Annotated in this window: 53 protein-coding genes, 1 tRNA gene and 1 riboswitch (2 of these 55 only partly in view); of the genes, 8 read left to right on the forward strand and 46 right to left on the reverse strand. The window is 38.4% G+C overall.

Annotation, left to right across the window (positions count from 1 at the left end):
• From atpD to IGJ11_RS09790, 13 genes are all read right to left on the reverse strand, one after another.
• Positions 1 to 1,265, reverse strand: partial view of a F0F1 ATP synthase subunit beta gene (gene atpD, locus IGJ11_RS09730; RefSeq protein ID WP_010718594.1) — the 5' portion only. 142 nt of this gene lie to the left of the window's left edge; the window shows 1,265 of its 1,407 coding nt (coding positions 1-1,265); it begins with the start codon at positions 1,263 to 1,265; its stop codon lies beyond the left edge, outside the window.
• 22 nt (positions 1,266 to 1,287) lie between these two features.
• Positions 1,288 to 2,190: a F0F1 ATP synthase subunit gamma gene (locus IGJ11_RS09735; RefSeq protein WP_010737986.1), complete on the reverse strand. Its 903-nt coding sequence runs from the start codon at positions 2,188 to 2,190 to the stop codon at positions 1,288 to 1,290.
• A 13-nt stretch (positions 2,191 to 2,203) separates the two neighbouring features.
• Complete coding sequence (atpA, locus tag IGJ11_RS09740; protein WP_010718596.1) at positions 2,204 to 3,760, reverse strand: F0F1 ATP synthase subunit alpha; 1,557 nt, start codon at positions 3,758 to 3,760, stop codon at positions 2,204 to 2,206.
• Positions 3,761 to 3,782: 22 nt separating this feature from the next.
• Positions 3,783 to 4,325 carry an ATP synthase F1 subunit delta gene (gene atpH, locus IGJ11_RS09745; RefSeq protein WP_034699144.1) on the reverse strand — a complete coding sequence of 181 codons (543 nt, stop codon included), beginning with the start codon at positions 4,323 to 4,325 and terminating at the stop codon, positions 3,783 to 3,785.
• A complete protein-coding gene (atpF, locus tag IGJ11_RS09750) occupies positions 4,312 to 4,836 on the reverse strand; it encodes a F0F1 ATP synthase subunit B (protein ID WP_010718598.1) in 525 nt (174 codons plus the stop codon). Before atpF ends, atpH begins: the two co-directional genes overlap by 14 nt.
• 209 nt (positions 4,837 to 5,045) lie before the next feature.
• The gene (gene atpE / locus IGJ11_RS09755) at positions 5,046 to 5,261 is read right to left on the reverse strand and encodes an ATP synthase F0 subunit C (protein WP_010718599.1); all 216 of its coding nucleotides are present in this window, start codon (positions 5,259 to 5,261) and stop codon (positions 5,046 to 5,048) included.
• Between the two features lie 50 nt (positions 5,262 to 5,311).
• Positions 5,312 to 6,031: a F0F1 ATP synthase subunit A gene (gene atpB, locus IGJ11_RS09760; RefSeq protein ID WP_010718600.1), complete on the reverse strand. Its 720-nt coding sequence runs from the start codon at positions 6,029 to 6,031 to the stop codon at positions 5,312 to 5,314.
• 300 nt (positions 6,032 to 6,331) lie between these two features.
• Positions 6,332 to 6,796 (reverse strand): SsrA-binding protein SmpB, encoded by a 465-nt coding sequence (gene smpB, locus IGJ11_RS09765; protein ID WP_010718601.1) that lies wholly within the window; start codon positions 6,794 to 6,796, stop codon positions 6,332 to 6,334.
• 39 nt (positions 6,797 to 6,835) lie between these two features.
• Positions 6,836 to 9,202 carry a ribonuclease R gene (rnr, locus tag IGJ11_RS09770; protein WP_242697131.1) on the reverse strand — a complete coding sequence of 789 codons (2,367 nt, stop codon included), beginning with the start codon at positions 9,200 to 9,202 and terminating at the stop codon, positions 6,836 to 6,838.
• A 2-nt stretch (positions 9,203 to 9,204) separates the two neighbouring features.
• On the reverse strand, positions 9,205 to 9,954 hold the full coding sequence (locus IGJ11_RS09775; RefSeq protein ID WP_207431673.1) for an alpha/beta hydrolase: 750 nt from the start codon (positions 9,952 to 9,954) through the stop codon (positions 9,205 to 9,207).
• A 220-nt stretch (positions 9,955 to 10,174) separates the two neighbouring features.
• Entirely contained in the window at positions 10,175 to 10,411 is a 237-nt protein-coding gene (gene secG / locus IGJ11_RS09780) for a preprotein translocase subunit SecG (protein WP_010718604.1), read from the reverse strand.
• 279 nt (positions 10,412 to 10,690) lie between these two features.
• On the reverse strand, positions 10,691 to 10,966 hold the full coding sequence (locus IGJ11_RS09785) for a GNAT family N-acetyltransferase (RefSeq protein WP_010718605.1): 276 nt from the start codon (positions 10,964 to 10,966) through the stop codon (positions 10,691 to 10,693).
• Positions 10,967 to 11,037: 71 nt separating this feature from the next.
• Complete coding sequence (locus IGJ11_RS09790) at positions 11,038 to 12,024, reverse strand: alpha/beta hydrolase (RefSeq protein WP_192924302.1); 987 nt, start codon at positions 12,022 to 12,024, stop codon at positions 11,038 to 11,040.
• Between the two features lie 222 nt (positions 12,025 to 12,246).
• Positions 12,247 to 12,291: riboswitch (PreQ1 riboswitch) on the forward strand.
• 23 nt (positions 12,292 to 12,314) lie between these two features.
• On the opposite strand from IGJ11_RS09790, the gene IGJ11_RS09795 reads away from it, so the two are divergent.
• Positions 12,315 to 13,289, forward strand: coding sequence for a nucleoside hydrolase (locus tag IGJ11_RS09795; RefSeq protein WP_010718607.1), 975 nt, complete (start codon positions 12,315 to 12,317; stop codon positions 13,287 to 13,289).
• A 5-nt stretch (positions 13,290 to 13,294) separates the two neighbouring features.
• Positions 13,295 to 13,861: an ECF transporter S component gene (locus IGJ11_RS09800; RefSeq protein ID WP_010737992.1), complete on the forward strand. Its 567-nt coding sequence runs from the start codon at positions 13,295 to 13,297 to the stop codon at positions 13,859 to 13,861.
• Positions 13,862 to 14,028: 167 nt separating this feature from the next.
• On the opposite strand, the gene IGJ11_RS09805 is transcribed toward IGJ11_RS09800, so the two are convergent.
• The 8 genes from IGJ11_RS09805 to rpoN form a co-directional block, all read right to left on the reverse strand.
• Positions 14,029 to 15,165 (reverse strand): ArgE/DapE family deacylase, encoded by a 1,137-nt coding sequence (locus tag IGJ11_RS09805; protein WP_207431674.1) that lies wholly within the window; start codon positions 15,163 to 15,165, stop codon positions 14,029 to 14,031.
• 172 nt (positions 15,166 to 15,337) lie between these two features.
• Positions 15,338 to 16,363: an alpha/beta hydrolase gene (locus IGJ11_RS09810; RefSeq protein ID WP_207431676.1), complete on the reverse strand. Its 1,026-nt coding sequence runs from the start codon at positions 16,361 to 16,363 to the stop codon at positions 15,338 to 15,340.
• 258 nt (positions 16,364 to 16,621) lie between these two features.
• On the reverse strand, positions 16,622 to 17,920 hold the full coding sequence (eno, locus tag IGJ11_RS09815) for a phosphopyruvate hydratase (protein WP_010718611.1): 1,299 nt from the start codon (positions 17,918 to 17,920) through the stop codon (positions 16,622 to 16,624).
• 115 nt (positions 17,921 to 18,035) lie between these two features.
• Complete coding sequence (gene tpiA, locus IGJ11_RS09820; protein WP_010718612.1) at positions 18,036 to 18,791, reverse strand: triose-phosphate isomerase; 756 nt, start codon at positions 18,789 to 18,791, stop codon at positions 18,036 to 18,038.
• Between the two features lie 155 nt (positions 18,792 to 18,946).
• Complete coding sequence (locus IGJ11_RS09825; protein ID WP_010718613.1) at positions 18,947 to 20,137, reverse strand: phosphoglycerate kinase; 1,191 nt, start codon at positions 20,135 to 20,137, stop codon at positions 18,947 to 18,949.
• 110 nt (positions 20,138 to 20,247) lie between these two features.
• On the reverse strand, positions 20,248 to 21,249 hold the full coding sequence (gap, locus tag IGJ11_RS09830) for a type I glyceraldehyde-3-phosphate dehydrogenase (protein ID WP_010718614.1): 1,002 nt from the start codon (positions 21,247 to 21,249) through the stop codon (positions 20,248 to 20,250).
• 40 nt (positions 21,250 to 21,289) lie between these two features.
• Positions 21,290 to 22,381 carry a sugar-binding transcriptional regulator gene (locus IGJ11_RS09835; RefSeq protein WP_172595671.1) on the reverse strand — a complete coding sequence of 364 codons (1,092 nt, stop codon included), beginning with the start codon at positions 22,379 to 22,381 and terminating at the stop codon, positions 21,290 to 21,292.
• A gap of 152 nt (positions 22,382 to 22,533) precedes the next feature.
• Positions 22,534 to 23,865: an RNA polymerase factor sigma-54 gene (gene rpoN / locus IGJ11_RS09840; RefSeq protein WP_207431678.1), complete on the reverse strand. Its 1,332-nt coding sequence runs from the start codon at positions 23,863 to 23,865 to the stop codon at positions 22,534 to 22,536.
• Positions 23,866 to 23,924: 59 nt separating this feature from the next.
• Between rpoN and IGJ11_RS09845 the strand changes: the two genes are divergently transcribed.
• Positions 23,925 to 23,996, forward strand: a tRNA-Arg gene (locus IGJ11_RS09845).
• Positions 23,997 to 24,210: 214 nt separating this feature from the next.
• Here IGJ11_RS09845 and IGJ11_RS09850 read toward each other — a convergent pair.
• From IGJ11_RS09850 to IGJ11_RS09920, 15 genes are all read right to left on the reverse strand, one after another.
• The gene (locus tag IGJ11_RS09850; protein ID WP_207431681.1) at positions 24,211 to 24,822 is read right to left on the reverse strand and encodes a hypothetical protein; all 612 of its coding nucleotides are present in this window, start codon (positions 24,820 to 24,822) and stop codon (positions 24,211 to 24,213) included.
• Between the two features lie 381 nt (positions 24,823 to 25,203).
• Positions 25,204 to 25,722 (reverse strand): GrdB-related putative oxidoreductase, encoded by a 519-nt coding sequence (locus tag IGJ11_RS09855; protein ID WP_010718618.1) that lies wholly within the window; start codon positions 25,720 to 25,722, stop codon positions 25,204 to 25,206.
• A gap of 14 nt (positions 25,723 to 25,736) precedes the next feature.
• Positions 25,737 to 27,092, reverse strand: a complete 1,356-nt coding sequence (gene celB / locus IGJ11_RS09860; protein WP_010738000.1) for a PTS cellobiose transporter subunit IIC — start codon at positions 27,090 to 27,092, stop codon at positions 25,737 to 25,739.
• A 52-nt stretch (positions 27,093 to 27,144) separates the two neighbouring features.
• Complete coding sequence (locus IGJ11_RS09865) at positions 27,145 to 27,474, reverse strand: PTS sugar transporter subunit IIB (RefSeq protein WP_088775019.1); 330 nt, start codon at positions 27,472 to 27,474, stop codon at positions 27,145 to 27,147.
• A gap of 61 nt (positions 27,475 to 27,535) precedes the next feature.
• Positions 27,536 to 28,483 carry a N(4)-(beta-N-acetylglucosaminyl)-L-asparaginase gene (locus IGJ11_RS09870; RefSeq protein WP_034699124.1) on the reverse strand — a complete coding sequence of 316 codons (948 nt, stop codon included), beginning with the start codon at positions 28,481 to 28,483 and terminating at the stop codon, positions 27,536 to 27,538.
• Between the two features lie 145 nt (positions 28,484 to 28,628).
• Positions 28,629 to 29,912: a Sapep family Mn(2+)-dependent dipeptidase gene (locus tag IGJ11_RS09875; protein WP_438772577.1), complete on the reverse strand. Its 1,284-nt coding sequence runs from the start codon at positions 29,910 to 29,912 to the stop codon at positions 28,629 to 28,631.
• Positions 29,913 to 29,931: 19 nt separating this feature from the next.
• Complete coding sequence (locus IGJ11_RS09880; protein ID WP_063627411.1) at positions 29,932 to 30,657, reverse strand: GntR family transcriptional regulator, LSA1692 subfamily; 726 nt, start codon at positions 30,655 to 30,657, stop codon at positions 29,932 to 29,934.
• Positions 30,658 to 31,232: 575 nt separating this feature from the next.
• Positions 31,233 to 32,225, reverse strand: a complete 993-nt coding sequence (locus IGJ11_RS09885; RefSeq protein WP_063627412.1) for an acyltransferase family protein — start codon at positions 32,223 to 32,225, stop codon at positions 31,233 to 31,235.
• A 306-nt stretch (positions 32,226 to 32,531) separates the two neighbouring features.
• Positions 32,532 to 36,812, reverse strand: a complete 4,281-nt coding sequence (locus tag IGJ11_RS09890) for an immunoglobulin-like domain-containing protein (protein WP_207431692.1) — start codon at positions 36,810 to 36,812, stop codon at positions 32,532 to 32,534.
• Between the two features lie 216 nt (positions 36,813 to 37,028).
• On the reverse strand, positions 37,029 to 40,085 hold the full coding sequence (locus IGJ11_RS09895) for an immunoglobulin-like domain-containing protein (protein ID WP_251849668.1): 3,057 nt from the start codon (positions 40,083 to 40,085) through the stop codon (positions 37,029 to 37,031).
• A 19-nt stretch (positions 40,086 to 40,104) separates the two neighbouring features.
• Complete coding sequence (locus IGJ11_RS09900; RefSeq protein WP_063627414.1) at positions 40,105 to 40,578, reverse strand: DUF4352 domain-containing protein; 474 nt, start codon at positions 40,576 to 40,578, stop codon at positions 40,105 to 40,107.
• 481 nt (positions 40,579 to 41,059) lie between these two features.
• Positions 41,060 to 41,953, reverse strand: coding sequence for an RsiV family protein (locus IGJ11_RS09905; RefSeq protein WP_207431697.1), 894 nt, complete (start codon positions 41,951 to 41,953; stop codon positions 41,060 to 41,062).
• Positions 41,954 to 41,980: 27 nt separating this feature from the next.
• Complete coding sequence (locus IGJ11_RS09910; RefSeq protein ID WP_034699109.1) at positions 41,981 to 42,493, reverse strand: RNA polymerase sigma factor; 513 nt, start codon at positions 42,491 to 42,493, stop codon at positions 41,981 to 41,983.
• 133 nt (positions 42,494 to 42,626) lie between these two features.
• Complete coding sequence (gene rpoE, locus IGJ11_RS09915; RefSeq protein ID WP_010718626.1) at positions 42,627 to 43,238, reverse strand: DNA-directed RNA polymerase subunit delta; 612 nt, start codon at positions 43,236 to 43,238, stop codon at positions 42,627 to 42,629.
• Between the two features lie 75 nt (positions 43,239 to 43,313).
• Entirely contained in the window at positions 43,314 to 43,751 is a 438-nt protein-coding gene (locus IGJ11_RS09920; protein WP_010718627.1) for a DUF1934 domain-containing protein, read from the reverse strand.
• Positions 43,752 to 44,121: 370 nt separating this feature from the next.
• Between IGJ11_RS09920 and IGJ11_RS09925 the strand changes: the two genes are divergently transcribed.
• Genes IGJ11_RS09925 through yidA form a run of 3 tightly spaced genes read left to right on the forward strand, consistent with a single transcriptional unit; the run spans position 44,122 to position 47,143 of the window.
• On the forward strand, positions 44,122 to 44,952 hold the full coding sequence (locus IGJ11_RS09925) for a lipoate--protein ligase family protein (RefSeq protein WP_081128102.1): 831 nt from the start codon (positions 44,122 to 44,124) through the stop codon (positions 44,950 to 44,952).
• Positions 44,936 to 46,306 carry an HD domain-containing protein gene (locus tag IGJ11_RS09930; protein WP_053765708.1) on the forward strand — a complete coding sequence of 457 codons (1,371 nt, stop codon included), beginning with the start codon at positions 44,936 to 44,938 and terminating at the stop codon, positions 46,304 to 46,306. Before IGJ11_RS09925 ends, IGJ11_RS09930 begins: the two co-directional genes overlap by 17 nt.
• A gap of 24 nt (positions 46,307 to 46,330) precedes the next feature.
• Positions 46,331 to 47,143, forward strand: coding sequence for a sugar-phosphatase (gene yidA / locus IGJ11_RS09935; RefSeq protein WP_010718630.1), 813 nt, complete (start codon positions 46,331 to 46,333; stop codon positions 47,141 to 47,143).
• A gap of 90 nt (positions 47,144 to 47,233) precedes the next feature.
• On the opposite strand, the gene IGJ11_RS09940 is transcribed toward yidA, so the two are convergent.
• On the reverse strand, positions 47,234 to 47,671 hold the full coding sequence (locus tag IGJ11_RS09940) for an NUDIX hydrolase (protein ID WP_081128104.1): 438 nt from the start codon (positions 47,669 to 47,671) through the stop codon (positions 47,234 to 47,236).
• A gap of 128 nt (positions 47,672 to 47,799) precedes the next feature.
• Here IGJ11_RS09940 and gloA point away from each other — a divergent pair, with 128 nt between their 5' ends.
• Both gloA and IGJ11_RS09950 read left to right on the forward strand, forming a co-directional pair.
• The gene (gene gloA / locus IGJ11_RS09945) at positions 47,800 to 48,171 is read left to right on the forward strand and encodes a lactoylglutathione lyase (protein ID WP_010718633.1); all 372 of its coding nucleotides are present in this window, start codon (positions 47,800 to 47,802) and stop codon (positions 48,169 to 48,171) included.
• A 262-nt stretch (positions 48,172 to 48,433) separates the two neighbouring features.
• On the forward strand, positions 48,434 to 49,159 hold the full coding sequence (locus IGJ11_RS09950; RefSeq protein WP_207431699.1) for a GNAT family N-acetyltransferase: 726 nt from the start codon (positions 48,434 to 48,436) through the stop codon (positions 49,157 to 49,159).
• Between the two features lie 239 nt (positions 49,160 to 49,398).
• On the opposite strand, the gene IGJ11_RS09955 is transcribed toward IGJ11_RS09950, so the two are convergent.
• The 9 genes from IGJ11_RS09955 to IGJ11_RS09995 form a co-directional block, all read right to left on the reverse strand.
• The gene (locus IGJ11_RS09955) at positions 49,399 to 50,745 is read right to left on the reverse strand and encodes a TrkH family potassium uptake protein (protein WP_207431701.1); all 1,347 of its coding nucleotides are present in this window, start codon (positions 50,743 to 50,745) and stop codon (positions 49,399 to 49,401) included.
• A 316-nt stretch (positions 50,746 to 51,061) separates the two neighbouring features.
• Positions 51,062 to 51,694 (reverse strand): V-type ATP synthase subunit D, encoded by a 633-nt coding sequence (locus tag IGJ11_RS09960; protein ID WP_080292479.1) that lies wholly within the window; start codon positions 51,692 to 51,694, stop codon positions 51,062 to 51,064.
• Between the two features lie 7 nt (positions 51,695 to 51,701).
• Positions 51,702 to 53,078, reverse strand: a complete 1,377-nt coding sequence (locus IGJ11_RS09965) for a V-type ATP synthase subunit B (protein ID WP_010718636.1) — start codon at positions 53,076 to 53,078, stop codon at positions 51,702 to 51,704.
• Positions 53,071 to 54,852, reverse strand: a complete 1,782-nt coding sequence (locus tag IGJ11_RS09970; protein ID WP_010718637.1) for a V-type ATP synthase subunit A — start codon at positions 54,850 to 54,852, stop codon at positions 53,071 to 53,073. Before IGJ11_RS09970 ends, IGJ11_RS09965 begins: the two co-directional genes overlap by 8 nt.
• A gap of 20 nt (positions 54,853 to 54,872) precedes the next feature.
• On the reverse strand, positions 54,873 to 55,184 hold the full coding sequence (locus IGJ11_RS09975) for a V-type ATP synthase subunit F (protein WP_010718638.1): 312 nt from the start codon (positions 55,182 to 55,184) through the stop codon (positions 54,873 to 54,875).
• Complete coding sequence (locus IGJ11_RS09980) at positions 55,174 to 56,160, reverse strand: V-type ATPase subunit (RefSeq protein WP_207431702.1); 987 nt, start codon at positions 56,158 to 56,160, stop codon at positions 55,174 to 55,176. Before IGJ11_RS09980 ends, IGJ11_RS09975 begins: the two co-directional genes overlap by 11 nt.
• Before the next feature lie 14 nt (positions 56,161 to 56,174).
• Positions 56,175 to 56,759 (reverse strand): V-type sodium ATPase subunit E, encoded by a 585-nt coding sequence (gene ntpE, locus IGJ11_RS09985; protein WP_063627423.1) that lies wholly within the window; start codon positions 56,757 to 56,759, stop codon positions 56,175 to 56,177.
• 27 nt (positions 56,760 to 56,786) lie between these two features.
• The gene (locus tag IGJ11_RS09990; protein WP_010738015.1) at positions 56,787 to 57,257 is read right to left on the reverse strand and encodes a V-type ATP synthase subunit K; all 471 of its coding nucleotides are present in this window, start codon (positions 57,255 to 57,257) and stop codon (positions 56,787 to 56,789) included.
• 23 nt (positions 57,258 to 57,280) lie between these two features.
• Positions 57,281 to 57,671, reverse strand: partial view of a V-type ATP synthase subunit I gene (locus IGJ11_RS09995; RefSeq protein ID WP_207431704.1) — the 3' end only. Its footprint extends 1,604 nt past the window's final position; 391 of the gene's 1,995 nt are visible here — the last part of the coding sequence; its start codon lies off the right edge, out of view; it ends in the stop codon at positions 57,281 to 57,283.

The following is a 57,671-nucleotide window of genomic DNA, read 5'->3' on the forward strand; positions in this document are numbered from 1 at the left end:
CCAGGAAGACCTGTAAATTGTTCCGCTACGTTAAAGTTTTGTGACAAGAAGAATTGCACTCTACGTGCACGTGAAACTAAAACTTTTTCTTGATCAGATAATTCATCCATCCCTAAGATCGCAATGATATCTTGTAATTCACGGTAACGTTGTAAGACATGTTGGACTTCAGTCGCTACTTTATAATGTTCTTCACCAACGATTTCAGGTGCCAAAGCACTTGAAGATGAAGCCAATGGGTCCACGGCTGGATAGATCCCTTGTTCTGTCAATTTACGCTCTAAGTTTGTTGTAGCATCTAAGTGGGCAAATGCTGTTGCTGGCGCTGGGTCAGTATAGTCATCGGCTGGTACATAGATTGCTTGGATCGAAGTGATCGAACCTTTTTTCGTTGATGTGATACGTTCTTGTAATTGACCCATTTCAGTTGCTAACGTTGGTTGGTAACCAACGGCAGAAGGCATACGACCTAAAAGGGCAGATACTTCTGAACCAGCTTGAGTGAAACGGAAAATATTATCAATAAACAATAGCACGTCTTGACCTTCTACATCACGGAAGTATTCAGCGATCGTCAGACCAGTCAAAGCTACCCGCATCCGAGCACCTGGTGGTTCGTTCATTTGTCCGAACACCATCGCTGTTTTTTCGATAACGCCTGAATCTTTCATTTCATAGTAAAGGTCATTTCCTTCACGAGTACGTTCCCCAACACCGGTAAATACAGAAATACCACCATGTTCTTGGGCAATATTATGGATCAATTCTTGGATCAATACCGTTTTACCTACACCGGCACCACCGAATAATCCAACTTTCCCACCTTTTAAGTAAGGTGCTAACAAATCGATAACTTTGATCCCAGTTTCAAGGATCTCCGTACTAGTACTTAATTCATCAAAGCTTGGTGCTTTTTTATGAATCTCACTACGTTCTGCATCTTCTGGGAAAGATGATCCTAAATCGATCGTATCTCCTAAAACGTTGAATACACGTCCTAGTGTATCTTTCCCTACTGGAACAGAAATGGCTTTACCAGTATCGATAACTTCCATACCACGTTGTAAACCATCTGTTGATTCCATGGCAATGGTACGGATCACTCCGTCCCCTAATTCTAATGCTGTTTCAAGAACAACTTTTGATTTTTTCTCATCATTTTTATAAACAACTAATGCGTTGTTGATATCTGGTAAGGATTGGTCTAAAGAAAATTCCACGTCGACAACGGGACCGATTACTTGAACAATCTTGCCTGAACTCATCTTTTTTCCTCCAATCTCAATACTATTCTAGCGCCGAAGCTCCGGCAACAATTTCGGTAATTTCTTGGGTAATAGCCCCTTGTCTTGCACGGTTATAAGATACCGTCAAATCATCAATGATCGTTGCAGCATTATCCGTTGCTGTCTTCATGGCAGTCATGCCGGCAGCGTGTTCTGCTGTCTTCGCATCAACGATTGCACCATAGATTAAGCTTTCCGCATATTGAGGCAATAACTGCGCCAAGATTTCTTCTTTTGAAGGTTCAAAAATGTATTCTTGGTCAAAAGTAGTTGCTTCTTCTGGATCTAAATCTGAAATTGGCAGCATTTTTTCTACACGAAATTGGCTAGTTAGTGAATTGATATGATGATTGTAGCATACGTACAATTCATCAAATACTTCATTTTGATACATCGTTGTTGCCATACCTACGATTTTACGCACTTCATCAAAACTTGGTTGGTCCGATAAATTACGTAATTCGTAAGCCAAATTAATTCCTCTAGCTTTGAAGAAATCTGCACCTGTACCTCCGATTGCGATCATCACATAATCGTCAGGAGATTTATGGTCTTCTTCTAAAATAGACATTGTTTGCTTTAAAATCGAACTGTTATAGCCACCAACTAAACCACCATCAGCGGTAATCACGATATACCCCGTTTTCTTTACCGGACGGCTGATTAACATACTATTGTAATTGATATCTCCACGAGGATTATCAGAAGCAATATCATTTAGTTGAGTAGCTGTCAAATGAGTGACGATTTCTCTGACTTTATTTGCATAAATCTGAAACTTCTGAGAAGAAGCTTCAGATTTTGTCAGTTTAGAAGCGGACACCATTTGCATTGCTCGAGTGATTTGACTCGTTTTCTTCGTTGAAGCAATCCGAGTCTTGATTTCATTTAATGAAGCGCCCATTCATCTCACCTCACTATGCATTTTGAATGGATTTCAATTTGTCTTCTGTTGAAGAAGTGTTTCCTTTTGTCGCTAAGAAAATATCTTTGTATTCTTGGATCGCTTGATTCAATCGTTCTTCTTCTGGAAGATCTTTCGTTGTACGGATCGTTTCAAAGATATCTGCATGATTCGTATCTAGATATTCAAATAATTCATGTTCAAAATCTAAGATGCTGTCAACTGGAATACTATCTAAGAATCCATGTGTCAAAGCATATAAGATAACTACTTGTTTTTCAACAGCTAGTGGTGCATGAAGTTTTTGTTTCAAGATCTCAACTGTACGACGTCCACGATTCAATTTCGCTTGAGTCGCAGCATCTAAATCAGAACCAAATTGGGTAAATGCTTCTAATTCACGGTAACTTGCTAAGTCAAGACGTAATGTTCCTGCCACTTTTTTCATTGCTTTGATTTGAGCAGAACCACCTACACGGGAAACGGATAACCCAGCATCAACGGCTGGACGAGTTCCAGCGTAGAACAAGTCACTTTCTAAGAAGATTTGTCCGTCAGTGATTGAAATAACGTTTGTTGGAATATAAGCAGAGATATCTCCAGCTTGTGTTTCAACAAATGGTAAAGCAGTCATTGAACCGCCACCTAAATCATCACTTAGTTTTGCCGCACGTTCTAGTAAACGTGAGTGCAAGTAGAAAACATCCCCTGGATAAGCTTCACGACCTGGAGGACGGCGTAATAGCAATGAAAGTTCACGATAAGCAACAGCTTGTTTTGATAAGTCATCAAAGATAATCAATACATGTTTGCCGTTGTACATGAATTCTTCACCCATTGCAGTTCCTGCATAAGGCGCAATATAAAGTAATGGCGCAGGTTGTGATGCACCCGCATTGACTACGATCGTGTAATCCATTGCTCCATATTTTTTCAAAGTTTCTACTTGTGTACGCACAGTAGAATCCTTTTGACCGATCGCCACATAGATACAGATCATATCTTGACCTTTTTGGTTAAGGATCGTATCGATTGCGATAGATGTTTTACCCGTTTTACGGTCACCAATAACTAATTCACGTTGGCCACGTCCGATTGGAACTAAAGCATCGATGGCTTTTAGACCTGTTTGCATTGGTTCATTGACAGATTTACGTTGCATAACGCCTGGTGCCATTGCTTCGACTGGACGAGCTTTATCTGTAACGATTTCTCCTAACCCATCGATTGGTTGACCTAGCGGATTAACGACACGTCCGATTAAGGCGTCCCCAACTGGAACTTCCATGATTTTACCTGTTCGTTTTACTTTGTCTCCTTCACGAATGGATTCGAAATCACCAAGGATAATGATACCTACATCATTTGATTCTAAGTTTTGCGCCATTCCGTATGAGCCGTTTGAAAATTCAAGCAACTCACCACTCATCGCATTTTCTAAACCGTGTGCACGAGCAATCCCGTCACCGACATAAGTCACGGTACCGATTTCTTCGACTGAAAGCACGTTTTGATAATTTTCAATTTGTTCTTTGATCAAGGCACTAATTTCTTCTGCTTTGATAGCCATTCGATTCACCTACCTCTTTGTACTATCTATTTAATTGATTACGCATTTTTTCTAATTGCGTGCGAATGCTTCCGTCGATCACTCGATGGTTGGCTTCAACAATTGCCCCACCAATAATAGAAGAATCAACGATTTGCTTCAATTCAACTGTTTGATAGTCCATTGTTTTTGCAACATTCATTTCTAGTTTTTGTAATTGTTCATCAGAAAGTGGTACTGCTGTTTTTACACTACCTAAAAGTAGTCCTTTGTAATCGTTGTAGCGATGTTCGTATTCATCGATCATAAACGATAATTCAGACATCCGATTATAACTATAGACCACTTCTAAAAAGTTTTTCACGATACCGTCAAACCCACTGACAAGTTTATCCATAATGATTCGTTTTTCGTGAGGTTCTAAGCGGACGTCACTAAGTACGTTGCCTAATCCAGGTACTTCACTATAGATTTGGCGTAAGCTTAGTAATTCTTGGTAAATTTCTTCTGCGCTATTTGAATCGATCGCCAGTTCAAATAGTGCTTTACCGTAGCGTCTGCCGACAGTATATTTATCTAGTTTCATTTGAAGAACCTAGACCTTCGATATATTGATTGATTAAAGATTCATGCATTTCTGGAGACAATTCTTTGTTCAAGATTTTAGCCGCGATTTGAAGAGAAAGATCTGCTACATCATCTTTTACAGAGTTTAAAGCTGTATCACGTTCTAACATGATATCAGTTTGCGCTTTGCTTTTTAGACGTGCAACTTCTTCTTGCGTTTCCTTCAAAATATTTTGACGGCTTAATTCTCCACTTTCTTTCGCATTTTTAATGATATCAGCTGCATCAGAGCGAGACGCTAACAATTGTTGTTCGCGTTCTTGTTCCATTTTTGCTGAATTGATGCGAGATTTTTCGGCAGAATCTAAATCATTGGCGATCTTATCTTCACGTTTTTTCAAAATATCGCTGATTGGTCCCCAAGCAAAATGTTTCAATAGAAACATTAGTATCAAAAATGAGCCGCTGACAACGATGATATTACCTAACATCGGATTACCAACTTCTGCAATTGCCAATTGATTCAGCATAGGCTAGCCTTCCTTTCTTTAAGGTGTATCTCATGGATGATGAAGGAATCCTGACTTCAATGATTGAAACAGCCTCCTCAACGCCTTTTGTTCTAGTATTATGATGAAACAACTCAATTATTTTGAAAATAATCAGGTTGTTTTTTTTCAGTTTTTGACAATTAAAAGAGGATTAGTGACAGTAGTCCTATCCTCAAACAGTTAATTGATTAAACAGCAAAGACTAGAATCAAGGCAATAACCACACCTAGAATAGGAACAGCTTCAACTAAGGCTACCCCGATGAACATTGTTGTACGTAATTGACCAGACATTTCAGGTTGGCGTGCCATTGATTCGATTGTTTTAGAGATTACTTGACCATTACCATAACCAGCTCCGATAGCTGCTCCCATGATTGCGATTGCTGCTGCGATATAATTCATAATTTATTTCCTCCTAAATATAGATAAATAGTAGTTTGTTAAAAACGATGTTACTCTTCTACTTCAATCTTATGGCTCATATATACCATCGATAAAGTGACAAAGACAAATGCTTGGATGCTTCCGATAAACAATGAGAATGCGATCCAGACCATCTCTAAAGGAATTGCTAACGGTAATGAGAACCAACCTAAATTATTCATCATATTGGCAATCAAGGTAAGTAAAACTTCCCCCGCGTAGATATTCCCGTAAAGACGCAAAGCAAGTGTTAATAGGTTCGTAAATTCTTCGATCAGCTTCATTGGAAACATGAAACTATATGGTTTCAAGAACGAATTTACAAAATACCCTTTAAATCCAAGCTTTTTCACCCCGAATAAATGAGTAAGTGTGATCATTATAAATGCCAAAGTTAAAGTAACAAACGGGTCTGCTGTCGGACTTTTCCAAAGTGTTGTTTCGCTAGGTAAGACGATTTTCGTTATTAAACCTATATTATTTGCCACGAAGACAAATAAGAACAATGTAAAAGCCAACAAATGAAAATTATTCAATTCTTTTCTAGGCAGATTATCTGTTACGATCCCTCGGGTAAAGTCAATGACCCATTCCAGCGCATTTTGTTTCCCCGTTGGTTTCATCTTAAGATTTCTTGTAAAGAAGTAAACTAAGAAGAAGACAATCAAACAGGTCAATAACACCATCATACAAACAGTACCATCAAACCAAACCGGTCCAATATGGAACGTTAGCGAGCGTTCATCCAATCCATTTCACCTCTTTTCCCTGAATTTCACATAAAATCAAATTCATGTGTACATCTGGTTTTTCTAAATCGTTTTCTAACCAAACGGTATCATACCACCATGAAACAGAAAATTCAAAACATTTTCATGAAAATCAGACAATTTTTTATTTCAGTCAAAAAAGTTTGCTTTTTCCTAGAAATCATCGTGGCGTTTTACAAGAAAAAACCTGTGATATCATGCTTTATCAGATTAAATGCTAACAAATTTTATCATTAAGTAAACCTAAAAGCACCGAATATGCGAAAAAGGATAATGAAATTATCTAGAGAAATTTTTTAATGTTCGATCAATTTGACGATCCACATCTTTTCGTTTTAGATCTTCTCGCTTGTCATAAGATTTCTTCCCTTTCGCAAGACCAATCAAAACTTTGGCATACCCATCACGAATATATACTTTTAAGGGTACGATCGTGACCCCGGTATTTTTTGTTTCAGTCTCTAGCCGTGAAATCTGTTTTTTGTGTAATAGTAACTTTCTTGTTCGTAACGGATCATGGTTAAAAATATTGCCTTGTTCATAGGGACTGATATGAACATTATGCAAAAATGCTTCACCGTTTCGAATACGGACAAATCCATCTTTCAAATTGATTCGGCTGTTTCGGATCGATTTGATTTCTGTTCCTTGCAGCACCATTCCTGCTTCCATCGTATCGATAATCGAATAATCATGGCGAGCCTTTTTATTTTGGGCGATTAACTTTCCGTCGCCTTTTGGCATATGACATTCCTCCAAACTGGTATTCATAGTGGTTATTGGTTATTTTTTCTTTTTCTTCTTAATTCCCTTATAAAAAGGTTTTTTCCCTTTTTTATTAGATGGTCCTTTTCCTTTTTTCCGCTCATTTGAATAGGAATTTTTCTTTCCATTCCGTTCAGTATGAGATTTTGATGAACGTTTTTGATGACGATTAGAAGGACGATTTTTGTTTGACGTTTTTGGACGTTCTAATGGAACGATTTCTTCTGCATCAATCAATTCAAAGTCGATTGCACGTTCTTCCGGATCTGCTTTGATGACTTTTACCCGCACTTTTTGACCGATTTTAAAAGTTAACCCTGTTCGTTCGCCTACTAATGCTAAATGATTCTCAATAAAGTGGAAATAGTCTTGTTTCAACTCATTGATATGGATCAACCCTTCAATCGTATTGGGTAATTCGATAAACAACCCAAATTTAACAACTGAACTGATGATCCCTTCAAATTCCTCTCCTACTTTATCCATCATGTATTCAGCTTTCTTCATTGCATCTACTTCACGCTCTGCCTCGACTGCACGACGTTCCATCTTCGAACTATGCTCAGCAATTTCGGGTAGCTCATTTTCCCAATAAGTTTGATTTGCTTCACTTGGGTCTTGTCCATACGAGCGAATTAAGCGATGGACGATCAAATCTGGATAACGTCTGATAGGCGAAGTGAAATGCGTATAATATTCCGCAGCTAATCCATAGTGTCCAAAATTATCTTCTGAATAACGTGCTTGTTGCATACTTCTCAACAGCATCGTATTGATAACAGCTGATTCGGGTTTGTCTTCGACGTTTTCAATGACTTTTTGAAGATCTTTAGGTGTGATCGTTCCTTTTGTTCCACGAACGACGATTCCTAGTGCAGAAGCAAAATCAAAGAAACGTTGCATCTTTTCTTCTTTAGGTTGCTCGTGAATCCGATAAATGAATGGAAAGTTGCGTTTATTAAAATGTTCCGCCACCGTTTCATTTGCTGCCAACATGAAAGATTCAATCAACCGTTCGCCTACGCCACGGCTTCGCAATAAGATATCAGTCGGTTGTCCATCTGGTTCTACGAGTATTTTTGCTTCACGGTCTTCAAAAGAAATCGCTCCTCGACGAATCCGCATTTCTTCTAAAATCTGATGTAGCTCTTGCATCTCTTGAAACATCGGCACTATTTGCTTATACCGTTCCATTACCTGCTCATCTTGTTCTTCTAAAATCTGATTGACCGCTGTATAGGTCATTCGTTCCGTCGTTTGGATGACACTTGGGAAAATATCATGAGATACCACCTGACCATTTGGATCAATCTCCATCTCACAACTCATTGTTAGTCTTGGTACGTGAGGGTTCAATGAACAAATCCCGTTTGATAATCTTTGTGGGATCATTGGAATGACACGGTCGGTTAAATACACACTCGTTCCTCGTTCGTAAGCTTCACGATCTAACTGGCTTCCTTCAGTCACATAATTGGAAACATCTGCAATGTGTACACCTAAGAAATAATTACCGTTGGATAATTTTTTCACAGTAACGGCATCATCCAAATCTTTGGCATCTTCTCCGTCAATCGTCACGATCAATTGTTCACGTAAGTCTCTCCGGCCAACTAGGTCTTTTTCATCGATCGTATCTGGCACTTGATCAGCTTCTGCCAAGACATCATCCGGAAATTTTGTCGGAATCCCGTTTGAGACAACAATCGATAGGATATCCATTCCAGGATCATTTTTATGGCCGATGACTTGTTTGACAATACCTTCTAAACTGGTCGCGTAGTTTTTCTCAGGATAATGGGTCAGCTCAACCATTACGATACTCCCATCAACTGGTCGAATCCCTTCAGCTGCTGCATAAACTTTAAACTGATTCAATTTTTTGTCTTTTGGGATAACCACCCCATAAAGATCCGTTTCACTTATCTCTTCCTCTGTATAAGCTACAAATTCCCCAGCTAATTGCGTAGTTGCTCGTTTGCGGATCTCAACTACTTTACCTTCTGCTCCACGATCCATCGCAGTATCGGCCGTTTTTATGATATCGATCGCTACCGTATCGCCATCCATGGCATACCCAGTTGCTTCTTTAGGAATATAGATATCATCTTCTTCTGGATCAATCGTCACAAAGCCGAAGCCTCTTTCATTGGCCCGAAACGTTCCTTCGATCAATACTGGTTTTAATGGTAGCTTCACTTTTCCTTTTTTGGTAAAGACCACACTTTGTTCTCGTTCCATTTGAGCGATTGTCTGAACGAGTAGCTTGAAATCTTCACTTTTTTGCAAGCCCAATCCTTGGGCGATTTCTTCCATTGAAAAGCTTTTTTTGCGCTCGCTCTCAATAAAAAAAATAATTTTTTCTTTCAATGTTTCTTTTGTCATTTTCATTCCTCATTCCAAGGTAAATTCTCTAGAAACTCCAACACATCTTTTTCCAGTAATTTTCTAGACTCTCCAACGGTGATCACATGTTTGCTGTTGGGATACCATTGAAGGGTCACTCTTTTATCGGCTAATTTTTTTGCTGTTTCGTAGACTCCAGCTGGATCAATCATTTCATCTTGACCGGCTTGGGCTAAAAAAACAGGTGCTTGGATGTCACTAAGTTTTCCTTCTGTAATTGCTGCTTGTTTTTGTATCTCTGCTAATTGCTGATAAACATTTGGTCGAAGCGCAGCGACAGTTTCTTCGATTTCCTGTTCAGATTCCCCTGCAAGTTTTAGCACATAACGTTCATATCGCTCAAAATTTTCTGGTACATGATTTTCAACTGGTGAAATCGGCGAGCAGAAACATCCGCCACCAATGATCTCTGACTGTTCTGCTAATGCTCGAACAGCGAAGATTCCTCCCATTGATAATCCAAAAACGGCAACTTGGGAAAAACCTTCTGCTTTTAAAAAGTGGATGGCTTGTTTCGTATCTTCCCACCATGTTTCCGTTTTTTGCGCTAAAATGTCTTGTGGAGCTAGCGTTCCATGTCCAGTAAATAATGGAGCATAGACAGTATATTCTGACTTTTCCAAATATCGAGCCAGCATGCGCACATCATTCGGACTTCCAGAATAGGCATGTAAGAGTAGCACAGCTTTCTTGCTATGTTTTGCATAAAGGGGTTTTGGTAGACTTTTCATTAGGTTCACCTCGTTCTTCTCATTTTAACATAGATTGGCGATCCCTTAGGACAAAACCGCTCTTTTGGCAAATAAAAAAGAGCCGCGACGTCAATCACTGCTCTGCATGAAAGGAATTCTTTTTTCGCTCATTCAAATCAACTACTTAAAAAATTAAGCCGAAATTTTTTGAACGAAAAAACGATTCATAATTATTTCGACTAATCGTTAAATCAACTTTTTATTTAGAAGATAAAAAGGCTAGTACAAATAATAAAATCATCCAAATGGCACCCATTACCGCTGTCGAACGTTGCATGACTGCTTCAAAACCACGTGCTTTTTGTTTACCGAATAATTGATCCGCTCCGCCAGTAAATGCACTTGCTGCACTGTTTTGTTTACTTGGTTGCATCATAATTGCAATGACCATTACAATCGATAACACGATCACGATTCCTAAAATTACATTATACATTAAGCAGCCTCCTTTCCGTAAAATATCATCTATTTTACTTTATCATATAAAAAAAACTCTGACAACCTTCTCTTGCGAATGGGACTCCAATTTTAGATAACATTTAGTATTAGCACTTATTCATGGGCAAAGACTGAAAAGATGAAAAAACCGAAAGAATAACAACGTTAATAGCCGGTTGCTACAATTTCGGTTTCTCTAATTTAAAAAAAGTTCATTTAGCGGATAGATCCACTTTTTGTCATTTCATTCATTGACGATCGTACGAAAACGAGTCGATTATTTACGAAGCACATCTTGATATTCAGGTTTTCTTTCAAATTCTTTCTTCGCATATGGACACAATGGAATAATTTTTTTACCTTCTCTTCGAGCTAGTTCTACGCCATTAAGCACTAATTTTTCTGCTAATTTTTGTCCACGATACTCTGGTTCTACAAATGTATGATCAATGATCATGATGTCTGGTCCTGCATCAGACCAAGTCATTTCCCCGATTTCTTTTGCTTCATCATTCAATAATACGAAACGATTTTTTTCTTCTTTGATTTCCATTTTCGCCACTCCCCGTATTGACCAAATAATTTGTTCTCCTTGATTCTAACAGTCTAGTTCTCAGCAAACAATTATTTATACTCGGAATAACCTGATTCTCTCCAATCGATTCGCTGTTCGATAAATGAGAAAACAACCGTCCAATATTTGGTGGGATCTTTCACGGCTGCTTCTAAATGTTGAGCTTCTGGGATCAGAAAAAGATCATTTTCACCAGCTGTCGCATTTTGGATCGTATAAGCGGCACTGACTGGAACGAACTGATCCTCTTCCCCATGAATGATCAATACTGGCAGATGGTTACTGCCCAACTGACGGGTTGCTGACGCCTGTTTCAAAGAATAACCAGCATATTTCTTTGCATAGCGATTTGCATGGCGCATGATCATTTTTTTAGGAAGAAAGGTTAGTTTGCTCAACATGTAGCGAAACTCCGCATAGACGGAAACAAACCCGCTATCTAGGATAAACCCTCGAACTGCAGGAGGTAGTTTTTCCCCACTAGCCATCATGATAGCAGAGGCACCCATTGAACTCCCATGTAAAATAATGTTAGCATCTGGCTGCATCTGTAAAATATAGTTGATCCAGATAATCAAGTCTAAACGATCCAACCACCCCATCCCGATGATTTCTCCTTCACTCTTGCCGTGAGCACGCAAATCAGGAATCAAGACGTTAAACCCTGCTTCTGCATATTTCTTTCCAATATAAGACATATCTGTTTTCCCATCACTTCGATAGTCATGGACACAAACAACCCATTTTTTGTTGGGAGAGGAACTTTGAAAGATTCGTCCTAATAGTTTTAACCCATCATGACTTTTGACTTCGATTTCTTTGCCTTTATTCCAAAAGCCCTCAGCTTCTGTTTCCGCAAGTTGCCGTTGCTTTTCCACGATCGTAAAAGCCGATGGGTCCATCAACTGATGACCTGTTTTCTCATACCAATCATATCCTCTTTGTAAACCCGATTGAATTAATTTTTGCGCATAGTAAGAAGAAAGTCCACGATAAATGACTGCGCCTAAAATGAGAACTATAAGAATAAGATACATGACAATCACTTATCTTCCCCGCTTTCCATAAATATTTTTTCTATTATCAATCCGTATAGCCTTCTATTCCATTGTACCATTTTCTAAAAAAACTGCTCAAGTTTTCACCCTAGGCTTCATTGAAATTTAAAACCAATCAAATAGGAATAAAAAATAAGATAACATTTACATTTTATTTAAAAGCCAGTATACTGATTCCGTGCATTTTAATCAAGGAGTATCCTTGGACTGGTTCGGAAACTTCCCAGAATAAAAAACTAAGTATCTCTACAGAAAGGAGATTGGAAATAATGCGAAAAGTAATTATTGACTGCGATCCTGGAATCGATGACACTTTAGCATTGATGTTAGCCATCAAGTCCCCCGAAATCGAGGTGGTTGCGATCACGACGGTCTGCGGTAATGTACCTGTGACGATCGGTAGCCAAAATGTTTTCAAATGTTTGAAACGTTGCGGACGCTTAGATATCCCCGTCTATCAAGGGCAAACACAACCGTTGAAACAGCCGTTTATTAGCGCGCAAGACACTCATGGGATGGACGGATTAGGCGAGACAAACTTTGCTCAAGTACAAGAAAAACAAATAGAAGAAAAATCAGCAGTCGATTTTTTGGCGGAATACTTTTCTAAAGAAACAAACACCTCGATCATTGCACTTGGCCCTTTGACCAATATTGCTCGTGCTTTGATGAAAAATCCACATTTAGGGAAACATTTCGAGCGATTTATTTCAATGGGTGGCACCTACAAAAGCCACGGAAACTGTTCACCAGTTGCTGAGTACAATTATTGGTGCGATCCTGATGCAGCTGCCTTTGTGTTTGAAAATTTAGGGAACACGATTGAAATGGTCGGGTTAGATGTTACGAGAGAAATCGTTTTGACACCTACCTTATTAGAATATTGTTGTCAGCTCAATCCTGAGGAAGGAGAATTTCTAAAAGCGATCACTCGTTTTTATTTTGATTTTCATTGGCAACAAGAAAGAATCCTAGGGTGCGTCATCAATGATCCTCTGGCCGTTGCCTACTTTATCGACGAAAGCATTTGTCAGGGATTTACTAGTTATACCGCTGTTGAAACGCAAGGAATCAGCCGTGGGCAAACACTAGTCGATCGCTTTGATTTTTGGCAAAAAGCACCAAACAGCACCATTATGACAGAAGTTGATACTCATCTATTTTTTCGGAAGTTTTTGACCGTTCTTTTAAATGCACAAGAAGAAACGATTAAAAAAGATCTGGAAAGATTAAAGATGGGATGAAAAACATGCGCAAAAAAAGAATCACCACACAGACGATTACGATCGTCGCTTTATGTATCGGAATCAATTATATCGGCGGAACCATTGCATTATGGCTACGATTACCGATCTATCTTGATTCGATCGGTACCATATTCGCTGGGACTTTGTTAGGTCCGGTATTTGGGTTACTCACTGGCTTGGCCAGCGGGGTATTAAGTGGTGTTACCACCGATATCTTCTCGTTGTATTATTCACCTGTTCAAATGGTAACAGGTTTACTTGCTGGAGTGATTTTCCATCAACGATTCACTCGAAGTAAGAACCGCTGGACCTTAGTTTTCTGGGCACTTGTCTTATCACTGCCTGGAACCATCCTTTCTTCCCTAATCACTGTAAAACTCTTTGGGGGAGTCACTTCTTCTGGTTCAAGCATGATCGTTCAGTTCCTCCATGGAATTGGGTTCAATCAAACAATGAGCGTGATTCTCGTTCAAGCGGGTACCGATTACCTCGACCGCCTGCTCTCAGTAGTCGTCGTCACCCTTGTCGTCTTGGCATTGCCGAAAAGGGTTGTGAACAGAGCGATTTGAGCTGCGTAGTTGTGATGAGCTGGAGTAAATACACGTGCGAATAGAAGTCGGTTACTTCAATTAGTAAATCAAAAAAAACGCAAAACATGAAAATTTGTTTTGCGTTTTTTTGATTTAATTGAAGGATCTACTTTGTACTTTTTTGTACTTTGAACCAAAATAGGCTGTTATGCTAAATAAGACAAGATGATTGCTTGATATGTGTCAATCATATCCAAGTAATTATCGATTTCTACATACTCGTCTATTTGATGAGGCAAGTTTACGACTCCGGGACCGAATACCACAAAATCGAAGGAGTGAGCGGATTTAGTAAATTCAGCTGCATCTGTCGTTGCTGCTGCACCTACTAGGGGCAATGGTTGCTTGAACTGTTTTTGAATATGGTGGATCAACGAAGAATCAGGATTTGCTTTCACAGGAATCTTATTGTAGTCGATCGTCAATTCTAAGTGATAGTTCGTTCCTTCATTCAATTCATCCACGATCTTTTGTAATAAATCAATGATTTGATCGTTTGGAAATTCAGGGATTGAGCGGATATTCCCTTGTAATTGCGCCTGACTTGGAATACTGTTGACTTGATTTCCTCCGTTGATCACTGTAACGTTATGGATCGTTTTTCCTAATGCTGAATTTTGGAAATCATTCGCTAAAGCATCCATTTGCTCATTTGCACGCGTAATAAATTCATTTAAATGGTTGATCGCATTGTAGCCTTCTTGAGGCATTGAGCTGTGGGCTTCTTTACCATGAGAAACAACGGTATAGTTTATTGAACCCATGTGAGTATACATCAAATTGTAATTGGTTGGTTCACCAATGATCAATCCGTCTAAATCGTCGACATAACCTGCTTTTGTCAGTTGTTCACTACCTAATTCTCCGACTTCTTCCCCTACTGTCGCTAATAATTTGATTGTCCCATTAAACGGTTTGCCAGACTCTTTCAATTCAATCATCGCAATCACCATAGCGGCTAGCCCGCTTTTCATATCGGTAGCACCACGTCCATACAAACGATTACCTTTTATTTCTGCTGCAAAAGGCGGGTAGGTCCAATTCGATTCGTCTCCTGCAGACACAACATCCATGTGACCAGACAAACCTAATACTCTTCCGTGACCATTTTGATACGTCGCCACCAAGTTATCACGCCCCTCAGTGTGAGAAATGATTTCTCCTTGGATTCCATGTTGATTCAATAATTGATTTAAGTAGGCGGCTACTTCCCCTTCGTTCCCATTCACTGACTTGATTCGGATCAGTTCTTGTAAAATAGCTATTTTTTCTTCATTTCCCATCCTGTCCCACACTCCTGCTGTTTCTTTCTATTTTACTGAAACAGTGTATCATTTTCAATCATTCATCCATTCTCAGTCGATTAGCTAGCAGCAGCCATTGACACTCCTATGTCTAAAGACACCGAAGCACCCCAAAATAGAAGGAGCTATTTCGGGATGCTTCGGCAATTCGTTATTGAGCTGTTGTAGATCGAAAACAGTTTTCAATGAACCGTTCCGTCTGCTCATAACAAGTTTTTGATTCTGGCAATGTATAATTAAATTGATATTCATGACTGATTTCTTTTTTCTGGTCTTTATAAAATAGTTCGTCTACAGGAACGTCTAACTCTTTTAATTTATTTGCGAAAGCAATCCCTTGATCTTGGAAAGAATACGCATTTCCATCTGTGATATACGTAGGCGGGAAGTCTTTTGACACTTGATCAACTAAACTAGCTTGATATAAGCGTTCGTCTGTTTGCCAATCTTTCGTTCCAATCAAAGACCAAGCTACCGTTTTAACGAAGAAATGCATCAATCGATCACTCGATTGCTGTTTTGCTGTTTGTTGTAAGTCAACTGGCCCACAGTAAGAAATGGCTCCTTTGATCGCTGTTGGATCAATCATTTGTTTCATCTTCATTTCTTTTGCATACTGTTGATTTGTTTGGATAGTGACATACTGTAAGGCAATCTGAGCGCCTGCACTATCGCCACCAAAAATCAGCTTTGAAAGATCCAACTTCTGATTGTTCTCTTTTTTTAATTGTTGGACTAATTCATTGACTTGGACTACTTGATTGGGATACTGAGAGCTAGGTGCCGGTTCATAGTTCATAGCAACAACTGCGATGTGCGTATCTGAAGCTAATCTTGTTGCAAATTCTTTTACACCTGCTTTATCCCCGCTCACATAGCCTCCACCGTGAACCCAGATCAACGTGGGTAAAGGTCCCTCACTGCCTTTAGGATAATAGATATCGTAGTTGTTTTTTTTGAATTGTGATTGATAAGAACGATCAGTGAGCGAACTAGTGGAAGTTTTTGCCTGTTCATACGTCTCTTTATCTGTGATCGTTACGTTGTCGCTAAATAGATATCTGATCACATAAGCACTTGGTCTCGGTGAAACTTGAAAAGCAATCACGACCAATAAAATGGTACTGAGAAGCAAAATACCGAACCATTTGAACCCTTTTAAAATTTTTGCTTTCATACACTTTCCCCATTATTCTTTTTTTCCTTTTATCATAATATCTTAGCAATAATTAAATCGTTTGTAAACGTGACAAAAAACGATTATGTAATTCAGTTTTTGTTAGGATAATCTCTAAATTTTTTCTGCAAAAAAAGACCTTTCTCCTATCTTCAAGATAAGAGAAAGGTACTTTTTAATAACTTTAGAATGAAGTAGACCAGCACAGCTATATAATCGACGCTCTGCTATCGTCGTACTTATTTGATCGTCCTAAAATTATTTGTTTTTTAAGTTGTAGAAAGATTTCAAACCTTTGTATTCAGCAACTTCGCCTAATTGGTCTTCGATACGTAGTAATTGGTTGTATTTAGCAATACGGTCAGTACGTGATAGAGAACCAGTTTTGATTTGACCAGCGTTTGTTGCAACAGCAATATCAGAGATTGTTGAATCTTCTGTTTCACCTGAACGGTGAGAAACCACTGCTGTGTAGCCAGCTTCTTTAGCCATTTCGATTGCTTCAAAAGTTTCTGTCAAAGTACCGATTTGGTTAACTTTGATTAGGATTGAGTTAGCGATTCCTTTTTCAATACCTTCAGATAATTTTTGAGTGTTTGTTACGAACAAGTCGTCACCAACTAATTGAACTTTGTCGCCTAATACGTCAGTTAATTTCTTGAATCCGTCCCAGTCGTTTTCGTCTAATCCGTCTTCGATTGAGATGATTGGATATTTAGAAACTAATTCTTCGTAGAATTTGATCATTTCGTCAGTTGTTTTTTCGCCTTCACCTGAATCAGCTAATACGTAAACACCTTTTTCTTTGTCGTAGAATTCTGAAGAAGCAGCATCCATAGCAAGAACAACGTCTTTACCAGGTACATAGCCAGCTTTTTCGATTGCTTCGATGATTACTTCAAAACCTTCTTCGTTTGAACCAAGGTTAGGAGCGAATCCACCTTCGTCACCAACAGAAGTAGCTAATCCACGAGATTTCAAGATTGCTGCTAATGCGTGGAATACTTCAGCACCCATACGTAGAGCTTCTTTGAATGTTGGAGCGCCAACAGGCATGATCATGAATTCTTGGAAGTCGATTGAGTTATCCGCATGTGATCCACCGTTGATGATGTTCATCATTGGAGTTGGTAAAACTTTTGTATTGAATCCGCCTAGGTAGTGGTATAAAGGTACTTCTAGGTAGTCAGCAGCTGCACGAGCAACAGCGATAGATACACCTAAAATTGCGTTCGCACCTAATTTACCTTTGTTAGGAGTTCCGTCTAAAGCGATCATAGCTTTATCGATTGCCATTTGGTCACGTACATCGTAGCCAATGATTGCTTCAGCAATGATGTTGTTTACGTTGTCAACAGCTTTAGTTACACCTTTACCGCCATAACGAGCTTTGTCTCCATCACGTAATTCAACGGCTTCGTATTCACCAGTTGAAGCACCTGAAGGAACCATTCCACGGCCAAAAGCTCCGCTTTCTGTGTATACTTCTACTTCGATTGTTGGGTTACCGCGTGAGTCTAAGATCTCGCGAGCGTAAACATCAGTAATAATTGACATGTTTTGTCTCTCCTTTGAGTTTGTTTTTTCCTAAGGGATTTCCCTCATATACGATTTTAGTTAATTTTAGGCGTTAGTGCAAACATTTCTTGCATTTTTCGCAAATTTTCACTAATTATTTTACAGCGTCTAATAATGCTAAGAATGAATCAGCTTGTAAGCTTGCGCCACCAACTAATGCTCCGTCAACATTTTCTTTCGCCATATATTCAGCAATGTTTTCTGGTTTTACAGAACCACCGTATTGGATACGTACTGCATCAGATACTTCTTTGCCGTATAATTTTTCAACTGTTTGACGTACAACGCCACAGATTTCGTCAGCAATTTGTGCATCAGCTGATTTACCAGTACCGATTGCCCAGATTGGTTCATAAGCAATAACCATGTTGCTTACTTGGCCATCTGTTAATCCTTCAAGACCAGCAGTGATTTGTCCTTCGATCCATTCAGCTGTTTTTCCAGCTTCGTAAGTTTCTAAAGATTCACCACAGCAAAGAATTGGGATCATGCCGTTTGCAAAGATAGCTTTCGCTTTTTTGTTGATGTCTTCATCTGTTTCATGGAAGTATTCACGACGTTCTGAATGTCCGATGATCACATAGTCCACACCTAAGTCTGCTAAAGCAGCTGGTGAAGTTTCACCTGTGAATGCACCTGAGTTTTCCCAGTAGCAGTTTTGTGCTGAGATTTTTAATTCTGTTCCTTCAGCTGAAGCCATTAGTTCTTGTAAGAACAAAGCAGGTGATCCGATAACAGAATCAACTTTTTCATTTGAAGGGATGTTGTTTTTTACTGCTTCAGCAAATTCTTTTGCTTCAGATGCAGTTTTGTTCATTTTCCAGTTACCAGCGATAATTGGTTTACGCATGACAGTATGCACTCCTTTAAAATTATGAGTCGTGGAACTCTCCTCCACGTATAAAAAGAAAAAGCTGCTTTTTGGTTAAGTTTATTTGAGTTTGAATCAATTCACCGTTGCAAAAAGCAGCTGTCTTCATCTAAATCAGATACAACGAACGATGCTTATTTATCGTTGATTGCAGCTAAACCAGGTAGTTCTTTACCTTCTAGTAATTCTAAGCTTGCGCCGCCACCTGTTGAGATATGTGTGAATTTGTCAGCAAAACCTAATTGTTCTGCAGCAGCTGCTGAGTCACCACCACCGATGATTGTTGTTGCATCTTCAAGGTTAGCGATTGCTTCACAAACACCGATTGTACCTTTAGCAAAGTTACTCATTTCGAACACACCCATTGGTCCGTTCCAAACAACTGTTTTTGCACCTTGTAATGTATCAGCAAATAATTTCACTGATGCAGGGCCGATGTCTAAAGCCATCAATCCTTCAGGGATATCGCCTTCGATTACTTGTGTTTCAACATCGTTTGAGAACTCTGGAGCACAAACGTTATCGATTGGCAAGACTAATTTGTCGCCAGCTTTTTCGATCAATTCTTTTGCTAATTCAACTTTATCAGCTTCTACTAAAGAGTTACCGATTTTGATTCCTTTAGCTTCGTAGAATGTGTAAGTCATTCCGCCACCGATCAAGATTTTGTCTGCTTTAGGAATCAAGTTTTCGATTACACCGATTTTATCAGAAACTTTTGCGCCACCTAAGATTGCGATCATAGGGCGTTTTGGTTCTTCAACGGCTTCACCGATAAATTTGATTTCTTTTTCCATCAAGAATCCAGCAACTGTTGGGATACCAGTTGAAGCAATTCCGACGTTTGAAGCATGCGCACGGTGAGCTGTACCGAAAGCATCATTGACAAATACATCACCTAATGAAGCCCAGTATTTACCTAGGTCTGCATCATTTTTGCTTTCTTTTTTGCCATCAATGTCTTCAAAACGAGTGTTTTCAAAAACAACCACGTCGCCATCTTTCATGCCATTGATTGCTGCTTCTAATTCTGCACCACGAGTTTCAGGAACGAAAGTTACTTCTTTTCCTAATAGTTCGCCTAAACGTTTTGCAACTGGAGCTAAAGATTTACCTTCTTTATCTTCTTCCGTTTTTACACGTCCTAAGTGAGAGAAAAGAATTGCTTTTCCGCCTTGTTCTAATACGTAGTTGATTGTTGGTAATGCTGCTTTGATACGTGTGTCATCTGTGATCACGCCATCTTTCAAAGGAACATTAAAGTCAACACGGACAAGAACTTTTTTATCTTTTAAATCAATATCTTTCACTGTTTTCTTAGCCATTTTATTTCCTCCTAAATAAACTTACTATCAAAAAAAGCGGAAGAAGCGCGATTGCTTCCCCGCTTTTAAGTGTACATGCTTATAAATTACACTTGTACGTTTGGTCTATCTTATAAGTTAGCGAAGTATTCTAAAGTACGTACTAATTGTGCAGTGTAAGACATTTCGTTGTCATACCAAGCAACAGTTTTAACTAATTGTTTGTCGCCAACAGTCATTACTTTAGTTTGTGTAGCGTCAAATAATGAACCGAAAGTCATACCAACGATATCAGAAGAAACGATTTCGTCTGTGTTGTATCCGTAAGATTCGTTTGAAGCTTCTTTCATTGCTGCGTTGATTTCGTCAACAGTTACTTCTTTTTCAAGAACTGTAACTAATTCAGTTAATGAACCTGTTGGTACAGGAACACGTTGAGCAGCTCCGTCTAATTTACCGTTCAATTCAGGGATTACTAAACCGATAGCTTTAGCAGCACCTGTTGAGTTAGGAACGATGTTTGCAGCAGCAGCGCGTGCACGGCGGAAGTCACCTTTAGGATGAGGTCCGTCTAGAGTCATTTGGTCACCTGTGTAAGCGTGGATAGTTGTCATTAATCCTTCAACAACACCAAATTTGTCGTTTAATGTTTTAGCCATAGGAGCTAAACAGTTAGTAGTACATGAAGCACCTGAGATAACTGTTTCTTTACCAGTTAATGTTTCGTGGTTTGTGTTATAAACGATTGTTGGAACGTCATTTCCACCAGGAGCTGAGATAACAACACGTTTAGCACCAGCTGTTAAATGTTTTTCAGCAGCTGCTTTTGAAGTGAAGAAACCAGTACATTCTAGAACGATGTCAACACCTAGTTCGCCCCAAGGTAATTCTTCAGGGTTACGGTTAGCTAAAACTTTAACTTCTTTTCCGTTAACGTTGAATGAACCTTCGTGAACTTCAACTGTTCCGTTGAAACGTCCTTGAGTTGTGTCATATTTTAACAAGTGTGCTAACATTTTAGCATCTGTTAAGTCGTTGATTGCTACTACTTCGATTCCATCTACATCTTGGATACGACGGAATGCTAGACGTCCGATACGTCCAAAACCATTAATACCTACTTTAACTGTCATTTAAGATTTCCTCCTTATGAAAATCAAAAAAATATTTATTTTAAAGGGATACCCCTTTTAAAATCTCTTTTGCTGCAGCTTCATCAGTGATGAGCCACGTTTGTTTTGGTGCATTTTTCATATAGGCGCGAATCGCTTTTGCTTTTGACTTTCCCCCAGCAATCGCAAGAATGATGGGTACATTTGCCAAATCTTTCAATTCGATTCCGATGCGAGGAACTTTATATACGACTTCGCCATTTTCATTGAAAAAATAGCCGAAAGATTCCGCCACCGCATTCGCCTGTTTCAGCATGACTAATTCCTTTTCAGTCATTTTTCGACGTGCTGCCATATGGAGTGCGCGTCCAATACTATGAATAACACAATTTGCCTGACTAATCAAGTTTAACACTTCTTGAATAGAGGGTTCATTGAGCAAGGAATTGTACGTTGCTAAACTTAATTGTTCTGGAACATACAATGCACGATGATTTCCACTTGCTTTTGTAGCCATTCTAGCACTTACGGAATTTGCTTGTACAGTCACAGCCTCTCCGATACCACCACGAGCTGGCACAAATAGATTATGTCGCTGATTGTTTTCCAAATTTGTCAGTTGTTCAGCTACTACAGCCATCGTTGTTCCGCCCATTACAGCAATGATATTATTGCCCTCCGGTAGTAACAAATCTAAAGCTTCATTTAATGCTTCACCAAAAGCATCCGCCACTTTAGGCTGTTCTTCACTGTTTCCTGATACCACGATACAACGTTGATTTCCAAAATACTCAGCCAGTTTTTTTTCTGTCTGATGCATTCCTAAAAGTTGATCCATGAAGTTCTCAAGACTTTGATAAACTTCTTCTCCTTTTTTGGTCAAAGTCATACCGCTTTTAGAGGTGTTGATCAAATCTAACTGTTTCAATAGATCTGTTTCTGTTCGTAATACGCGTTCTGTGATGCCCATACTCTCTGATAAACTACGACGACCTATTGGCTGCATCCAATAAATATTACGTAAAATTTTATATCTTTCCTGTAAAACCTCGATAATATCCGGTGCAACAGATTCAATCATTTTCAATTCATCAAGCATAGCGATCTCCTTAGTTGGACGATATTTGTCCAATGTAGACTCAAAACGACCCATGTACGATAAAAAAAGAAAAGCGACTTTCCTACTACTAAGTATTTAAAAGGAAAATCTCAACCTCACGAATGTAAGTCTAACAGTTTTACCCGTTTTTTTCAATAAAAAAAGACTAGAAAAAACTTTTCATTTTTTTCTAGTCGAGATTCACATTATCTATCATAACGTTTTCTTTTCGATGAACTTGGGATTCCCAGCAGGTCACGATATTTTGCAACCGTCCTTCTTGAAATCAATATTTCATCTTTTTTTAATAATTCTACGATCTTTTGATCAGAAAGTGGTTTGATTTTGTCTTCTTGATCTACAAGTTCTTGGATTTTCTTTTGTGCAGTATCAGCTGAGAGATCGGTCTCAGTATCTGTCCCACTTTGCTGTAGTCTAGTTGTAAAGAATTTCTTAAGCTCGAAAACCCCAAATTCAGTTTCCAGGTATTTTCCATTGACGGCACGGCTGACAGTGGATTCATGTACTTCCAACTCTTTTGCCACTTCTTTTAATGTCAGCGGTTTAATTGGTCGTTCTTTATTTGTGAAAAAGGCTTGTTGATGGGAAACAATGATTTGAGCCACCCGTAAAATCGTATCCCCACGTTGTAGAATCGTTTTTTTCAACCAGTCAAACTCTTGTTTCCGTTCTTTCAAATACGCTTGCGTTTCTTTGTCTGCTCTTTTAAGCATCTGATTAAAATAATGTTCTTGGAAACGAACATCTGGTTGATTTCCTCGTCTAGAAAGGACAGACACTTTTTGTTCCTTATCAACCATCACTTTGACATCAGGAATGATATATAATTCACTGCTTCGATCAAAAATTCGTCCAGGGCTTGGACTAAGTGTTTGGATGTAATCAAAAATTCGTTGTACTTCACTAAGTTCAATTGAAAAGCGTTGGGCGATCTCTTTCCATTTGCGATCAACCAGCAACTCAAAACACTCTTCCAAAACGATATACGCTAACTCTGGTGCAAAGTCATCTCTTTCCGTTTGTAACATCAAACACTCTTGTAAACTTCGTGCCCCCACACCTGCTGGTTCAAGTTGTTGGACCAGCGTCAGTGCATCAAGGATCTCAATCGAAGTAGCATTTGTTTGTTCTTGTGCCTCTTTTAAATCAATCGTCAAAAATCCATTTAAATCAATGTACTCGACTAAATAAAGAACTAACTGACGTAAGAAGGTCTGCCGATAGTTCAAATGGATCTGTTCGATCAATGATTCAAATAAGGAAACACTGGTATCGGGAATTTGATTTAAATAGTTGGTTTCTTCATTATCATTGGCTGATCTGATCTTCTGATAGTCAGATTGCCATTCTGGTTCCACTACTTCTATCAATGGATTTTCTAATGCTTGATTTTCAACAAATGCCAAGAGCTCTTCACTGTTATATTGCAATACCTGGATGGACTGTTGCAGATGTTGTGTCATGGCTAATTTTTGTGTTTGCTGTTGTTTTTGTGAAAAGTTTTGTTGAAATTTCATTTTTTTGTCCATTCCCCTTGTAATTTTTTTTTAGTTTCGTTACAATTGTGTCTGTACTTGCGTCCTTAGTGTAGTGGATATCACGTAAGATTCCGGTTCTTGAGACGGGGGTTCGATTCCCTCAGGACGCGTCTATTGCTATCTTAGCATATTTGGGAATGTTTTGCTTTCTAAATTTAAAAGATAAAAAGCTGATCCGCATGTATGGATCAGCTTTTTTCGTTATTTTTTGTGTAAACTAAGTTTTACGAGCCATCCATATCTCTCCCATCACTTTTCTTTAACCATTCACTATTATTCAGCAATGGTTAGCGATCGCTGTCCACTTCCTTACCCGCCTGCAAATCAAAAAGTGATTCGGTGTTCACTATAACTGTATTGGTAATGGCTCCCGGCATCCTTTGTAGTAAACCTTAGATCTAGCGCACTGTCTACACCACTCGTTGATCCGTTTTGCCATGAAGTCGTGCCTTGATTAAAGAAGTCACCATTCACGATATAATAGATACGATTGGCTTCTTCTAAGTTGACATAGACAGTTCCGGAAAAGGCTTTTGCCACTTCCTGGTCTTCTCTAACCAAATTTATTGCTATTATTCGTTTAATCGCTCTAAAATGACCACTTTCACTCGTTTCACAATAAAACCGCATCGTTGGCTTGTACGTCTTATTCACCGTCACAGTATGAGACAGTACTCGAAAGGTTGCTCTATTTCGAGTAACTGTGTGAACAATCTTGTCCGAAGATTCGAGTTTTTGCCTTGCTTTTGTTGATGAAAGCTGAAGATCGTTTGTGAGTTGCTCAATCATTTGATCATAAGTCATTACTTTGGAAAATGTTGCATGTGTTTCTACATTAGACTTGCTTGTAGTTGCCGCTATTTCTTGGGGATGAGAAATCAAAAATAGGAGTATAGAGCTAACAAACAAGGTCATGAGTATCTTTACTTTGTTCATACATCACCACTTTTCTTCAATTAAGAATAAATCGCTTACAATAAATAGTTTATTGGACGATCCATTGAGATTCAAGTCTATTTTTCACTCTACTTTTTAATAAAGAGAAGGAATAAATCAATAAAGAGAAAGAGCAAGCTGTCAAACGGTGAAATTCAGTTAGCTAATTGATCGAATCTTTCTACCCAAACATTGACATTGATCAAAGCCTTACGTGTTCCTCATCTCCCCTGATCCAGCTTGTGGCAAACCATTCTTTGCAACCTTCTTCACACAAAAAGCCAATCAAAACATACGTAATGATTGGCTTTTTTCCGTCATCTATCGAAACAGCTTTTCAACTTAAGAAAAGTCATTATGCTCCGTTTATTCACTTTTGATTCAAAAGATCATTTCTTGTTCTGAGGAAGTTCGTTCTTCCCCTTTCGCTAACTGTGTCACGATTGTTGCCATATTTTTATAGGATTGATTTAGTCCGATCCCACCTTTTTTTGGCATTTTAACGATGGGGATCACTTGCTGATATTTTGCTACAGCAGGATTTTCAACAGACATTGCAGCGGCAGCAGGAATGCCTTCTTTGTTAAAAGCTTCGACTAACCCGCCTGCCATCTCTCCAAAATTAGGATAATGCATAGCTGGTCCACATAATATCGCATCTGCTCCAAACTTTTTGGCGAATCCGATAAATTTTTGTTTGACTTCTTCTGGATGACTTGAATAATAACGATCACCGCAGTATAAAGTAGCAATAATCTCTGCCTTTTTTTCTTTAAACAATGGCGCTAATGTTTCTCCCGGTCCTAGAGCTGTTTTTTTTCCACCTGGAGGTAATTGTGCTTGTTCGTCACTTCCCATACCTGCGGTCACATGGTTGAGGATCAAAATGATTTTTTTCATGCTCCTACTCCTTTTTATAAGGTATCAAAATCAAAGTCATCAAAATTGATTTCTTCTGCTGTTGATTCTTCTGCCTCAAGCTCTTCTTTCAGATATTGATTGTCTAATACTTTGATGAATGGATAATAAACTGCCATTCCTAATAAAATAAGTAATCCCTGAAGGACAGAAGCTTGCCAACCACTGACTAAAAAGCCGGAAATGATCGGTGGCGTTGTCCATGGAAGTTGAATCCCATTGGTGTAAGCAACTAACCCTAGGTCCATACAAAAATAAGCAATAATGATATTGATCGTCGGTACTAAAGCAAATGGGATCAAAATGATTGGATTTAATACGATCGGTAAACCAAAGATGATCGGTTCATTGATCCCGAAAATTCCTGGTACAAGCGATAATTGTGAAAGTTTTTTCACTCGCTGACTTTTACATACAAGAATCATAATCAAAATCAATGATAAGGTAGAACCGCCCCCACCAAATGTTGCAAACATATCTTGAAATTGACCTGTAATGATATTAGGAATTTCATGTCCGTCTTTAAACGCATTTAGATTTTCAATCGATAAAGCACGAAGAACTGGATTGAAAACTGCACCTACGACACTTGAACCGTTGATTCCGAAAAACCAGAAAAAATGTAAAAATAAGTACGCAATGATCATAGCACCTAAGGTATTCCCTAAACTTAACAATGGTGTTTGTAAGAATTTAAACAGGATTTCTTGTAAATTCCCATATGTGGTTAAACTCGCTACCCAATTCGCCACCATAAAGAACGTTAAGATGACGAAACTTGGAATCAATGCTTCAAACGATTTAACAACAGTAGGCGGCACGCCATCTGGCATTTTGATTGTCCACCCTGTACGAATCAAGGCAACGAACATACGAGTCGCTACTAAAGCAACTACCATACCTAAAAATAAACCACTTGATCCCATCCAACGTAAAGGAAGACTTCCGACTTCAAATACTTCAGTCGAACCTTCTGGCGTAAATAATGTGGTAAAAGGCGTTACGATAAAGAATGAAACTAAAGAAATAATTGCCGCTTGCATCGCATCCACTTTAAATTGCTTTGCTAAACTATAACCGATGCCCCCAACTGCTAAAATCGTCATGATATCAAAACTGGCGGTAGCAGGCTTATTCAACATGACTGCCCAATTTTCCCCTAAAAAACCAGCCATCCATTCATTCCAATTTGGTATTGGAAAGTTGGTCAATACTAGAAACAATGACCCCACGATCAATAACGGTGTAGAAAGTAAAAAGCCATCTCGTATAGCAATCAAATATTTATTTTCTCCAACCGTTTTTGCCATTGGTGTCAAAACTTTTTCTAACCAATTCAAAAATTTTTGCATCTTTTTTCCCCCGATCTTTTTGTTGACTCCGACTGTTTCCGTTTACAAAAACTCATTTTCTACTTTCTTTGATCATTTTCAGGACATCTTTCATCGCACGTTCGCCATCCATCATGCCATATGCTTCTGTGGCAATTGTGCCTACAGGAATGCCTAACGGCTCAAACGTTTTTTTCATTTTGTCACTTAAATGACGAACTTGTGGTCCTAATAGGATGGCTACCGGTTTCTCTTGTTCAACTTTTTCCTCTGCATGGATTGCTGGGAACGCATGGATTTCTAGTGGCATCTGATGTTTTTTGACTACTTCCATCATTTTATTGACCATAATACTTGTTGACATCCCTGCTTCACAGAATAAATAGATTTTTTTTGTTGCCATTTTTTTCTCCTCCTTATATATACATATGCTGATTATCAGCTAAATGACTTCGATACTGGGATCAAACTGGGGCTTTGATGCGTTTTTCATAAGCATCCAGCCATTCTTTGGTGATTGGTTCAATGATCGTTGTCTGATCAACTCCTGGATTAGCTAAGTAGATAGCTGGTTGCTCCTTTTCAGTTGCAACAGTAAACGTAAATTCGACATTAGTCGCAACTCCCCATTCACCTGCTTTATTCATAGCAACTAATGAAAAAGCACCTGCTTTGCCATACCGTTCTTTTAATAAATCAGTAAAAGAATACACAGCTTGATCACAGGCTTTTTGTGGAGTGACTCCTTCTCCCATCAAGCGAACAATTTCATAAGCTAGACAGCCTTTCATTAGATCTTCTCCTAGACCAGTTGCTGTCGCACCACCGATTTGACTGTCGACGTAAAAACCAGAACCTGATAAAGGGGAATCTCCCACACGACCTTGCTTTTTCATAAATAATCCAGAACTAGACGTTCCTGCAGCCATGCCAGTGTGTTGATCTAAAGAAACCACGCCCACCGTATCATGTCCGTCATAGGGGCTTAGATTCGTTTTCGCCACTTCTGCCACTCGTTTTTGCCAAATTTTTTTAGCTCTTGGCGTTAGCATGTTTTTCCGTTCGAATCCTGCTAGCATTGCATATTCAGTGGCTCCTTGTCCTACGCGAAAACTATTGAATTTTTCATTACTTAATTTTCTGGCAACTGATATTGGATTCGCAATATCTACGATCCCAGCCACTGCCCCAATTTTGAACGTATCCCCATCCATAAAAGCCGCATCCATTTCTACAATGCCTCGTTCGTTTGGCAAGCCACCATAGCCAACTGATTTATAAAATGGATAGTCTTCTACACATTTGATTGACGTTTCCACGGCATCTCCGCATGTTCCTTCCTGTTCTAATAATTCTTTTGCAGCTAACACACCATCATGTGCCATACGCCACGTTGCGATAATTCCCCACATGTTTACTCCTCCTATATATAGCGCTTACATCTATTTTATTTAGTATATACTATTATGTCTATACTAAAAAGAGACTTTTCTTAAAATCTAATTGATTTATAAGAGAAGTCTCTGATAATCTTTTTTTTAAAAAATATATAACTGTTTATTCGATCAATGCTTGAATGCTTCGCAGGTATATCTCTAAATTCATACGCAGATCTGTTACTTCCATATACTCGTTTTTGTTATGTGCAATCCCTTTCTGTCCAGGAAAAGAGGGACCAAACGCTAATACATTAGGAATCTTTCTGGCATAAGTAGCACCCGTTGTCGTCACTGGTGTAGGGTCGTTCCCAGTAATCTCGCCGTAAATTTGAGATAGTTTTTTGATTTCAGGCGAATCTTTTTTCTGACAGATCCCTGGAATACTGCGATTGATTGTAAAAGTCGCTTTCTCGGGCAACTGTTTAGCCAACCCACTCACGACTTCCTCTTCTGTGACTGAAACAGGGTAACGAAAAGCAACTTCTAAATCTAACCCGTTAGTGTTTTTTTGCAAATTCACAGGTGTAAGAATCAACCTGCCTGAATCTTCATCAGACAAAGCAAGCTCGATTCCTTCTCCATAATATTTATTGTGGAAAGCTTGCCAGATCCAATCAAAATAAGCTCGTATTTGTTCTGGAACAGCTGAATCTGCTTTGATTTTTTCGGCAAGCAGCGTAATCGCATTCTCTCCTAATTCTGGGGCATTACTTGGAGAACGTTTTCCTTCCACATCAAATTTTTTTGCATTAATCGAAACACTCAGCTGGTCTGGCACATGATCTCGATATTGATCCCCTGCAAAATCACTGATTTGAATAACTTCTTCTTTAACTAATGGGAAATGAATCGTTAGGTTGACTACTCCTCTTTCTCCGTAAACAACTGGATATTTACAATCTGGCGTAAAACCAAATGATGGCGGAACTTCAGCCTGTAAATAATGAGTCACATCAGACATCCCACTTTCTTCGTCAGTCCCAAAAATAATGCGGATCGTTTTTTTAGGAACCGCTCCCATTTTTTTCAACAGGATCAGAGCATAAAAACAACTAATGATCGGCCCTTTATTATCTAAAATCCCTCGTCCATAAAAGCGTCCATCTTTTTCGCTTAAATCAAAGGGTGGAAAATCCCATCCCGATCCTGCTGGAACCACATCTAAATGACCAATGATCCCAATATAGTCCTCATCATCTTCTCCCCATTGGACGTACCCGATCGCATCATCAATCACTTTGGTCTTAAACCCTACTTCTTTTCCTTTTTTAAGTACAAGGTCCAACACTTCTCGAGGTGCTTTCCCAAACGGAGCATGATCTTCCGGCTCCCCTTTCACACTTGGTACTTTCATAACTGTTTGAAGAAACTCAAGAAATTCTTCCCAATGATCATCAATCATCGACTTGCTTTTTTTCAATTTATTCACTCCTTTTTTGACGAATCAACGTATTTTTAAATGTATATTTATCTGCACGATAAAACGAGCAGTCATATAAGATTGGTTTGGCTGCTGGCGAATATGTCATTGAATGGACAAACAACATCGGTTCATCCACAGCTACTTGCAAGAGTTTTGCCACGTCAGCCGTCGCTTTCACTGCTTCGATTTCTTGGTGAGAATAAGCGATTTCAACGTTTTTTTCGATCACTTGATAGAGTGACCCACTTAATTCTTCTTGAGAGACTTCTCCCAGATAACGTTTTAAAATATAAAGATTTTCAACCGTCATTGGTTCGTCATCAAAATAACGTAATCGTCTCAAATGAACGATTGGCTCAGAAATCGATTCACCAAAAGCTTGTTTAACATTCGTTGGTAGTTGTTCAGTAACTTCGCATTCTAAGACTTGCGTTTTTGTCTTTTTCCCTTGGATTCGAGCAGTTTCGGTAAAGCTTTGCAGTCCTCCAGAGCCACTTTGGATCTTAGGTTGTTTCATGACATACGTGCCTTTACTTTTTTCTTTGATCAACTTATTTTGGCTGATCAATAATTCGATTGCTTTACGAACAGTTAAACGACTACATTGAAACTCGTCTGCTAAATCATATTCTGAAGGTAATTTTTGACTAGAAACGTAAATTCCTTCCATGATTCGCTTCTCAATTTCATTCGCAATTTCTTGAAATTTTGGTTGTTTTTTCACGAGATTCCTCCTATATATTTTCCAAGCTCCTGTTAACACGATCATTTTGAGCAATGAACAGGATGGTTTGCCATAGGAAATAGTATGGATTAAGTATATACCAAAAAGGATATACTTTCATTCCTCATTTTTATTTTCCAAATAATATAAAGGTTGGCACCTAAAAAAACACGCTTCAAGAACCCCAGTAAGGCTATCTATTTTTTATAAGGAATCACAAAATTGACCCTTCAAAAATGCCACTTACCGTTTTTTCATTTTGCAATTTCTCTTGTTTGATTTTCCTTTATAAAGAGATAATTTTGCTAAGCAAGATCGAAAAGCATCAGGCAACAGAACAAAAATATCCGAACGATAGTGAAATATTCCTGATACTCCATCAGGATCGATGATCAAAACATCCATCAACTATCGTTCGAATAATTTAGTTTTACACTTACTATTTTTCATTGAGTGGTACAGCAGACTTTTATTGCAATATAAGGAACAATTCTCATTGCATCGTTTACAAACCGTCAATAACTCTATACATGCAACAATCAGTAACCTCTTGGACAAATACTATTTATTAAAATTTACTGACTATTAGAAAGTTTGAACGTACTTTTTCTCACTGTCATAGTTTTGATTTTACCAAATAGATAGACAGCAATACTACTTATGCCTACTGTTACAAGGTATCTTGTCTCCCACCAATTCTTTACTACAGGTAATCGATCAACTGCTCGTACGATAAAGATATGGATATAATAAATTTGAATAGAATTTTTTGATAACCATATGATTGGGTCGAGTTTATATTGAACTATCTTTTTACTCAATAGTGTAGTCACTAGAAATAAAAGGATAGATAGGCTTAAGCCATAACTTATATACTGTAATTGCGGTGGATATTTGAAAGCTTGTATGTCAAAGCTTCTTGTTTTAAGGATTGAAACAAAAAATAGAAAAACAAACAAACCACATAATTTGAGATTATCTATCATACGATTATTGTAAACACAGATTCCAATAAATACGATAAATGAATAGCCAACTAATTCTAAAGCAAACAAAATCAAAAAATGTCCCGTTGAAACCAATGACAGATTTTGCGCATACTCCAATAGCAGCATACAAAAAATGAATAGCAAGATGATCATTGTCCGTTTTTCTTTCAGTGAATATAACCACTTGAAAATCGGACTCAATAAGGCTATTTCAAAAAATATCCTTAATATCCACATATAACCGATACCTTTATCAGAAGACATCGCAAACGAAGAAATGATATATTCAAAATGATATGGAAAATCCTTATGTCTCAATAATGCGATGGCCCCAAAGAGAATAAAATAGCCTAGTAACACTTTCCAAGTAGGAATAATTAAACGCTTAAATCTTTTAAAAAGATAGACTCGGTATTTTTCTTCTTTTGTGGATAAGCTAAAGCTCATCCCTAGTAACATAGTTATTAATGGAACATCAAAAGTTCTTAGCTGAAGTAGATTATTAGGAGGTGAAATATGGGCTAAAATAATGAATAAGATAGCCACTCCTCTTAAAATATCAATGCGTTTGTCTCTCATCGTTTTCCTCTCATTCAAATGCCACTAATTTTTACGATAAACACTCTCTGATAAATTAAGGACAAAAACTGGTGTAAACGTTAATTCCTAGTGAAAGAACAATATTTCGCAAAAAATGTGCGGGGCATTTTTGAATTTCTTCACTTTCAAAAGTAAAACATCATTAAGTCATTGACACCAATTCGATTCGTGTTAGTTTTCTGAAAAAACATTATGTGTCTCACTGAGATCAATGACTTTCTGGATGCTTTCACTTTTACCTTTCACTTTTACATAGTAGCTGGACGTAATCAAAATAATGAGTGGTTATTTTTCTTTGATCGTCACAACATTTCCTTCGCTAATTTGATGGCCATTTGGTGCGTATAAGTTCATTGTTACTTTATCCCCTGATTTTATTTGATTGGCTTTCACATAGTAATCGATGTTTCCTTCAGCAAAGCTACCGCCCCAGCTGACTGATTTTCCATTAACAAACAATTGTCCTTTTTTAACTTCCCCTTGATAGGTTCCAGAAATCGTTTGTGTGCCTAAGGTATAGCTTAAATCAGTTATTTTTACCTCACTTTTTTGATAGGTTACGTTAATTTTGCTGTTTTCGATGATATTTTTATTTCTATCCACTCCTTCAAGAACCACCGTATCCGTTTCAGATAGTTCCAGTTGACCAATATAGTAAGTGAATTTACCATCTTTAAAGGCACCTCCCCAACTGATCACTTTTCCATTGACAGTTAAACGACCTTGGTAGATGTCGCCTTCATAAGTCCCTTCAATGACTGTACTTCCTTGTTTCTTCACTGCTTGAGTTATTTTTCCTGTTACTTTTTTTAGATTGACCGGTTGTTCTTCTCCTAACGAATGTTGATTTGGATCATATCCTTGGATCGATACCTTATCCCCGTCTTTAATTTGAGAAGGCTTCACATAGTAGGTAAATGTCCCGTCTTTAAAAGTCCCACCCCAGCTAATGGACTGTCCATTGATTGTTAAGTGAGCCATTCGAACATCTCCCGTATATGTTCCGGTAATAACAGAAGCACCTAATTGATAGTCAGCCATCGTAATCGCTCCAGAATAACTAGTGATCGTTAGAGTTGCGGTATCCAGTAATTTATTCTCTTCATCAAAAGCATCTAAAACAACTGTATCCCCTGCACTTATTGTTTTAGGTCCACAATAATATGAGAAGGTTCCATCTGAATTAAAAGTTCCTCCCCAGCTGATCACTTTTCCATTGACGGTTAATCGAGCCTTTTTCACATTACCATAGTATCTTCCAGTAATTGTTGTTTTACCAAGGATATACTGATCCGCCTGAATCGTTCCTTTGGTTTCTTCTGGAAGTTCCTCTTCAGTGATTGATTTCCAACCTTTATCTGTCATTTGATACCAATAACTTTTTTCATCATCATTAGGAATCAATTCACTATTATGATAACGTTCAATCCGGTTATCTGATTCTTCATGGGTAATATGGACATAATCGCCGATTTCATAAGGAGCGCCTTTAAACATTTGACTTAACTTGTCACTATCTTCTTCACCTGACAATTCAACTGCTTTTTTCTGTTTCAGATAACGATCATATTGCTGGATCGTGACATACACGTCATTTCCCCAACTTTGATGAAGTTTACCTGATTTCCCAACCATTGAGAAAGTTTTGGTCTCTGGATTTGGCACAATAATCTGATAGCCATAAGCATTACCAAAAAGTTTAACGGCTTCTCCACCCAGAATAGTCAGCTCATCATTTGAAACTGTTGTGGTTTCTCCCACACTGTTAGTGACTTTTATCTGTGTGCTTGTTTGTCCTACAGTTGCAAAATCTGGCACTTGTACATATTCGACTTTAGTGATTGGCACAATGTTTTTTTCTGAGCTTGTATCTACTAATTGTTTAGCATCCACTGGTAATCCCAAGAATAAATCTTCTGTGATTGATGTAACTACTGGTTTTAGGTCAACCTCTTTCCAGCCTTTATCTGTCATTTGGTACCAATAACTTTTTTCGTCATCCTTAGGAATCAATTCACTATTATGATAACGTTCAATCCGATTACCTGATTCTTCATGAGTGATGTGAACATAATCGCCAATTTCATAAGGAGCATCTTTAAACATTTGACTTAACTTGTCGCTATCTTCTTCACCCGACAATTCGACCGCTTTTTTCTGTTTCATCTGATGGTCGTATTGTTGGATTGTTACATATACATCATCTCCCCAACTAAAATGAAGTTTACCTGAATTTCCAACCATCGAGAAAGTTTTGGTCTGTATATTTGGCACAATAATCTGATAACCATAAGCATTACCAAAAAGTTTGACTGCTTCTCCACCTCGAACAGTCAGCTCATCATTTGAAACTGTTGTAGTTTCTCCCACACTGTTAGTAACTTTTATCTCTGTGCTGGTTTGTCCTACAGTTGCAAAATCTGGCTCTTGTACATATTCGACTTTAGTGATTGGTACAATGTTTTTTTCTGAGCTTGTATCTACTAATTGTGTAGCATCCACTGGTAATCCCAAGAACAAATCTTTTGTGATTGGTGTAACTACTGGTTTTAGATCCACTTCTTTCCAGCCTTTATCTGTCATTTGGTACCAATAACTTTTTTCATAATCATTAGGAATCAATTTATTATTGTGGTAACGTTCAATCCGATTATCTGATTCTTCATGGGTGATATGAACATAGTCACCGATTTCATAAGGAGCATCTTTAAACACTTTACTTAACTTGTCGCTATCTTCTTCACCTGACAATTCAACCGCTTTTTTCTGTTTCATCTGATGATCATACTGGTGAATCGTTACATATACGCCATCTCCCCAACTTTGATGAAGTTTCCCTGATCTCCCAACCATGGAGAAAGTTTTAGTCTCTGGATTAGGTGCAATGATCTGGAAACCATAAGCATTACCAAAAAGTTTGACTGCTTCTCCTCCAGTTACCTCTTTAATAGGTAAAACATTAGAAACGCCATTCTCATTCGTTAGCTTAATGGTATTCCCTGGATAATCAGAATAGTTGCCAATCCCTTGATAGTAAACATTTGAAATCTTCGTAGGACTAGCAAGTGGAATAGATTTGAGGTTTTCTAACGAAATTTGGCCTGCTGTGGTAAAAATTGGCAGATTAGTCAATGTAAAGGAATCCAGTGTCGGAATGGTGTAAGGCTTAACAGCTCCTGGGAGTGCATAATCCTCCCCACGACCGTCCACATCTTTCCAAATTTCTTTTTCTAGTTTCTTAAACTGTTGACAATATTTTTCTGTTTCAGCAGTTGTTTTTATTCCCCATTGATTAAAGTAAGGAACTAAGTTACGATTTGCCGCTTGAGAAAATACTTTAACCATTGTCTGAATCTCCTCCTCATTGGATGAAGGGAGTTCTCTTGTTTCCATTGTTCGATATAGTTGAGAAACAGTCTTATAGTAATCTAAACCGAAGACGCGCTCTAAGGACCAAAACATCCCCAACTGAGCAAATAGCTCATCGCCTAAACTACTAAAATCACGTTTATCTACATCAATATTAAAGTAATCATCAATGACCTTTTGTGTTGAGCTGCTTGCAAGTCGTGAAGGGAAGCCTAATTTTTGTTGGACATACATAGAAGAGATATTTACCGTTACTTCTGTCATACCATCAAATTTGTATTGAGGTGTTTGGAACGTATGCCCCATTTCGTGCCAAAATCCCCATTGCTGATCTGTCGGTTTACTTCCTAAAATATCCTGAGAAGCGCCCGTATCTATTTGAAAAGAGATATAGTTATTGGTCGCATAAGCATAGCCTGCCCCTGAATCAGGATTGGCAATATGAATTCTTTGATTCATGTTCTTCTCAGCAGCATAGCCTGCTTGATTATTAAACCCATAACATTCTACAGTCAGTTGATATACTTTATCCCAATAACTAGCCAATTCATTTAAACGATCTTCGGAAAGAGGCGTTATATTTTTTAGTTCACTCATTTGAAATGTTCCAAACACATATTTTCCCTCAATGACAAAAAAAGGAACATTCGTCGTTGAATCATTCAATCGTTGAAAAAAGGTTGCTTGATTATTTTTGCCACCTAATCGAAATTCAGGAACCTCGACTCCACCTGTTAAAGTGACATGAATCGTTTGGTCATAAGATTGGTTACGAATATAAACCATGCCATCGCTGTCTTCTCTAGTAATATGATTGATCCCTTTAGTTAACTGATAATCAACCGGATTGGAACCAATGCTTTCTGGTGCAGAATTAAGATTCTCGTACTTTCCATACTGCCCGATTACTAAGCTAACATTTTCTGGATTCTCTTTGACTTCTACCGTAATTTCTTCTCCACGAGGTAAAAATAGCCCTGTCACTTCCAAGTTATTGTGAGTAGTATTTCTCCGCTCTTTATCATAATCTGTATAGAGATCTCCTCTTGGAATAGCAGTAACATCCACAGTTGGCGTCTTTAATTCGTTCGTGTCAGCGTGAACAACCATCGAACTAACCTGCCAAGTTATCGCCATCAATAAAAAACAAAAACCCCATCTTTTGATCAAATCGTTTAATTTAGCCATCTTTTTCATAATATCTCCCTATCTATAAAAGATAATTTTTTATAAATTCTTCTATTACTAATTGTTAATAGCTGTTTTCTCGTTGATTATTCATTTCGTTACTCTTATTTTTGAACATTGCTTTTTCATAAGGATATCTTTCTGATAACTAAGTACTTAAAAAACTAAATGGTACTGGCAATCAGCGAGTACCATTTAGTTCATCTTAAATATGGAATTTTTTTCTTAATTAACAGAAACTGTTTGGTTTTCAGCCAATAAGTTGCCACTGCCATCATAGAAATTCATTGTTACTTGATCATCAGCTTTGATTAGGTCTGGCTTCACATAATAACTGATTGCCCCATCCTTAAAGCTCCCACCTTTACTGATCAGTTTACCATTGACAAACAAGTGACCTTGGTGGACTTGGGTATCAGAACCATAGGCTCCTTTGATCGTTTGTGTGCCGATTTTATAAGTCAGTTCGTTGATTTCAGCTGTTGGTGTTTGAATAGTGACCCCAATCTCTGATCCTGGAATTTGCTGTCCTCGATTGTTGGCACCCATCAAGACTACCTGATCATCTTCTGATACTTTAAGGTTTCCTACATAATAACTGAACTTGCCATCTTTGAAGCTGCCGCCTTGACTAACTTTTTCGCCATTGACCAACAAGATTCCTTGGTAAACATCGCCTGTGTAGCTTCCTTCGATCACTGTACTGATTCCCACACGATGGGCTTCTGTTAATTGACCCAGTTGTTCTCCTATAGTTACCGGTTGTGGGTCCCCTAGTGGCGTATTGAATTTATCATAGCCTTGAATCGTTGCTTGATCCCCTGCTTTGATGACTTGAGAGTTCACATAATAGCTAAACTTGCCATCTTTATAGGTTCCGCCCCAACTAACGACTTCTCCGTTCACTACTAGTTTTCCTTTATGGATATCCCCCGTGTAAGTTCCAGTAATCGTTGAATCACCCAACTGATACGCGTCTACTTGATCAATTGATCCTGAAGATTCGGAAATCACTTCAATCTCTTTGGAATCTATCAATTCCTTCTCTTTGTTGTAGCCATCTAATACGACTTTGTCGCCGACTTTTAATTTGCCAGCACCGACATAATAGCTGAACTGACCATCTTTGAAGCTACCGCCCCAGCTGACAACTTTGCCATTAACGGTTAATCGGCCGAGAGACATATCCCCTGTGTAGGTTCCAGTAATATTGACATCTCCTACATGATATTCTTGTGGTTCCAACTCACTTTTCACTAGTTCTGCCACATAAGTTCCTGCCGTTAAATCACCCGTGCCGTAATTTGCCATAAAGTCAGCCGGTGAATAGCCTTTTGACTGACCATCTTCACGAATCCAATTTCCTGTCAGCTGATCCCCTTCGTTCAATGCTTCAGGCGCTGATAACTTAGTGTCTCCAATCGCCTTAAAGTGATCGCCTAGTGTTAATTTCTTAAGTGGAGTCTGATAAAACATATTTTCCGACGTTGTTAATTCACTGGTATCAAAACCACTTATATCTAGACTTGTTACGCTATCCATAGCTGCAAACATCGCAAACATACTTGTTACGTTACTGGTATCAAAGCCACTTATATCTAGACTTGTTATGCCACCCATACCTGTAAACATAGAGTGCATATCTGTTACATTACTAGTATCAAACCCACTCACATCTAAACTTGTTACGCTACCCATACAGTAAAACATACTACTCATATCTTTTACATTACTGGTATCAAAGCCACTTACATCTAAACTTGTTACGCTACTCATATTGTTAAACATATCCGCCATATTGGTAACGTTACTGGTATCCAGTTGACTTAGCCCTTCGATTTCAGTTACATTCGTAAGGTCTTTACCACTGGAATCTGTACTAAATAAGTATTTAGAATTTTCTGGAGCAACTACTTTCCCAGCCAAGACAATTTTTTTGATGGCTTCACTATCTACTTTGTCGCTGTTCCATGGTGATTCTTCAGAGCCACTTAACTCACCTGCTCCGATTGTTAACGTTCCTGTATCTTCATCAAACATATACGGACTAGTACCCCACGTGTCTGTTTCAACGGAAACATAAGTGCCAGCAGTCAAATCACCCGTTCCATAGTTTTTCATGAAATCTGCTGCTGAATAAAACGTCCCTGTGCCATCTTCTCTCATCCAAGCAGAAGTAAGAGCTCCTTTTCCTCCTACAAATTTAAAGGTATCTCCTAGAATTAATTTCTTAAGTGGAGTCCTAAGAAACATATTAGCCGTAGCTGTTACGTTGCTCGCATCAAATCTACTTATATCTAAACTTGTTACGCTACTCAGACCGGTAAACATACTACTCATATCTGTTACGTTACTGGTATCAAAGCCACTTACATCTAGACTTGTTACTCTGCTCATACCACAAAACATAGAAGCCATATCTGTTACGTTACTGGTATCAAAGCCACTTACATCTAGACTTGTTACTCTGCTCATACCATAAAACATAGAAGCCATATCTGTTACGTTACTGGTATCAAAGCCACTTACATCTAGACTTGTTATGCTACTCATACCTTTAAACATTTTACTCATATCTGTTACGTTACTGGTATCCAGTTGACTTAACCCTTCGATTTCAGTTACATTCGTAGGTTTTTCAGCCTCGGTATTTCCACTAAATAATAAAAAAGAATTTTCTGGAGCAACTACTTTTCCAGACAAGACTATTTTCTTGATGGCTTTAGCATCTACTTTTTTGTTTTTGTACCATGGTGAGTTTTCATAGCCACTTAACTCACCTGCTCCGATTGTCAATACTCCTGTACCTTCATCAAACGTATACGAGCTGGTACCCCATGTTCCTGTTGTCTCGGAGGCAGCTGCCACATTTGCTTTTTGCGCTACTTTTGGCGCTTCCGCTGTTGGATTAGTTGCATCCCCTTCACTTTCGGCAGTCGGTGCTGTTGCTTGCTCTTGTTCTTTTGTTTGTTTCTGGGTGTTCTCAGTTGTTTCATCCGTTGCTTCATCCGTTGCTTCATCCGTTGGTGCTGACGAGTCACTAGTTGTAGTGGTTGAATCCGTTGGGTTTACTAACGGATCTGTGACGTTTTGTATCGTTTGATCGATGACTTCTTTTGCTTCATTCGCCTGTGTTTGTCCAGTAGAAGTTTCAGCTGTTGGTGACAAAGTATCCGCTAATGCCATCGTTGGTGCAATCCCAGTATTTCCCATCACACCAGCCACCGCAAACATCGTTAATAGCTGTTTTTTACGTTTTGCTGTTAATTTTTTCTTGCTCATTTCTTACTCCTTCATGTTCTTATTTTTGATCATCTATTTTCCATGAATACATCACTTTATCTGTTGGTTTGTATTCAATGGCTTTAGGCGTTTCGCCTTTTTTCAATTGAAAATAGAGGTCTCCTTCAATCGTCTCTCCTTTGTCCATTTCGTCCCCGAAGCTGGCAAAATCCATATTGATGGTTTGTTCCCCTTTATCTGTTTTCAATAAGAAATCAATCGCACCTAAGCCTTTCATATCAGCAGATACATTCTTCCCTTTGACGTGTACGCTATAGATGGTTTGTTTTTTTTGATTCGTATCGAGCAATGTCTTTTCTCCAAAATCAGTAAGCGTCATCTCGATCCCATTGACGATCAACGATTCTGCTTTTTTCTGCGTATGGCTAGCAGTACTAGTAGAAGTCGTTGTAGTCGAATGCGTCGTACCACAAGCGCTCAATCCCCAAAAGCAGGCAATTCCAGCTACGAAAAGTCCAATTGTTTTTTTCATTTCTTCCCTCCTTTTTTCTGCCTAGTCGCTAACTAATTCTATATTCAAGCAAATCCACTTGATTTACTTGTATCGCTATTTTACTCGTTTTAACCCCTAATAAACGCTCAATTTAACCACTTATTATTTTAAAATTTTGATCGTTTTTTTTTAATTCTTCTAAATTAGAGTGATTTTTCAGTGAATATAATTAAGCATTGTTGTCCCTGGACAACAGATCCTTATTGACCAATTTAGCGATAGACACTCGTTTTCTCAAAGGTTTTCCCTTGGCTATTCATCTATACTTTCAGTATATTCACTAAAAAAACAGACTAAGCATAGCAGTTAAACACATCAATGGATGATGTTATACACTATGCTTAATCTGTTTCGATCCGTTCATTTGTCAGTCTTTTTTGGAAAACTACAGGCTTGTTTATAATAATGATGGTATAGCAAACCTTAGTTTTCCTATCCTCTATGCTCTATTTCAGTTGAATTAATCATTTAAGTAATCTGGAGAAGCTAAAAGTGAACGTGTCACTTCTTTAGGTATCACAAAGGTTGGTGTGCCCATATAGCCAGGTGCGATCGAAAATTGATCGTAGACTAAGACTAATTCGTGGTTCCTATTAATATAAAACTTGGTATCTTTAGTAACTAATGGCGTTTTTTTGATTAGTCCATCTTTAAAATCATGATCTGTCCAATAATACTGATCAGGGTTTTCTTTGCTATTTTTTTGCATTTGCTCTTTGACTTCATTTGTCAAAACGGAAAGATACTGATCATCTTTGAATAAAAGTGGTAAAGATAGGACTACTCCGCTTTTTTTATCAATCGTATCATAACGCTTTTCCGTATAGCTGTCTGCGGCAGTTTGTGTCATCTTTTGTTCAATCACTAAAAAACGCGGATCATCCAACAGTTTCTGATAATCTCCCGTAACTTGAAAATGATTTGTTTTAAAGTCTTGGTACTGTACTTTTGCTTTTTCAAAGTTTTCTTGTCCTTCACGAAAGTACTTTTTGTTCAGCCCAGCAATCGTCTGACTATTTTCTTTATCTTTTGTACTGATTTGCGGCACTCGGATCTCGATTGCTTCATCAGACAGTGTTTTCCCTAAAATTAATTTCACGACTGGGCCAATCAAGGGTAAATCTTCAGCAAAACTACGAATTTGGTTGTTAAAAAAAACACTGCTGAACATCATCGCAATAATAGCAAAAGATAGAATAAGTCCTTTCACTTGTTTTTTTCGTTTCACTCGCTGGTTAAACCTTTGTTCTTCCAGTGAGTAGCGCTTGATCATCTCATTTTTGATACCATGAGGGATTTCTTGTTGTTGATAGACTTGTTTCAGTTGTTCTAATTCTTTCTGAGCTGAGTACATCCGTCTTTCTCTCCTTTATTGTGATTTTTACTGTAAGATTTTTCTTAGCTGATTTAACGTACGATACATTTTGGTTTTGACGGTGTTTTCATTCAAATCAAGAATCTCTGCAATTTCTTTTAAACGAAAGCCTTCAAAAAAATGTAAAATCAAAATTTCCTTTTCGGGGCTATCAATTCCTTCAATGATTCCATGTAAATCAGTCAATGAATCGTCCATTGTATGAGCGAGTTGAATCGTTTCTTCTTCCAATGTTTCCGATTGATTTCGTTTTTGCTTACGCCAAGCATCGATCGCTGTTCGTATCAAAATACGATAAAACCAAGCTGAAAATCGTTCAATCTCTTTCCCTTGTTCAATAGCAGCTAACGCTTTATGAAAACTGTCTTGCATTACGTCCAATGCTTCTTCTTTGTTATGAACATAATTCATTGTGATCCGAAACATTTTCTCATATTCCTCTTGGATCAATTCACTTAATAAATTCTTGGATTTTTCGATTTGCTTCTTTTTCTTGTAACGATTAAAAATCGGACCCATCTCCTTTCCCTCTCACTTACTATGACGATCAAACAAACCAAAAAGTTTCAATTTTTTTTAATTTATGTAAAAAATCAATACAAAAAAACTGCAGATCCCTTATTGGGGGATCTGCAGCTATGAAGCCGAAAGTCTATTCTTCGGTGAACTCTTCGTCCTCGTAGTCTTCGTCTTCATCGTCATCTTCAATGATGCTTAGATCTTCTTCGATGTTGCCTGGTAATTCTTCTTCATCGTCACTTGTGTCGTCTGCACCGATTTCTTGCAAGTCAGAGTTATAAGCAGCGATTTCTTCATCATCGTCATCATCATCTTCAAAAAGATCATCGTCATCTTCGTCAGACAAGTCAGTATCTTCTGGGTCATCATCATTATAATCGATCGCATCTTCATCATCGTTGATAAAGGCATTGACTTTTTTACGTTTGCGTCGACGAGGTGTATCTTCATCTTCTTCGTCAATTCCATGGTTTACTTCTTCATCGATCGAATCGATCGCATACCATGAACGCAAGCCCCAACGATTGTCACCTAATGAAATAAAGCTACCATCAATATTTAAGTCAGTATAAAATTGTGCCAGTGAATCACGAATCTCACTGTCTGATTTTCCAAGATAGGTTTGGATTTGGTTGGCTAAATCAGAAAAATCCATCACATCGCCACGTTGTTCTAAGATCGCATGTGCTACTTCGATCATTGATAATTCGTTTTTGTTTGCACCTTCAAATACACTAATTTCCAATCAGGACACGTCCTTTCACAGTCTACTCCTTATCATACAAAATCATACGTAAAAAATCAAACGTTTCTTTGCGATTTAAGCAGTAAAATCTAAAGTTAAATAATATTCCCCTAATTTTTCTGGTCCCATTAGCAAGTCGTATTCAATCATTACTTTCCCAGCGGTTGGTCGGTCTTTCAGACTAACATGTAATTCTTTGGTATACGTTTCAATTTGAAGCATGCCATAAGGTGTCCGATACGTTGTTTCCAAACGTTCACGATACCCGAATTTTAGTCGCATCCGTGTTTCTCCCGCACGAATCAATTGAACCTGTCCATCGGGCATCAATTTGATCGTTACAGGGATTTCTTCTGCTGTATTTTCCTGAATTTCCTGGTATCGTATGTATAACGTATCCCCAATTTTGACCATTTGACCTTTCAGATCAAAGAAAAAGTCTTGATGCTCCCCGTTTTGCATGACTTTCGTCCGTAATTTGATTGAAATGGGTGTTCCTTGCGATTGTGCCATTTTACCTTCTCCTTTACTTCATATAGGTACATTGTTCCTAGTTTTCGTCTATTTGTCAAACAACTCGTCATCGAAGAGGTTGTGAAAGCATCGGGGAGCTCCGATGACAATAAGAAAGAATTTTTTAAAATAGCTTCTCATATTTTGAAAAATTCAGGCTTATTTCAAGGAGCTGATGCTTGAACACCGTTTATTCGTTTTTAGAGCTACCAGAAGAGACTGAGCCAAGTTTTGTCCCAGACTCAATAAATTCTTTTTTTAGAGTATGTTCGAGTATAGTATAATAATGAGAGAAACTCCCATGAAACGATGACAAACGTGAATCATTGGAATGTCAATCGATGATTAATTATATAAAGGAGCGAATGTAATGAATCCAACAATTATTTTGGATCAAAAAATTTATCAAAAAAATGATTTTACCCCTTTTGCTCTGACGGATATCTTAACCGAGTATTCAAAAAAAAACAACCAAAACTTTCTCCATTTTTGGCAATATGAACAAACGGTGATCTTAGGAATGAAAGATACTCGAACGCCCTACTTCCATGAAGGCATTCAGGAGCTAAGAAAAGCAGGCTATCAGCCAATCGTTCGTAACGCTGGTGGATTAGGGATCATTTCTGATCAAGGGGTTTTAAATCTCTCATTGATTTTCCCTCAAAACGAACAGGAGAAGATATCGATTGATGCTGCCTATGAAAAAATGCTCACATTGACTCGTCTGGCTTTTCCAACCGTATCAATCGAAGCTTTTGAAGTGACTCATTCTTATTGTCCTGGTACGTATGACCTGAGTATCAACGGTAAAAAGTTTGCGGGGATCGCCCAACGTCGCATAAAAAATGGGATTTCTGTGATGATGTATGTTAGTGTCAATGGCGCACAACAAACCAGAGGTCAAGCGATGAAACGATTCTATCAAGAAGCGTTGAAAGAGGATTTCGGCACGGATGGTTACCCGGCGGTCGTTCCTGAAAGTATGGCAACCTTAGCTGATTTACTTGAAATTCCTTTAACCATTGAGGATGTAAAACAACAATTCCAATTGGCACTCACACAACTCTATGGAGAGAGTCGTTCAGTTGATGCGCTATGTTGGAAAGAGGCACATGTCACTTCTGAACAGTGGACGAATCAAATCAATCGAATGGAAGAACGAAATAAATTAAAGGAGCTTGCTGATGACTATTCCTTATAAATATCAATTATTACCGATCGAAAAGGTCTTTCGTGACCCGGTCCATAACTATATCCATGTCCAACACCAAGTCATTTTAGACTTGATCAATTCAAAAGAAGTCCAACGATTGCGCCGTATCAAACAGTTAGGCACTTCTTCCTTTACTTTTCACGGCGCTGAACATAGTCGGTTCACTCATTCATTAGGGGTCTATGAAATTTCAAGACGGATCTGTGATATCTTTTCCCGCAATTTCCCTCAAGAAAAAATTGGCGCTGACGGTTGGGATGATCGAGAACGTTTGGTTACATTGTGCGCAGCATTGCTTCACGATGTTGGTCACGGTCCTTATTCTCATACATTTGAGCATATTTTCCATACGAATCATGAAGCGATCACTGTAGAGATCATTACTTCTCCTGAAACGGAAGTTTATCAAATTTTGAATCGTGTGGAAGAAGGATTTCCAGAAAAAGTCGCCAGTGTGATTCAAAAAACATATCCTAATCCCCAAGTCGTCCAAATGATTTCGAGTCAGATCGATGCTGATCGAATGGATTACTTGTTGCGAGATGCCTATTACACTGGGACAGAATACGGTACATTTGATTTAACCCGAATTTTACGTGTCATTCGTCCCTATAAAGGCGGGATCGCCTTTTCGATGAATGGGATGCACGCAGTCGAAGATTATATTGTGAGTCGCTATCAAATGTACGTTCAAGTTTATTTCCACCCTGTGTCTCGTGGCATGGAAGTAATTTTAGAACACTTGTTACATCGGGCGCATGAGTTGTATCGAGAAGATCCCAATGTGTTTGAATCCCATTCTCAACTACTCTTACCGTTTCTTGACGAAAACTTTACACTGGATGAGTATTTAAAATTAGACGATGGCGTTTTAGGAACTTATTTTACCCAATGGACGGAATTTTCTGATCCAATCTTAAGTGATTTAGCTAAACGTTTCTTATACCGTAAACCGTTAAAATCGGCGACTTTTTCTGGGGATCGCTCTTCTTCCTTGATCAAGGAAATGACTGCTCTTGTGGAAAAAGTTGGCTACAATCCTGTCTACTATACTGCCATCAATTCCAGTTATGATTTGCCTTATGATTTTTATCGCCCCGAAGAAGGACGCCATCGAACACAAATCGAAATCTTGCGAAATGATGGAACTTTGGTAGAATTATCAGAGGTGAGCCAACTTGTGGCTGCTCTTGCTGGACAAGAACAAGGAGATGAACGATTTTTCTTTCCAAAAGAAATGGTTGATCCGTCTTTAAGAAATCACTACGATCTATTTGACGAAACCTATCAAGAATTTGCAAGCCATATCCGTAATGGTTCACTGATTACCCAAACAAACTAAAACACACGATCACTGGAGGAAATTATGTCTATCAAGTTAGTCGCCATCGACATCGATGGAACCTTATTAAATGAGAAAAGAGAAATTACAGCAGACGTCAAAGAAGCGATTGCTCAAGCTGTCGCTAAAGGAGTAGCCATCGTCTTGTGTACCGGCAGACCGTTGCCTGGTGTCCAGGAACAGTTGAATGAACTCGATTTATTCCAAGAAAATGACTACGTGATCACCTACAATGGCGCACTTGTCCAACAAACAAAATCAGGAAAAATCATCGCACGTCATGGTTTGACACATGAAGATTATTTAGAAATCGAAGTGATGGCTCGTCGAGTTGGCAGTCATCTACATTCCATTGATGATCAGGCGATTTACACCTCTAATCGTGATATCAGTGCGTATACGATCCATGAAGCCAGCTTAGTTCATATGCCGTTGAAATATCGCACACCTGAAGAAATGACACCAGATATCAATTTGGTTAAAATGATGATGATCGACGAACCTGATATCTTAGATGCTGCGATTGCCCGTTTACCACAAACATTCCGTGAAAAATACACGACAGTGAAAAGTGCGCCTTATTACTTTGAAGTATTAAACAAAGAAGCAAGTAAAGGCGCAGCCGTTGCGAACTTAGCGCAACATCTTGGAATCGATCAGGATGAGATCATGGCGATTGGTGACAACGAAAATGACTTATCGATGATTGAATATGCTGGCTTAGGCGTTGCGATGGGTAATGCTGTTCCGCTAGTTAAAGAAGCTGCCAACGTGGTCACTAAAACAAATGAAGAACATGGCGTGGCAGAAGCGATCAAAACGTATGTTTTATCATAATAAAAATAACACTTGCTACTAAATAAAAATCCAAAACCAGTTCGTCACTGACTGTACGCTGGTTTTGGATTTTTTCTTGATTTAATTGTTTTAATTGTTCAATAACCATTTTTCAACCGCCCACTTGTGGCTACCTCGTTTTAATTTTTCAATGGCTTCTTGTGGTGTGACCCACCAAACGGTATTCGTCTTTTCAGTTGGTTCTGCCACTTGTTGCCAGCCGTTTGCCACGTAAAAGTAGCCTGGGTTATAGTAATAGGTCTGACGGTAATTGGAATAAAAATACTCATCCGCTTCCCCTAGATAAGTCGCAATTTCTGCGACGATCCCCATTTCCTCAAGGAGTTCTCTCTTAAGAGCTGCTTCTTTTGTTTCCATCGCTTCAATCTCTCCACCAGGTAAAAAATAAGCACCATTTGGAGCTTCAATCAAAGCTAGTTTGTTCTTTTCTTCCACGATGATATAGGCAGCATATCGTGGGGAATACTGGACCCCTGCTTCTTTTTCACCAAATACTGGTTTATCCATCATTTTGTCCACCTTAAGCTTATTTACTTTTTATTTTACATGAGAGTTTTCTCATAAACAAGCGCAAATCTTCTATTGCTCTTTCTTTTTTTGTTATGATGAAAAAAAAGGAAAGGAAGTAGTTATTTATGAAAATGGCTCATACTTGCGTTCGAGTGAAAGATCTTGACGCTTCATTAGAATTTTACCAAAAAGCGTTTGGCTTTGAAGAAAGTCGTCGCCGTGATTTTCCAGAAAACAAATTCACCCTTGTTTATTTAACTTTACCAGGAGATGACTACGAACTAGAATTAACTTATAACTATGATCATGAAGGCTATGATCTAGGGAATGGCTATGGACACATTGCTATTGCTGCGGATGATTTAGAAGCACTTCACGAAAAACACCAAGCAGAAGGATTCAATGTGACAGACCTAAAAGGACTTCCAGGAACAGCTCCTTCTTATTATTTCGTTGTTGACCCTGACGGATATAAAATCGAAGTTATTCGGGGATAAGGTTGTGAAGACATTGGGTAGCTCCGAGGATAATAAGAAAGAATTTTTTGAAACAGCTTCTCATGTTTTGAAAAATTCAGGCTTATTTCAAGGAGCTGATGTTTGAACGCCGTAGATAAGGTCGTGAAAACATGGTCTTCTTCATTCCACAGAAGAACTTACGAAGCGAGTAACCGCAGAAAATGCAAAAAAGAAAAGGTTGGGACAATAATCAGTTTTTTCTGACTATTGTCCTACTCTCTTTATTAAGGAGAAAATCACTATGAATAAAAAATTTTTTACTGGATCAAAAGTTTCTAGCGAAAATGCTTTATTTCAAAATCATGTCAGTAATTATTCTAATTATCTATATGATCAAAACTTTATTTGGTTAAAAAAAGAACCTTCGACACTTGAATTAGATGATATAAATACTAAATTTATGTCAAAATGGTTAAATGATTCCCCACTCTTTAAATTTGACTTTAAGCCTTCTGCTAAATTCATAGCTACGCTAGAAAGCAAAGGATTTTTTACAGAACAAATGTTATTTTTTACTATTCCAAGTAGCAAACTAGTATTTCAAGAATCTCAGAATTTTGAAATCTCAAAAGTAACTACAAACACACTGGATAAATTTTTAGAAGTAAAATTTAATCAAGATATCATATACGGAGAAGAATTTGCAAACATAAATAAAAATTTTCTTCTTTCTTTATTTAAAGAAGGAATACTAGATATTTTTATCGCTACTTTAAATCAAAAAGTAATTGGTTTTGTTAATGTCATTAAGCATAATTCTAACATTGAAATTTATGATATTTACACACTTCCAAAATTTAGGAATAGATATGTTGCAACCGCGTTACAACAATACGTAGGAAAATTTTATAATGATACCACTATAGTTGTTATCGCTGACTATGCAGATACACCTAAAGAAATGTATGCAAAATTAGGATATGAGATAAGTGGTTCGTTTTATCAAGCTCAAAAATATGATAAATAATAGAACAAATACTTTACTTAGTCAAAAAGAAAAACTATTTATATCTATTCCCAGAATTTTTTAACTTTATTCTGGATGGCTACCGCAAATTTTAAATCATTCATCCTAACTTAGTACATATTAAATATTTCCCAATTTCTTATCCTATCATAAGAGGTTGGGACAATAATCAGTTTTTCTGACTATTGTCCCAACCTCTCCTTTTTTATTATTATCAGAACTCCCCGATACCTTCACAACTACCCAAGCATGATGCTTTCTTCTGGGTATTTGTAATTGGCTTCTGCCCTGTTCGCTTTTACTAGTAGTGAAAAAACGACTGTCATGATTCCTACTCGACCGATATACATCAAAGAAATAATGACTAGTTTTCCGATCAATGTCAAATCTGGGGTCAACCCCATCGTCAACCCAACTGTCCCAAAAGCGGAAAAGACTTCAAACGCAATGTATTCGATTCCTGACGTTTTAGGAATCGTCTCCGTCACAGATAGGACCATGATCGCAACAACACATAAAGAGAGAGTTACAAAGAAAAGAGTCAATGCACGTAGCACGGCTGCTTGGCGAATGGTTCGACCGAAGGCTTCTGCTCGTGTCTTTCCTTTAAACATGGCATGCATTTGGATCAATAAAATTCCTAATGTCGTAGTTTTCAGTCCTCCAGCTGTCGAACCAGAAGTTCCTCCGATGTACATCAAAAACATCGTTAAAATCAATCCTGCATGACTCATCTGTAAATAGTCAATAGAGTAATAGCCTGCTGTTCTTGGTGTCACACTCATAAAAAATGTATTCGCTAATCTTTCTGTAAACGTACCTTTAACTAAAGTCAGTCCATTTCTTTCAGTGATGAAAAATAAAATAAATCCACCAATTAATAAGAGTGCAGTTACAGATAAGGCGACTTTTGAATGTAGTGTGATTTTTTTGACCCGATGATAACTTAGAATATCACGCCAGACAATAAAACCTAATCCACCTGCAATGATTAACGCTGAAACGACCATGATCAGGTAAACATTTGTTTGATCCGCGAGTAAACTGTCTCCTAATAAATCAAATCCTGCATTACAAAAACTAGAAACGGCATGAAAGATACTAAACCAGATACCTTTAGCCCAACCAAATTCAGGAATAAAAACTACACTCAAAGCAATGGCCCCGATTACTTGGATCACCACCGCAAATTTTAAGATATAGATCATTAACTTAATTACACCCGACATCTCTTCAAGGTTTAAGGCTTCCTTTAGCACAATCCGCATACTAAAACTGATTTTTTTCTTCGCAATAGCAAAAAAGAGGATCGGGATCATCATAAAGCCTAACCCACCGATTTCAATCAAGGTCATGATCAAAAACTGTCCTGCACTATTCCAATGCTCCGCAGTATTCAGTGTTGTCAAACCAGTCACACAAATAGCTGAGGTTGCAGTGAATAAGGCATCAATAAAATGGGTGCTTTCTCCGCTGCGGCTAAAAAATGGTAACGTCAGTAAGCTACCTCCAAACAGGATCAAGATAAAAAAACCAGCAGCAATCAGCTGGACAGGTGATAATCGTTTTCTTACTCTTTTTTTCATGATAGTCATTCCTTATGCTTAATTTTTATCTAAGATCTCAGAACGACATTTTGTTCTGCGATCATAAATAGGTACAAAATGAATCATTGGCGTGAAGCAACTCCTCAACAATAAGCGATGATTTTCTAAAATAGGAGAAGCTATTTAAAAAAATCCTCTCTTATTCGCTCGGAGCTGACCGCTTCTTTCACGACCTCTTTCCATTATAAGCAAACGAGCGCAAGAAGAAAAATAAATGACTACTTTTTCTTCTTACGCTAAATTCGATTTGTTTCGATCCTGAAAAAAGCCATTAGAATGCTGAATTGGATCAGCCTTACTCTTCTGTTCCCATATTTTTCACTTTGATCAGGCGAGTTACTTCTGCTCGTTCGTTTTCTTCCAGCTTCATTTTAATATAATAAATCGTTTCTTCCAATTGAGGAATCGTCATATATTCCAACGCATTGACCCTTCTTCTGGTTTTCTCGATCTCTTCAGCCATGAGTTGACATGTTTTTTCAACTTCTGCCAGCTTCAAAAGCTTTGGTAAAAGCTGCGTAAAACCATCGATCGAACGATCCAACTCTGCATTAGAATGAAGATAGCCATACTCTAATGGTGTCTCATTCAATGTTTCATCGTATTGAAAATTCATGAGAGGAACTTTGACACTCATAATATTTTTCTCAACTACAGAAAGTGAGACGTTTTCCGCTGGTAATGCTAAAAGTTCGTCAATAAAAGCTTCTTCGACTGTTGACTTTGCTAAGACAAAATCTTTCATTGCTGTTTGGGTTTCTTTTTCTATTGCTTGGCGTAACTCATTATTTTTACGGATCAGTAAAATAAATTGACGCATCAATTCATCTTGTTTATCCTTTAAAAGTTTGTGTCCCCTTGTCGCTGTCGTTAATTGTTTCTTTAAACGAGTTAGCTCCATTCTCGTAGGATTGACGTTTAATCGCATAAGGAACTCACTTCCCTTCTGGCAAATACTTATCCAGTAAATCATCCTTGATTCGTTTTAACTCGGTTCTTGGAAGCATCGCCAACAGTTCCCAACCTAAGTCAAGCGTTTCTGTGATCGTCCGATTGGTGTAAAATCCTTGGTTTACATATTCGTTTTCAAATCGTTCCGCAAATTTTGCATAGATTTTATCAATATCTGACAAGGCAGATTCACCTAAAACGACAGCCAATTCCTTCGCTTGTTTTCCTTGCGCATAGGCGGCAAACAATTGGTTCATCGTTGCTGCGTGGTCTTCTCTCGTTTTACCGGCACCTGTTCCTTTGTCCTTCAACCGTGAAAGAGAAGGCAAGACATCGATTGGTGGTTGAATCCCACTCTTATAAAGCTCTCTCGTTAAAATGATCTGACCTTCTGTGATATAGCCCGTCAAATCGGGAATCGGATGAGTCTTATCATCTTCTGGCATCGTCAAAATCGGAATTTGAGTTACAGAACCTTTCAATCCTCTAATCCGTCCAGCCCGTTCAAATAAGGTGGCTAAGTTTGTGTAAAGATAGCCTGGATAACCACGACGGCCAGGAACTTCTCGACGTGCGGCCGAAATTTCTCTGAGCGCTTCTGCATAGTTGGTCATATCGGTCATGATGACTAAGACGTGCATGCCTTTTTCATAAGCTAAATATTCAGCGGCCGTCAATGCCATTCTTGGTGTGGCGATTCGTTCGATTGCTGGATCATTAGCTAAATTCATAAACATAACGGAGCGGTCAATCGCACCTGTTTGTCTAAAGTCTTCCATAAAAAATTCGGCTTCTTCAAAAGTAATACCGATAGCAGCAAAAACCACAGCAAAATCATCGGAAGAATCCAAAACAGTTGCTTGGCGAGCAATTTGGGCAGCCAACTCTTTGTGTGGTAAACCTGAGCCAGAAAAAACCGGCAATTTTTGCCCACGGACTAATGTATTCAAATGATCGATTGCTGAAATCCCTGTTTGGATAAATTCATCGGGATAATCTCTGGCAATTGGATTGATTACTTCGCCATTGATATCTAAATATTTTTCTGGCAAGATTTCAGGTCCATTGTCTTTTGGTCGACCAAGACCATCAAAAACCCGACCGATCATGTCTTCTGATACTCCTAATTGTAAAGGGTGTCCTAAAAAGCGTACGGAAGAATTTTTTAGATTGATTCCACTTGTTCCTTCAAAGATCTGAACCATCGCTTTGTCTTCTTGGACTTCTAGTACTTGTCCACGACGAATCTCGCCGTTTTGCATCCGAACTTCAATCAATTCTTCATATTTGACTCCCGAAACTTTTTCGACTGCCATCAAAGGGCCGACCACTTCTTTGATTGTACGATATTCTTTAATCATCGGTCATCCCTCCTTCTGAAACAATCAATTGGATCGTTTCTTTGATTTCTTCATTTATACTACTAATTTTGGCTAACTCTTCTTCTGGAATATACTTGCTCCGACTAATGCGTTCTCTGACTGCTACTGTACCTTCCATGATTTCATTGAAGTACGCTCCCAACGATAAGGCTTTTCGAGCTTCTTTCCCAAAAGTCAAAATAACTTTCAACATGTTGAATTGTTTTTCTCTTGAAGTAAACGTATCTACATCATCAAAAGCATTTTGTTGTAAATAGTCTTCTCGAATCGATTTTGCTACTTCAAGGGTCAAGCGATCGTTATCAGAAAGCGAATCGATCCCTACCAAGCGCACGATTTCATTTAATTGTTCTTCTTCTTGCAAGATCCGCATGCCTTCAGTTACCATATCAGACCAATCCTGTTGTAAGATTTGATCCATATATCTGCCAACTTCTGTTGAATATAATGAGTAACTTTGGATCCAGTTAATCGATGGAAAATGTCTTTTTTGAGCAAGACTAGAATCTAATCCCCAGAAAACCTTCACCACTCGTAAGGTATTTTGAGTCACTGGTTCAGAGATATCTCCACCAGAAGGAGAAACCGCACTGATGGCAGTGATACTGCCCTCACGTTGGTCAGAGCCTAGAGCAATGACACGTCCTGAACGTTCATAGTATTCAGCTAGACGAGAGCCCAGATAAGCGGGATAACCTTCATCACCAGGCATTTCTTCTAAACGTCCGCTCATTTCACGCAGTGCTTCTGCCCAACGAGAAGTGGAATCTGCCATGATTGCTACATCATACCCCATGTCGCGGAAGTACTCGGCAATCGTGATTCCCGTATAAATAGAAGCTTCTCGAGCAGCTACTGGCATGTTCGATGTATTAGCGATCAACACAGTTCGTTCCATCAAAGACTCGCCCGTATTTGGATCGATCAGTTCAGGAAATTCATTGACGACATCCGTCATTTCATTTCCTCGTTCCCCACAACCAACGTAAACCACTAGATCTACGTCCGACCACTTAGCAATCTGGTGTTGCACAACTGTCTTCCCTGCACCAAACGGACCTGGAACGGCTGCCGCTCCTCCTTTAGTTACTGGGAAAAACGTGTCAATGACCCTTTGACCGGTGATCATCGGTACATCTGGATTTAATTTTTGTTTGATTGGTCGACCACGACGTACTGGCCATTTTTGCATCATCGTCAGCTCTTTTAAGCCTTGTTCCGTTTCGATCACACAAATCGGATCATCGATCGTAAATGATCCAGATTCAATTTTTTGTACAGTTCCTTTGATACCATTAGGGACCATGATTTTGTGCTGAATGATCTTCGTTTCATCCACGTACCCAATGATGTCTCCAGCACTTACTTCTGTTCCTTCTTCGATTGTCGCTTCAAACCACCATTGTTTCTCATGATCTAAAGCTGGTAATTGGACCCCACGTCCTAAGAAGTTACTTTGAGTCACTTCCATAAATGTATCCAGTGGCCTTTGAATCCCGTCAAACATTTGTGAAATGATTCCTGGTCCTAGCTCAACAGATAGTGCTTCCCCAGTGGAACGAACAGGTTCTCCGGGACCAATTCCTGAAGTTTCTTCATATACTTGAATAGACGCCACATCTTGACGCATCTCAATGATTTCGCCGATGACTCCTAAATCTCCCACTAAACACATGTCTTGAATACTTGCTTCTGACATATTTTCTGCCATAACGAGAGGACCGGAGACTTTTATGATTTTTCCAATTTGCAAATGACTATCTCCTTTTCCTATTATAAAATATTTTGTCCAACAGCTTTTTCCACACTATTTTGGATCTCTTCTAAACCGATACCAAGGGTTCCTTGATGACTAGGAATCAAAATGATCGCAGGTGTCAATTGTCCTTTATAGCGCTCAATCGTTTCAGGGACCAGATTTGCACATTGTTCGGTGATATAGATCACACCATATTCATTCTTAGCCATCTCATCGATTGTTTTTCTTATTTCAGTCTTTGTCGTACCATGCTGTACATCAAAGCCAAATAATCGAAAAGGCGAGACAGAATCCTTGTCACCTACTACTCCGATTTTATAAGTCATAGACCTGTCTCATCCTTTCTTTTAGTTGTTCCAGTGAAAAGTGATTTCGTTTGCCAATGATCAAAAGGCGCAGATTTTTACTTTCGACTTCTTTTGCGTTCAAAAAAGCTAGTAATGGTAACGGGCCAAACGCTTGTGTCTGTGCTACTTGATAAAAAGAACTTAAATAATCATCTTTCAATTGTTCCAAGCTGACTAGATCAATCTGTTCTTCATGGATGACTTGCTTTAATAGCTCACTGTAATCTGTTGTCAGTAAAAACTGAGTAAAAGATGCCATTTCTCCACGAACAAAGGAAAGCAATGTGTCTTTCGGAATACTTCCTGAACTTGAAATAACTGTTGTCATAAAACCTGCAGAACGATGCTGCAAGATCCCTCTTTCTGTCGTGGTGATATTCGTTAAATCGATAAAAGCAATGATCTCTTCTAATAGTTCAGGGTAACCAAGCTGTTCCCCTAAGCGACGTTGCTCGGTTAGAAAACAACGGTCATAAATCACATCGATCCCTTGTAAAATAGTCGATTCTTCGCAGTATTCATGAACTTCTCGAATATAATCCATGAGACTGTCTGGCAATTCCACCGACACTTGCGTGTGAATCGCATCTTTCAACACTTCCAGCGAATAAAATCCATCATGGATGTAAAGGTGATCAAGGTTTTGCCCTGTTATCTCAGCCTTTGTCAATACTTTCAAATTATGGAAAGTGTAACGCATTGTATAGATCCAAACGATTTCTGGTTCTGGTGCAGATTCTTTCAACCACTGGAATAATTTGCTGCGTTCCCGAGAGAGATTGGCTTCAAAATCCTTGTCAAAGCCGTCATAGATATACGGCTGATAGATCGTGGATTGTAAGATTTCTCCGAGTGAATCGATCGAATCGGTTTGGATCATTTGCTCAAACGTGTCTTTTGAAATCAACTCTAATTCTCTACCACGTATCAAGGGATTTAATTCATGATACTCCATTTGACAATCCCTCCTTAGTCAAATAATTCTTTGGCAATTTCGGCACTCATCGTCTCTTGAATTTCCTTGATCAAGTGACTAAATAAAAAGTTATATTGGATACCAGCATCATCAATGATCAACCCTGCTTGTGCTTTTTCAGTAAAGTCTTCCCGGATTAATTCAAAAGGAAGTTCTTCATTCCATTCAGCGATGACCGCAGGTGTTAAGATATCCGCTGATTTTTCTCCTGGTATCAAGCGAGCTGTGCCATTGATCGGTAATGTTTGGATCATTTGCTTCATCAACGCAAGTTGTTCTTCTTTTGGTTCATTTTCTAACTGAAGCGTTGCTTCCGTGAATAAACGCTGTAAAACTTCTTGTTTCACATTTAAGATTTCTTGTTTCACTTGCATTTTTTGCTTGTTTCTCAACTGACGATAACTTCGTTCAATTTCTTCCAGCTTACTTGCTTTTTCTTTCTGAAAATCTGCTTCGATCTGCCACTTTTTCACTTCGAATTTTTGATCGATTTCTTTGCGCTTCATTTCTTCGAATGATGCACGTTCGAGTTGTGCTGTTTCATTTATTTGAGTGATGATTTTATCAATCGCATCCACCGTCATTCCTCCTTATAAGCTAGGCTATTACGCATTTAAGACCAGTAAGAAAGAAATAACGAAACCTAAGATGGCATATGTTTCAACCATCGCAGCAAAAATGATCCCTTTCGTTGCATGCTCAGGTTTTTTCGCTAGAATTTGAATACCAGCAGCTGCAACCTTCCCTTGAGCGATCCCTGAGAATAAACCAGTAAAGGCAATCGGTAAGGAAGCTCCTAAGAAGTTCAATCCTTGAACGACAGACATATCACTGCCTAAGTTGATAAAAATCAAGAAGGCGATAACGAAACCGTATAATCCTTGGGTACCTGGAAGTAATTGTAAAATTAACGCTTGTCCAAATTTTTCTGGTTGACTGGTCGTCAATGCAGCTGCCGCTTCCCCAGTCATTCCAACGCCTTTAGCAGACCCGATTCCTGAAAAAATCGTTGCTGTTGCCATCGCTAATACTGCAAATACCATTCCACCATTTTGAGTAATCAAATAATCCATCATTGTATCAAATTCCTCCAATATTTCTATTTTTTCTTATGATTGATGTTGACGTATTTCTCCACCGTTTTTAGTGGTTTGAAGGAACGCCCTCCTCCAGTGTAAAACTTTCCAAAAAATTCTACATATTGTAATCGTGCGCCATGTACATAGGCACTCAAAAGTGTTAAGAACATATTCAAAGCCTGTAGGACAATGATCAATAAAATTCCGACACTAAAACGAGCAGCTGGAGGCATAAAAGCAACTAACATGTTGAAAGCTGCGGCAATACTTCCTCCAGAGATTCCCAGTGCCATTAGTCGTGTATAGCTGACTAAGTCTCCGATATAGCCAGTTAGACCATATAAATTATACGCTCCTTTGGCGATCCCTTTGGCTTTTGAAGAAGATTGGAAAACAGGAATGATCAAAATA

This window comes from Enterococcus sp. DIV0691 (genome assembly GCF_051711145.1).
GTDB classification, from domain to species: Bacteria; Bacillota; Bacilli; order Lactobacillales; family Enterococcaceae; genus Enterococcus_B; species Enterococcus_B hirae.

Coding starts and splice junctions, on each gene's coding strand:
- IGJ11_RS09890 (WP_207431692.1), bottom strand. CDS start 36,812: ATGAAAAAGATGGCTAAATTAAACGATTTGATCAAAAGATGGGGTTTT.
- IGJ11_RS09870 (WP_034699124.1), bottom strand. CDS start 28,483: ATGTGGGGAATTATCGCAACGTGGCGTATGGCACATGATGGTGTGTTA.
- IGJ11_RS09900 (WP_063627414.1), bottom strand. CDS start 40,578: ATGAAAAAAACAATTGGACTTTTCGTAGCTGGAATTGCCTGCTTTTGG.
- IGJ11_RS09980 (WP_207431702.1), bottom strand. CDS start 56,160: ATGGAGTATCATGAATTAAATCCCTTGATACGTGGTAGAGAATTAGAG.
- tpiA (WP_010718612.1), bottom strand. CDS start 18,791: ATGCGTAAACCAATTATCGCTGGTAACTGGAAAATGAACAAAACTGCA.
- gloA (WP_010718633.1), top strand. CDS start 47,800: ATGAAAATGGCTCATACTTGCGTTCGAGTGAAAGATCTTGACGCTTCA.
- IGJ11_RS09955 (WP_207431701.1), bottom strand. CDS start 50,745: ATGAAAAAAAGAGTAAGAAAACGATTATCACCTGTCCAGCTGATTGCT.
- IGJ11_RS09735 (WP_010737986.1), bottom strand. CDS start 2,190: ATGGGCGCTTCATTAAATGAAATCAAGACTCGGATTGCTTCAACGAAG.
- atpA (WP_010718596.1), bottom strand. CDS start 3,760: ATGGCTATCAAAGCAGAAGAAATTAGTGCCTTGATCAAAGAACAAATT.
- IGJ11_RS09920 (WP_010718627.1), bottom strand. CDS start 43,751: ATGGCACAATCGCAAGGAACACCCATTTCAATCAAATTACGGACGAAA.
- IGJ11_RS09835 (WP_172595671.1), bottom strand. CDS start 22,381: ATGGGTCGTTTTGAGTCTACATTGGACAAATATCGTCCAACTAAGGAG.
- IGJ11_RS09925 (WP_081128102.1), top strand. CDS start 44,122: ATGAATCCAACAATTATTTTGGATCAAAAAATTTATCAAAAAAATGAT.
- IGJ11_RS09810 (WP_207431676.1), bottom strand. CDS start 16,363: ATGAAAGCAAAAATTTTAAAAGGGTTCAAATGGTTCGGTATTTTGCTT.
- IGJ11_RS09950 (WP_207431699.1), top strand. CDS start 48,434: ATGAATAAAAAATTTTTTACTGGATCAAAAGTTTCTAGCGAAAATGCT.
- atpE (WP_010718599.1), bottom strand. CDS start 5,261: ATGAATTATATCGCAGCAGCAATCGCAATCATGGGAGCAGCTATCGGA.
- rpoN (WP_207431678.1), bottom strand. CDS start 23,865: ATGAAATTTCAACAAAACTTTTCACAAAAACAACAGCAAACACAAAAA.
- IGJ11_RS09800 (WP_010737992.1), top strand. CDS start 13,295: ATGCGCAAAAAAAGAATCACCACACAGACGATTACGATCGTCGCTTTA.
- celB (WP_010738000.1), bottom strand. CDS start 27,092: ATGCAAAAATTTTTGAATTGGTTAGAAAAAGTTTTGACACCAATGGCA.
- IGJ11_RS09855 (WP_010718618.1), bottom strand. CDS start 25,722: ATGAAAAAAATCATTTTGATCCTCAACCATGTGACCGCAGGTATGGGA.
- gap (WP_010718614.1), bottom strand. CDS start 21,249: ATGACAGTTAAAGTAGGTATTAATGGTTTTGGACGTATCGGACGTCTA.
- IGJ11_RS09825 (WP_010718613.1), bottom strand. CDS start 20,137: ATGGCTAAGAAAACAGTGAAAGATATTGATTTAAAAGATAAAAAAGTT.
- atpH (WP_034699144.1), bottom strand. CDS start 4,325: ATGAAACTAGATAAATATACTGTCGGCAGACGCTACGGTAAAGCACTA.
- IGJ11_RS09885 (WP_063627412.1), bottom strand. CDS start 32,225: ATGAGAGACAAACGCATTGATATTTTAAGAGGAGTGGCTATCTTATTC.
- atpF (WP_010718598.1), bottom strand. CDS start 4,836: ATGCTGAATCAATTGGCAATTGCAGAAGTTGGTAATCCGATGTTAGGT.
- IGJ11_RS09895 (WP_251849668.1), bottom strand. CDS start 40,085: ATGAGCAAGAAAAAATTAACAGCAAAACGTAAAAAACAGCTATTAACG.
- IGJ11_RS09965 (WP_010718636.1), bottom strand. CDS start 53,078: ATGATTAAAGAATATCGTACAATCAAAGAAGTGGTCGGCCCTTTGATG.
- IGJ11_RS09795 (WP_010718607.1), top strand. CDS start 12,315: ATGCGAAAAGTAATTATTGACTGCGATCCTGGAATCGATGACACTTTA.
- IGJ11_RS09785 (WP_010718605.1), bottom strand. CDS start 10,966: ATGGAAATCAAAGAAGAAAAAAATCGTTTCGTATTATTGAATGATGAA.
- IGJ11_RS09790 (WP_192924302.1), bottom strand. CDS start 12,024: ATGTATCTTATTCTTATAGTTCTCATTTTAGGCGCAGTCATTTATCGT.
- IGJ11_RS09775 (WP_207431673.1), bottom strand. CDS start 9,954: ATGAAAAGTCTACCAAAACCCCTTTATGCAAAACATAGCAAGAAAGCT.
- IGJ11_RS09975 (WP_010718638.1), bottom strand. CDS start 55,184: ATGACTTATAAAATCGGAGTAGTAGGTGACAAGGATTCTGTCTCGCCT.
- yidA (WP_010718630.1), top strand. CDS start 46,331: ATGTCTATCAAGTTAGTCGCCATCGACATCGATGGAACCTTATTAAAT.
- secG (WP_010718604.1), bottom strand. CDS start 10,411: ATGTATAATGTAATTTTAGGAATCGTGATCGTGTTATCGATTGTAATG.
- IGJ11_RS09990 (WP_010738015.1), bottom strand. CDS start 57,257: ATGATGGATTATTTGATTACTCAAAATGGTGGAATGGTATTTGCAGTA.
- IGJ11_RS09905 (WP_207431697.1), bottom strand. CDS start 41,953: ATGTACTCAGCTCAGAAAGAATTAGAACAACTGAAACAAGTCTATCAA.
- IGJ11_RS09805 (WP_207431674.1), bottom strand. CDS start 15,165: ATGGGAAATGAAGAAAAAATAGCTATTTTACAAGAACTGATCCGAATC.
- rnr (WP_242697131.1), bottom strand. CDS start 9,202: ATGACAAAAGAAACATTGAAAGAAAAAATTATTTTTTTTATTGAGAGC.
- IGJ11_RS09930 (WP_053765708.1), top strand. CDS start 44,936: ATGACTATTCCTTATAAATATCAATTATTACCGATCGAAAAGGTCTTT.
- eno (WP_010718611.1), bottom strand. CDS start 17,920: ATGTCAATTATTACTGATGTTTACGCTCGCGAGATCTTAGACTCACGC.
- IGJ11_RS09940 (WP_081128104.1), bottom strand. CDS start 47,671: ATGGATAAACCAGTATTTGGTGAAAAAGAAGCAGGGGTCCAGTATTCC.
- IGJ11_RS09850 (WP_207431681.1), bottom strand. CDS start 24,822: ATGAACAAAGTAAAGATACTCATGACCTTGTTTGTTAGCTCTATACTC.
- IGJ11_RS09875 (WP_438772577.1), bottom strand. CDS start 29,912: ATGATTGATGATCATTGGGAAGAATTTCTTGAGTTTCTTCAAACAGTT.
- IGJ11_RS09865 (WP_088775019.1), bottom strand. CDS start 27,474: ATGGCAACAAAAAAAATCTATTTATTCTGTGAAGCAGGGATGTCAACA.
- smpB (WP_010718601.1), bottom strand. CDS start 6,796: ATGCCAAAAGGCGACGGAAAGTTAATCGCCCAAAATAAAAAGGCTCGC.
- IGJ11_RS09960 (WP_080292479.1), bottom strand. CDS start 51,694: ATGCGATTAAACGTCAATCCTACGAGAATGGAGCTAACTCGTTTAAAG.
- IGJ11_RS09910 (WP_034699109.1), bottom strand. CDS start 42,493: ATGGGTCCGATTTTTAATCGTTACAAGAAAAAGAAGCAAATCGAAAAA.